The sequence below is a fragment of the Kitasatospora sp. NPDC041988 genome, assembly GCF_055588525.1.
The window spans coordinates 1-54,946 of sequence record NZ_JBVJCO010000023.1 but is presented as its reverse complement, the minus strand read 5'-3'; the positions used below and the strand labels follow the sequence as shown (position 1 = coordinate 54,946).

At 74.6% G+C, this 54,946-nt stretch carries 51 protein-coding genes, 2 tRNA genes and 1 riboswitch (1 of these 54 cut by a window edge); of the genes, 26 read left to right on the top strand and 27 right to left on the bottom strand.

What is annotated here, in order from left to right; all coding sequences use genetic code 11:
- The 7 genes from ACZ6NC_RS22965 to ACZ6NC_RS22935 form a co-directional block, all read left to right on the top strand.
- On the top strand, positions 1-176 hold the final stretch of the coding sequence (locus ACZ6NC_RS22965) for an SRPBCC family protein (RefSeq protein ID WP_465735577.1). 271 nt of this gene lie to the left of the window's left edge; 176 of the gene's 447 nt are visible here — the last part of the coding sequence; its start codon lies beyond the left edge, outside the window; its stop codon occupies positions 174-176.
- Between the two features lie 221 nt (positions 177-397).
- The gene (locus ACZ6NC_RS22960; RefSeq protein WP_465735575.1) at positions 398-1,183 is read left to right on the top strand and encodes a VOC family protein; all 786 of its coding nucleotides are present in this window, start codon (positions 398-400) and stop codon (positions 1,181-1,183) included.
- A gap of 98 nt (positions 1,184-1,281) precedes the next feature.
- Complete coding sequence (locus tag ACZ6NC_RS22955; protein WP_465735573.1) at positions 1,282-2,031, top strand: HAD family hydrolase; 750 nt, start codon at positions 1,282-1,284, stop codon at positions 2,029-2,031.
- Positions 2,028-4,436 (top strand): glycoside hydrolase family 65 protein, encoded by a 2,409-nt coding sequence (locus ACZ6NC_RS22950; RefSeq protein ID WP_465735571.1) that lies wholly within the window; start codon positions 2,028-2,030, stop codon positions 4,434-4,436. The genes ACZ6NC_RS22955 and ACZ6NC_RS22950 overlap by 4 nt, the downstream gene beginning before the upstream one ends.
- A 146-nt stretch (positions 4,437-4,582) precedes the next feature.
- On the top strand, positions 4,583-6,316 hold the full coding sequence (locus tag ACZ6NC_RS22945; protein ID WP_465735569.1) for a pyruvate dehydrogenase: 1,734 nt from the start codon (positions 4,583-4,585) through the stop codon (positions 6,314-6,316).
- A 129-nt stretch (positions 6,317-6,445) separates the two neighbouring features.
- Complete coding sequence (locus ACZ6NC_RS22940) at positions 6,446-7,081, top strand: helix-turn-helix domain-containing protein (RefSeq protein WP_465735567.1); 636 nt, start codon at positions 6,446-6,448, stop codon at positions 7,079-7,081.
- A gap of 32 nt (positions 7,082-7,113) precedes the next feature.
- On the top strand, positions 7,114-7,311 hold the full coding sequence (locus ACZ6NC_RS22935) for a DUF6126 family protein (protein ID WP_465577862.1): 198 nt from the start codon (positions 7,114-7,116) through the stop codon (positions 7,309-7,311).
- A gap of 42 nt (positions 7,312-7,353) precedes the next feature.
- Here the strand turns inward: ACZ6NC_RS22935 and pdxR are convergent, their stop codons facing one another.
- The gene (gene pdxR, locus ACZ6NC_RS22930; protein ID WP_465735565.1) at positions 7,354-8,823 is read right to left on the bottom strand and encodes a MocR-like pyridoxine biosynthesis transcription factor PdxR; all 1,470 of its coding nucleotides are present in this window, start codon (positions 8,821-8,823) and stop codon (positions 7,354-7,356) included.
- 175 nt (positions 8,824-8,998) lie between these two features.
- Positions 8,999-9,460, bottom strand: coding sequence for a carboxymuconolactone decarboxylase family protein (locus ACZ6NC_RS22925; RefSeq protein ID WP_465735563.1), 462 nt, complete (start codon positions 9,458-9,460; stop codon positions 8,999-9,001).
- 97 nt (positions 9,461-9,557) lie between these two features.
- Here ACZ6NC_RS22925 and ACZ6NC_RS22920 point away from each other — a divergent pair, with 97 nt between their 5' ends.
- From ACZ6NC_RS22920 to ACZ6NC_RS22900, 5 genes are all read left to right on the top strand, one after another.
- A complete protein-coding gene (locus tag ACZ6NC_RS22920) occupies positions 9,558-10,457 on the top strand; it encodes a sigma-70 family RNA polymerase sigma factor (RefSeq protein WP_465735561.1) in 900 nt (299 codons plus the stop codon).
- Between the two features lie 153 nt (positions 10,458-10,610).
- Positions 10,611-10,973 (top strand): YciI family protein, encoded by a 363-nt coding sequence (locus ACZ6NC_RS22915; protein WP_465735559.1) that lies wholly within the window; start codon positions 10,611-10,613, stop codon positions 10,971-10,973.
- On the top strand, positions 10,970-12,217 hold the full coding sequence (locus ACZ6NC_RS22910) for an RNA polymerase sigma factor (protein WP_465735557.1): 1,248 nt from the start codon (positions 10,970-10,972) through the stop codon (positions 12,215-12,217). Before ACZ6NC_RS22915 ends, ACZ6NC_RS22910 begins: the two co-directional genes overlap by 4 nt.
- Entirely contained in the window at positions 12,214-13,029 is an 816-nt protein-coding gene (locus ACZ6NC_RS22905; protein ID WP_465735556.1) for an alpha/beta fold hydrolase, read from the top strand. The genes ACZ6NC_RS22910 and ACZ6NC_RS22905 overlap by 4 nt, the downstream gene beginning before the upstream one ends.
- Positions 13,030-13,123: 94 nt before the next feature.
- The gene (locus ACZ6NC_RS22900; RefSeq protein WP_465735554.1) at positions 13,124-13,627 is read left to right on the top strand and encodes a carboxymuconolactone decarboxylase family protein; all 504 of its coding nucleotides are present in this window, start codon (positions 13,124-13,126) and stop codon (positions 13,625-13,627) included.
- On the opposite strand, the gene ACZ6NC_RS22895 is transcribed toward ACZ6NC_RS22900, so the two are convergent.
- Positions 13,602-13,829, bottom strand: coding sequence for a DUF397 domain-containing protein (locus tag ACZ6NC_RS22895; protein WP_465735552.1), 228 nt, complete (start codon positions 13,827-13,829; stop codon positions 13,602-13,604). The two genes, ACZ6NC_RS22900 and ACZ6NC_RS22895, sit on opposite strands and share 26 nt — an antisense overlap.
- A 74-nt stretch (positions 13,830-13,903) precedes the next feature.
- On the opposite strand from ACZ6NC_RS22895, the gene ACZ6NC_RS22890 reads away from it, so the two are divergent.
- Complete coding sequence (locus ACZ6NC_RS22890; RefSeq protein WP_465735551.1) at positions 13,904-14,047, top strand: hypothetical protein; 144 nt, start codon at positions 13,904-13,906, stop codon at positions 14,045-14,047.
- A gap of 104 nt (positions 14,048-14,151) precedes the next feature.
- Here ACZ6NC_RS22890 and ACZ6NC_RS22885 read toward each other — a convergent pair whose 3' ends face one another.
- Positions 14,152-14,994 carry a patatin-like phospholipase family protein gene (locus tag ACZ6NC_RS22885; RefSeq protein WP_465735549.1) on the bottom strand — a complete coding sequence of 281 codons (843 nt, stop codon included), beginning with the start codon at positions 14,992-14,994 and terminating at the stop codon, positions 14,152-14,154.
- 82 nt (positions 14,995-15,076) lie between these two features.
- Here ACZ6NC_RS22885 and ACZ6NC_RS22880 point away from each other — a divergent pair, with 82 nt between their 5' ends.
- A complete protein-coding gene (locus ACZ6NC_RS22880) occupies positions 15,077-15,637 on the top strand; it encodes a TetR/AcrR family transcriptional regulator (RefSeq protein WP_465735547.1) in 561 nt (186 codons plus the stop codon).
- Positions 15,638-15,855: 218 nt separating this feature from the next.
- Here the strand turns inward: ACZ6NC_RS22880 and ACZ6NC_RS22875 are convergent, their stop codons facing one another.
- Both ACZ6NC_RS22875 and ACZ6NC_RS22870 read right to left on the bottom strand, forming a co-directional pair.
- A complete protein-coding gene (locus tag ACZ6NC_RS22875; RefSeq protein WP_465735545.1) occupies positions 15,856-16,257 on the bottom strand; it encodes a hypothetical protein in 402 nt (133 codons plus the stop codon).
- Between the two features lie 196 nt (positions 16,258-16,453).
- Complete coding sequence (locus ACZ6NC_RS22870) at positions 16,454-17,239, bottom strand: NRDE family protein (RefSeq protein ID WP_465735543.1); 786 nt, start codon at positions 17,237-17,239, stop codon at positions 16,454-16,456.
- A 231-nt stretch (positions 17,240-17,470) separates the two neighbouring features.
- On the opposite strand from ACZ6NC_RS22870, the gene ACZ6NC_RS22865 reads away from it, so the two are divergent.
- Entirely contained in the window at positions 17,471-17,944 is a 474-nt protein-coding gene (locus ACZ6NC_RS22865) for a carboxymuconolactone decarboxylase family protein (RefSeq protein ID WP_465735541.1), read from the top strand.
- A 20-nt stretch (positions 17,945-17,964) separates the two neighbouring features.
- Positions 17,965-18,777 (top strand): isocitrate lyase/PEP mutase family protein, encoded by an 813-nt coding sequence (locus ACZ6NC_RS22860; RefSeq protein WP_465735663.1) that lies wholly within the window; start codon positions 17,965-17,967, stop codon positions 18,775-18,777.
- A 175-nt stretch (positions 18,778-18,952) separates the two neighbouring features.
- Here the strand turns inward: ACZ6NC_RS22860 and ACZ6NC_RS22855 are convergent, their stop codons facing one another.
- The 8 genes from ACZ6NC_RS22855 to ACZ6NC_RS22820 all read right to left on the bottom strand — a co-directional run bounded on the left by ACZ6NC_RS22855 (position 18,953) and on the right by ACZ6NC_RS22820 (position 27,088).
- A complete protein-coding gene (locus ACZ6NC_RS22855; RefSeq protein ID WP_465735539.1) occupies positions 18,953-19,213 on the bottom strand; it encodes a hypothetical protein in 261 nt (86 codons plus the stop codon).
- Positions 19,214-19,257: 44 nt separating this feature from the next.
- A complete protein-coding gene (locus ACZ6NC_RS22850; RefSeq protein ID WP_465735537.1) occupies positions 19,258-20,364 on the bottom strand; it encodes a cytochrome P450 family protein in 1,107 nt (368 codons plus the stop codon).
- A complete protein-coding gene (locus ACZ6NC_RS22845; protein WP_465735535.1) occupies positions 20,328-21,782 on the bottom strand; it encodes a cytochrome P450 in 1,455 nt (484 codons plus the stop codon). The genes ACZ6NC_RS22850 and ACZ6NC_RS22845 overlap by 37 nt, the downstream gene beginning before the upstream one ends.
- 86 nt (positions 21,783-21,868) lie before the next feature.
- On the bottom strand, positions 21,869-22,438 hold the full coding sequence (locus ACZ6NC_RS22840) for a GTP-binding protein (RefSeq protein ID WP_465735661.1): 570 nt from the start codon (positions 22,436-22,438) through the stop codon (positions 21,869-21,871).
- Between the two features lie 52 nt (positions 22,439-22,490).
- On the bottom strand, positions 22,491-22,838 hold the full coding sequence (locus tag ACZ6NC_RS22835; RefSeq protein ID WP_465735533.1) for a DUF742 domain-containing protein: 348 nt from the start codon (positions 22,836-22,838) through the stop codon (positions 22,491-22,493).
- Entirely contained in the window at positions 22,835-23,248 is a 414-nt protein-coding gene (locus ACZ6NC_RS22830) for a roadblock/LC7 domain-containing protein (protein WP_209413505.1), read from the bottom strand. Before ACZ6NC_RS22830 ends, ACZ6NC_RS22835 begins: the two co-directional genes overlap by 4 nt.
- Complete coding sequence (locus ACZ6NC_RS22825; RefSeq protein WP_465735659.1) at positions 23,232-24,575, bottom strand: ATP-binding protein; 1,344 nt, start codon at positions 24,573-24,575, stop codon at positions 23,232-23,234. The genes ACZ6NC_RS22830 and ACZ6NC_RS22825 overlap by 17 nt, the downstream gene beginning before the upstream one ends.
- 182 nt (positions 24,576-24,757) lie before the next feature.
- Complete coding sequence (locus tag ACZ6NC_RS22820; RefSeq protein WP_465735531.1) at positions 24,758-27,088, bottom strand: SpoIIE family protein phosphatase; 2,331 nt, start codon at positions 27,086-27,088, stop codon at positions 24,758-24,760.
- Positions 27,089-27,276: 188 nt separating this feature from the next.
- Here ACZ6NC_RS22820 and ACZ6NC_RS22815 point away from each other — a divergent pair.
- Positions 27,277-27,353 (top strand) — tRNA-Ile (locus ACZ6NC_RS22815).
- Between the two features lie 73 nt (positions 27,354-27,426).
- On the opposite strand, the gene ACZ6NC_RS22810 is transcribed toward ACZ6NC_RS22815, so the two are convergent.
- The 3 genes from ACZ6NC_RS22810 to ACZ6NC_RS22800 all read right to left on the bottom strand — a co-directional run bounded on the left by ACZ6NC_RS22810 (position 27,427) and on the right by ACZ6NC_RS22800 (position 29,372).
- Entirely contained in the window at positions 27,427-27,996 is a 570-nt protein-coding gene (locus ACZ6NC_RS22810; protein ID WP_465735529.1) for a TetR/AcrR family transcriptional regulator, read from the bottom strand.
- 130 nt (positions 27,997-28,126) lie between these two features.
- Positions 28,127-28,954, bottom strand: coding sequence for an alpha/beta fold hydrolase (locus ACZ6NC_RS22805; protein ID WP_465735527.1), 828 nt, complete (start codon positions 28,952-28,954; stop codon positions 28,127-28,129).
- A gap of 127 nt (positions 28,955-29,081) precedes the next feature.
- Entirely contained in the window at positions 29,082-29,372 is a 291-nt protein-coding gene (locus ACZ6NC_RS22800) for a YiaA/YiaB family inner membrane protein (RefSeq protein ID WP_465735525.1), read from the bottom strand.
- Between the two features lie 254 nt (positions 29,373-29,626).
- Positions 29,627-29,785: riboswitch (cyclic di-AMP (ydaO/yuaA leader) on the top strand.
- A 12-nt stretch (positions 29,786-29,797) separates the two neighbouring features.
- Here ACZ6NC_RS22800 and ACZ6NC_RS22795 point away from each other — a divergent pair.
- Complete coding sequence (locus tag ACZ6NC_RS22795; RefSeq protein ID WP_465735523.1) at positions 29,798-30,658, top strand: M23 family metallopeptidase; 861 nt, start codon at positions 29,798-29,800, stop codon at positions 30,656-30,658.
- 63 nt (positions 30,659-30,721) lie between these two features.
- Here the strand turns inward: ACZ6NC_RS22795 and ACZ6NC_RS22790 are convergent, their stop codons facing one another.
- Positions 30,722-31,594, bottom strand: coding sequence for a hypothetical protein (locus ACZ6NC_RS22790; protein ID WP_465735521.1), 873 nt, complete (start codon positions 31,592-31,594; stop codon positions 30,722-30,724).
- A gap of 43 nt (positions 31,595-31,637) precedes the next feature.
- Between ACZ6NC_RS22790 and ACZ6NC_RS22785 the strand changes: the two genes are divergently transcribed.
- The 3 genes from ACZ6NC_RS22785 (at position 31,638) to ACZ6NC_RS22775 (ending at position 33,993) form a co-directional block, all read left to right on the top strand.
- Complete coding sequence (locus tag ACZ6NC_RS22785) at positions 31,638-32,252, top strand: GNAT family N-acetyltransferase (protein WP_465735519.1); 615 nt, start codon at positions 31,638-31,640, stop codon at positions 32,250-32,252.
- 112 nt (positions 32,253-32,364) lie between these two features.
- Positions 32,365-33,078 carry a sensor domain-containing protein gene (locus ACZ6NC_RS22780; protein ID WP_465735517.1) on the top strand — a complete coding sequence of 238 codons (714 nt, stop codon included), beginning with the start codon at positions 32,365-32,367 and terminating at the stop codon, positions 33,076-33,078.
- A 168-nt stretch (positions 33,079-33,246) separates the two neighbouring features.
- Complete coding sequence (locus ACZ6NC_RS22775) at positions 33,247-33,993, top strand: class I SAM-dependent methyltransferase (protein ID WP_465735515.1); 747 nt, start codon at positions 33,247-33,249, stop codon at positions 33,991-33,993.
- 3 nt (positions 33,994-33,996) lie between these two features.
- On the opposite strand, the gene ACZ6NC_RS22770 is transcribed toward ACZ6NC_RS22775, so the two are convergent.
- From ACZ6NC_RS22770 to ACZ6NC_RS22740, 7 genes are all read right to left on the bottom strand, one after another.
- Positions 33,997-35,136, bottom strand: a complete 1,140-nt coding sequence (locus tag ACZ6NC_RS22770; protein WP_465735513.1) for a hypothetical protein — start codon at positions 35,134-35,136, stop codon at positions 33,997-33,999.
- Positions 35,137-35,604: 468 nt separating this feature from the next.
- Positions 35,605-35,678, bottom strand: a tRNA-Met gene (locus ACZ6NC_RS22765).
- A 50-nt stretch (positions 35,679-35,728) separates the two neighbouring features.
- The gene (locus ACZ6NC_RS22760) at positions 35,729-37,018 is read right to left on the bottom strand and encodes a PrsW family intramembrane metalloprotease (RefSeq protein ID WP_465735511.1); all 1,290 of its coding nucleotides are present in this window, start codon (positions 37,016-37,018) and stop codon (positions 35,729-35,731) included.
- A 126-nt stretch (positions 37,019-37,144) separates the two neighbouring features.
- Positions 37,145-37,975, bottom strand: coding sequence for a tRNA (guanosine(46)-N7)-methyltransferase TrmB (trmB, locus tag ACZ6NC_RS22755; RefSeq protein WP_465735509.1), 831 nt, complete (start codon positions 37,973-37,975; stop codon positions 37,145-37,147).
- Between the two features lie 78 nt (positions 37,976-38,053).
- Complete coding sequence (gene lhgO / locus ACZ6NC_RS22750; RefSeq protein WP_465735507.1) at positions 38,054-39,289, bottom strand: L-2-hydroxyglutarate oxidase; 1,236 nt, start codon at positions 39,287-39,289, stop codon at positions 38,054-38,056.
- Between the two features lie 105 nt (positions 39,290-39,394).
- Positions 39,395-40,984, bottom strand: a complete 1,590-nt coding sequence (locus tag ACZ6NC_RS22745; protein ID WP_465735505.1) for a TROVE domain-containing protein — start codon at positions 40,982-40,984, stop codon at positions 39,395-39,397.
- A gap of 550 nt (positions 40,985-41,534) precedes the next feature.
- Positions 41,535-42,962: an MFS transporter gene (locus tag ACZ6NC_RS22740; protein WP_465735503.1), complete on the bottom strand. Its 1,428-nt coding sequence runs from the start codon at positions 42,960-42,962 to the stop codon at positions 41,535-41,537.
- Between the two features lie 742 nt (positions 42,963-43,704).
- On the opposite strand from ACZ6NC_RS22740, the gene ACZ6NC_RS22735 reads away from it, so the two are divergent.
- From ACZ6NC_RS22735 to ACZ6NC_RS22725, 3 genes are all read left to right on the top strand, one after another.
- Positions 43,705-45,906, top strand: a complete 2,202-nt coding sequence (locus tag ACZ6NC_RS22735; RefSeq protein WP_465735501.1) for an asparagine synthase-related protein — start codon at positions 43,705-43,707, stop codon at positions 45,904-45,906.
- 163 nt (positions 45,907-46,069) lie between these two features.
- On the top strand, positions 46,070-46,591 hold the full coding sequence (locus tag ACZ6NC_RS22730; protein ID WP_465735499.1) for a universal stress protein: 522 nt from the start codon (positions 46,070-46,072) through the stop codon (positions 46,589-46,591).
- A gap of 98 nt (positions 46,592-46,689) precedes the next feature.
- Complete coding sequence (locus ACZ6NC_RS22725) at positions 46,690-47,394, top strand: DsbA family oxidoreductase (RefSeq protein ID WP_465735497.1); 705 nt, start codon at positions 46,690-46,692, stop codon at positions 47,392-47,394.
- Positions 47,395-47,472: 78 nt separating this feature from the next.
- Here the strand turns inward: ACZ6NC_RS22725 and ACZ6NC_RS22720 are convergent, their stop codons facing one another.
- Entirely contained in the window at positions 47,473-49,554 is a 2,082-nt protein-coding gene (locus ACZ6NC_RS22720) for a sigma-70 family RNA polymerase sigma factor (protein WP_465735495.1), read from the bottom strand.
- A 606-nt stretch (positions 49,555-50,160) separates the two neighbouring features.
- On the bottom strand, positions 50,161-51,102 hold the full coding sequence (locus tag ACZ6NC_RS22715) for a helix-turn-helix domain-containing protein (RefSeq protein WP_465735493.1): 942 nt from the start codon (positions 51,100-51,102) through the stop codon (positions 50,161-50,163).
- Positions 51,103-51,655: 553 nt separating this feature from the next.
- On the opposite strand from ACZ6NC_RS22715, the gene ACZ6NC_RS22710 reads away from it, so the two are divergent.
- Both ACZ6NC_RS22710 and ACZ6NC_RS22705 read left to right on the top strand, forming a co-directional pair.
- Complete coding sequence (locus ACZ6NC_RS22710) at positions 51,656-53,044, top strand: NAD(P)/FAD-dependent oxidoreductase (protein WP_465735657.1); 1,389 nt, start codon at positions 51,656-51,658, stop codon at positions 53,042-53,044.
- Positions 53,045-53,195: 151 nt separating this feature from the next.
- The gene (locus ACZ6NC_RS22705) at positions 53,196-54,566 is read left to right on the top strand and encodes a PP2C family protein-serine/threonine phosphatase (protein ID WP_465735655.1); all 1,371 of its coding nucleotides are present in this window, start codon (positions 53,196-53,198) and stop codon (positions 54,564-54,566) included.
- Positions 54,567-54,946 lie beyond the last annotated feature (380 nt).

Genomic DNA, 54,946 nt, shown 5'->3' with positions numbered 1-54,946 from the left:
ACGCACCCGACCGCACCCGGCTGCTGTTCCGCCACGGCGGGTGGCAGCCCGGGACCGAGGACGGCGTGCCGATGGTGGCCGGGACCTGGGCCGAGCTGCTGGTCCGGCTCAAGGACTACGCGCAGAGCGGCAAGGTGCAGCCGTACTTCGTGAAGCCGACGCCACACGATTCGTAGCCGTCTCCGTACCCGCCTCGGTGTGCCGCCCGCCCTTCCGTGCCCGTCGCCCGCCGGGCGCCGTCCGGTGGCGGGAACGTGGTGCCGCGGCGAGGGTGGGCGGTGTGCCGCCCGTCCGGCCGCGCATCCGCCGTACCGCGCCCCGACCGGGACCCGTAGCCGGGACCGGCAGTGCCCCCGGCCGGCCGTGGCACGGGACCATCGCTCTTGGAGGCCCAGCAATGCCCGAAGTCACCGCTCCGTACAAGCCCGGCACCCCGTGCTGGGTCGACCTGATGACGAGCGACCAGCAGGCCGCGCTCGACTTCTACCGCGACCTGTTCGGCTGGCAGGGCGAGATCGGCCCGCCCGAGTTCGGCGGCTACGCCATGTGTCTGCTGAACGGCAAGCCGGTCGCCGGGATCATGGCGCAGATGGCCCCCGAGGGCCAGCCCGTCCCGCCGGTCTCCTGGACCACCTACCTGGCCTCGGACGACGCCGACGCCACCGGCAGGGCGATCGCCGGGAGCGGCGGCACGATCCTCTACCCGGTGATGGACGTCGGCACGGTCGGCCGGATGCTGGTCGCCGCCGACCCGACCGGCGGGGTGTTCGGCGTCTGGCAGAAGGTCGACTTCATCGGCGCCGGCATCGTCAACGAGCCCGGTGCGCTGGTCTGGAACGAGCTGAACACCACGGACACCGACGCCGCCGGGGCGTTCTACGAGCAGGCGGTGGGCCTGCGCCCGGGGACCGTCGAGGGGATGGAGGGCTACTTCTCGCTCAACGCCGGCGACCGCATGGTCGGCGGCATGCAGAAGCTGCCCGACTACCTGGCGCCCGGTACGCCCCCGCACTGGCTGACCTACTTCTCGGTGGACGACACCGACTCCACCGTGGACGCGCTGGTCAAGGCCGGTGGCTCGGTGCTCCAGCCGCCGTTCGACATGCCGTCCGGCCGGACGGCGGTCGTCCAGGACCCGCAGGGTGCCGTCTTCGCGGTGATCGCCTCGCCCGACTCCCCGTAACGTGCCCGATCCCGCGTGCGGCCCCGGAAGCCGCCCGTTCCCGCGACGCGCCGCCGGGAATGGGCGGCTTCCCCGTGTCCGCGGGTAAGACTGCACCCATGCTGGGGCTTCCGGACGACATCCGTGCTTTCCTCTTCGACCTCGACGGGGTGCTCACCCAGACCGCCAAGGTGCACGCCGCGGCCTGGAAGGACACCTTCGACGCCTTCCTGCGTGCCGAAGCAGCCCGCAGCGGCGGGCAGTTCGTCCCCTTCGACGCCGTCGACGACTACGACACCCACGTCGACGGCCGCCCGAGACTCGACGGCACCCGGGCCTTCCTGCGCAGCCGTGGTGTCTACCTGCCCGAGGGCACCGAGGCGGACCCGCCGGGCGCCCGCACCGTGCACGGGATCAGCCTGGCCAAGAACGACACCGTGCTGCGGATGATCCGCGAACAGGGCGTCCAGCCGTACGACGGCTCGGTCGCGTACGTGCACCGGCTGCGGGCGCTCGGGCTGCCCAGCGCGGTGGTCTCGTCCAGCGCCAACTGCCGGGACGTGCTGCGTGCCGCCGGGATCGAGGAGCTGTTCGACGTGATCGTGGACGGCGTCGTCGCCCGGCGCGAGGGCCTGCCGGGCAAACCCGCGCCCGACACCTACCTGGCCGCCGCCCGGGCGCTCGGCGTCGAGCCCGCGCACGCCGCCGTCTTCGAGGACGCGCTCGCCGGGGTCGCCTCCGGCCGGGCCGGCGGCTTCGGCGCGGTGGTCGGCGTGGACCGCGCCGGCCAGGCCGCCGAACTGCGCCGTCACGGCGCCACCGTGGTCGTCACCGACCTCGCCGAGCTGCTCGAAGGGGGCGCGGCATGACCGGACTGGACAATTTCTCCGTCGACCCGTGGCAGATCGCCGAACAGGGCCTCGACCTGGCCTCGATGGCCCGTGCCGAGTCGGTCTTCGCGCTCTCCAACGGCCACATCGGCCTGCGTGCCAACCTCGACGAGGGCGAGCCGCACGGCCTGCCCGGCACCTACCTCAACGGCGTCTTCGAGCTGCGCCCGCTGCCGTACGGCGAGGGCGGTTACGGCTATCCGGAGTCCAGCCAGAGCGTCATCAACATCACCAACGGCAAGATCATCCGGCTGCTGGTGGACGACGAGCCCTTCGACCTGCGCTACGGCGAACTGATCGGTCACCGGCGGTGGCTGGACTTCCGGGACGGCCTGCTGCGGCGCGAGGCGGAGTGGACCTCCCCGGCCGGGCGGACCATCAAGGTGCGTTCCACCCGGCTGGTCTCGCTCACCCAACGGGCCATCGCCGCCGTCGAGTACACCGTGGAGGCGGTGGACGCGCCGGTGCGGATCGTCCTCCAGTCGGAGCTGGTCGCCAACGAGCAGCTGCCCGGCGGGCCCGAGGGCGACCCGCGGGTGGCCGCCGTGCTGGAGGCCCCGCTGATCGGCGAGGTGCACCACGCCGGCGGCAGCAAGGCCGTCCTGGTGCACCGCACCCGTTACAGCGGCATCCGGGTCGCCGCCGGGATGGACCACGTCATCGAGGGCCCGGACCGGCTGGACACCGTCGCCGAGGCCGAGGTCGACCACTGCCGGATCAGCGTCACCACCCTGCTCGAACCCGGCGAGAGGCTGCGGCTGGTCAAGTTCATGTCCTACGGCTGGTCCGCGACCCGCTCGCTGCCCGCCGTCCGGGACCAGGTGGAGGCCGCGCTGACCGCCGCCCGGTACACCGGCTGGGACGGCCTGGTCGCCGAACAGGCCCATTTCCTCAAGGAGTTCTGGGAGACCAGCGACGTCGAGATCGAGGGCGACGTCGAACTCCAGCAGGCCGTCCGGTTCGCCGTCTTCCACGTGCTCCAGGCCGGCGCCCGGAGCGAGGAACGGGCCATCCCCGCCAAGGGGTTGACCGGCCCCGGCTACGACGGGCACAGCTTCTGGGACACCGAGACCTTCGTCCTTCCGGTGCTCACCTACTGCCTGCCGTCCGCCGTCAACCAGGCGCTCCGCTGGCGCCACACCACCCTCCCGCTGGCCCGCGACCGGGCCACCCAACTCGGGCTCTCCGGCGCCGTGTTCCCGTGGCGGACGATTCGCGGCGAGGAGTGCTCCGGCTACTGGCCGGCCGGCACCGCGGCGTTCCACATCGGCGCCGACATCGCCGCCGCCGTCGCCCGGTACGTCCGGGCCACAGGGGACGTCGAGTTCGAGCGCGAGTACGGCCTGGAGCTGCTGGTCGAGACCGCCCGGATGTGGCGTTCGCTCGGCCACCACGACGCCATCGGCAAGTTCCGCATCGAGGGCGTCACCGGACCGGACGAGTACAGCGCCGTCGCCGACAACAACGTCTTCACCAACCTGATGGCGCAGAGCAACCTGCGCGCCGCCGCCGAGGCCGCGGGCCGGCACCCGCGCGAGGCCGCAGCCCTCGGCGTCGACACCGAGGAGACCGCCGCCTGGCGGGACGCCGCCGCCGCGATGTTCGTCCCGTACGACGAGAACCTCGGGGTCCACCCACAGGCCGACGGCTTCACCGACCACCAGGTCTGGGACTTCGAGCACACCCCGCCCGAGAACTACCCGCTGCTGCTCCACTACCCGTACTTCGACCTGTACCGGAAGCAGGTGGTCAAGCAGGCCGACCTGGTGCTCGCCATGCAGGTCCGCGGCGACGCCTTCACCGACGAGCAGAAGGCCCGCAACTTCGCCTACTACGAGCGGCTGACCGTCCGCGACTCCTCGCTCTCCGCCTGCACACAGGCGGTGATCGCCGCCGAGGTCGGCCAGCTGGACCTCGCCTACGACTACACCGCCGAAGCCGCCCTGATGGACCTCCACGACCTCGGCGGCAACACCCGCGACGGCCTGCACATGGCCTCGCTCGCCGGCACCTGCGTCGCCCTGGTGGCCGGCTTCGGCGGCCTCCGGGACCACAGCGAGACGCTCTCCTTCCGGCCCCGGCTCCCGGCCGGGCTGATGAAGCTCAGCTTCTCCCTGATGGTGCGCGGCCAGTTGCTCGGTGTCCGGATCACCCACGACGGCACGACGTACACGCTGCGCCGCGGCGAGGTGATCCACCTGCGGCACGACGGCGAGGCGGTCCAGGTGAAGGCGGGCGCACCGGTCACCGTCCCGACCGTCGTCCCGCCCGCCCAGGAGCGGTGCAGCCAGCCCCCCGGCCGCGAACCCGCCCGCCGCCAGCCCCAGGCCGGCGTCGTCACGGGCACCCTGGGCCCGGGCCCGGAGCACCTCGCGGCGGAGTAGAGCGGAGCAGGCGGAGCCGGCGTCGTCGGGGGGCCTCGGCCCTTCACCCGTTCACTCCTTCGGCCCCTCCCCGCATGCGCCGTGAGCCCTCCCGCCCGAGGGTGCAGGTGTCCTGTGGCAACCGGCGGCCGGTGAGGAGTGCCCCCGTGGTGAGTGTGGCCGAGCAGATGGTGGAGGTGCTCCGGCAGGCCGGGGTGGAGCGGGTGTACGGCGTGGTCGGCGACAGCCTCAACCCGGTGGTGGACGCGATCCGCCGGGCCGAGGGGATCAGCTGGGTGCACGTCCGCAACGAGGAGGCCGGCGCCTTCGCGGCCGCCGCCGAGGCCGAACTGAGCGGTCGCCTCGCGGTCTGCGCGGGCTCCTGCGGCCCCGGCAACACCCACCTGATCCAGGGGCTGTACGACGCCCAGCGCAGCGGCCTGCCGGTGCTCGCGCTGGCCTCGCACATCCCGTCCGCGCAGATCGGTACCGGCTTCTTCCAGGAGACCCACCCCGAGCGGGTGTTCACCGACTGCAGCAGCTGGTGCGAGACGGTCTCCACCGCGGAGCAGCTGCCCCGCCTGATCCGCGTGGCGATCCAGCACGCGCTGGGCGCCCACGGCGTCTCCGTGCTCGCCTTCCCGGGCGATGTGGCCGCGCGGCCCGCCGCCGGGCCGACCGGGACGAGCCACTTCCTCACCGAGCAGGCGGTGGCCGCCCCGCCCTGGTCGCAGGTGCAGGCGCTCGCCCGTGCCCTCAACGAGGCCCGCCGGGTGGCCCTGTTCTGCGGTGCGGGGGTGCGCGGGGCGCATGCCGAGGTGCTGGAGGTCGCGGAGGCCCTGCACGCGCCGGTCGGGCACTCCCTGCGTGGCAAGGAGTGGATCCAGTACGACAACCCCTACGACGTCGGGATGAGCGGCCTGCTCGGCTACGGCGCCTGCCACGAGGCGCTGCACTCCGCCGACCTGGTACTGCTGCTCGGCACCGACTTCCCGTACGACTCCTTCCTGCCGCAGGCCCGCACGATCCAGGTGGACCACGACGCCACCCGGCTGGGCCGCCGCACCCCGCTCGAACTCGCCGTCCACGGTGACGTCTCGGCGACCCTGCGCGCCGTCCTGCCGCTGCTGGAGCAGAGGAGCGACCGCACCTTCCTGGACGACATGCTGCGCAAGCACTGGCGGGCGCTGGACGACGTGGTCGGCGCCTACACCCGGGACATCGAGAAGCACCTGCCGATCCACCCCGAGTACGTGGCCTCGGTGCTGGACGAGGTGGCCGCCGACGACGCGGTGTTCACCGTGGACACCGGCATGAACAACGTCTGGGCCGCCCGCTACCTCCAGCCCAACGGCCGCCGCCGGGTGATCGGCTCGTTCCTGCACGGCTCGATGGCCAACGCGCTGCCGCACGCGATCGGTGCCCAACTGGCCTGCCCCGGGCGGCAGGTGGTGGCGATGGCGGGTGACGGCGGGCTGTCGATGCTGCTCGGCGAGCTGCTCACGGTGGCGAAGCACCGGCTGCCGGTGAAGACGGTGGTGTTCAACAACGGCGCGCTCGGCATGATCAAGCTGGAGATGCTGGTCTCCGGCTACCCGGAGTCGGAGATCGACAACGGGGACGTCGACTACGCGGGCATCGCCCGGGCGATGGGCATCCCGGCGAAGCGGGTCACCGATCCGGCGCGGGTGCGGGAGGTGCTGGCGGAGGCGCTGGAGCGGCCCGGTCCGGCACTGGTGGACGTGGTCACCGACCCGAACGCGCTCTCCATCCCGCCGCACATCACCGCCGCCCAGCTGAAGGGCTTCGCCCTGGCGGCCGGGCGGACGGTGCTCTCGGGCGGGGTCGGGCGCATGATCGATCTGGCCCGGAGCAACCTGCGGAACATCCCCCGGCCGTGAGCCGGCCGGGGCCTCGCGGGGCGGGCCCGCCCGGGGCTCCCGCGGCCGGCCAGGCGGGGCCTCATGGGGCGGTTTTGCCTCTGAGGCAATTTTCTTGCCCCTGCGGCACGCGGGGTGTCCACTGGTCCCATGACCACCAGCCCACCCGGCCCCTCCACCCCCGGCGACCAGCTCGACGACCAGGAGGTCGTCGGCCTCGCCGCGAGGCTGCGCGAGCACCGGCTCGGCAGCCGCCTCACGCTGGAGGTCGCCGCCGCCCGGGTCGGTCTCTCCCCAGCCTATCTGTCCCGGCTGGAGACCGGCCGCCGGCAGCCCTCGCTGCCCGTCCTGCTGGGCCTCGCCCGCGCCTACGGCACCTCCGTCTCGGGCCTCCTCGGCGAGGCCCTGGTGGAGCCGGACCCGGTGGTGCGCGGCGGAGCGATCGAACCCGGCCGCGCGGGCGGCTGGGGCTACCGCCGGGCCGGCGCCCCCGGCCGCGCCATGCAGGCGCTGCGCGTGCACGTCCCCCCGGGCGTGCAGGACGCCGTGGTCCGGGTCCACCCCGGCGAGGAGTGGCTGTACGTCCTCCAGGGGCGGCTGAAGCTGACCCTCGGCGACCGCGTCCACCTCCTCGCGGAGGGCGACTCCGCGCACTTCGACTCGCTCACCCCGCACTGCATCGCCGCCGACTCGGCGGACGGGGTCGAGCTGCTCTTCGTCCACACCCTGCTGCAGAGCCCCGGCGGCGAACTCTGCCTCGGCGGCGGCCCTGCCGCACCCCACTGACCGCACGTCAGAACTCCCGGAGGAGATCTCCCATGGCTGATCCCGCCACCACCGTCACCGAGCCCGCCGCTTCCGTCGGAGCCCCTGTTGCCGAGGCGCCGAAGACCATCGACGCCGGCAAGTGGGCCAACCGCCGGGTCGGCATCCGGGTGCTGATCTACATGGTCGCCACCCACGCCTTCGCGGGCTTCATCATGCTGCTCTTCGAGCTGGGCAACCGCAACAATTAGCCCGCCCCACCGCCCGGTTCGATCGGCACGTCGCGCGCGGCCTCACCGCTCCCGCAGCAGCTCGCAGAGCGCGTCCAGGGCGGCCGGGAAGGTGCGGTCGGGCGGGGTGCCGTAGCCGACCACCAGGGCGGGCGGGGCGTCCGGGGCGAGAGCGGGCTCGGCGAGGTGCCAGGTGAGGCCGCTGAGGACCAGTCCGGCCGCCTCGGCGCGGGCCAGCAGCTCGGCCTCCGGCGGCGCGCCGGGCGGCAGTTGCAGCACGGCGTGCAGCCCGGCGGCGATGCCCGTCACCCGGACGTGCGGAGCCCGCTCGGCGAGCGCCGCGACGAGCCGGTCGCGGCGGCTCCGGTAGTGCAGCCGGGAGCGGCGGACATGCCGGTCGTAGGTGCCGGAGGTGATCAGTTCGGCGAGGGTGAGCTGGTCGAGCACCGGCGACATGGTGTCCGCCAGCTGCTTCAGCCGGGCCACCGGCTCGACCAGCGCGTCCGGCAGCGCCAGCCAGGCCAGCCGGAGGCCCGGGGCGAGGCTCTTCGCGGCGGTGCCCGCGTACACCACCCGCTCGGGGTCGAGCGCCTGCATCGCGCCCAACGGCTGCCGGTCGTACCGGAACTCGCCGTCGTAATCGTCCTCGATCACGTACCCGTCGGCTGCGCGCGCCCAGGTGACGGCGGCCGCCCGGCGTTCGGCGGCCAGCGCCGCGCCGGTCGGGTACTGGTGGGCGGGGGTGAGCAGGACGGCCGCGTCCCGCCGCCCGTCCAGCAGGTCGGTGCGGGCACCCGCCTCGTCCAGCGGCAGCGGGACGGCGGCCAGCCCGGCGGCCCGGACTGTGTCGCGTTGCGGGGGCAGCCCGTAGGCCTCGACGGCCAGCGACGGGGTGGTGCGCTGGTGCCGGGGCCGGCGTTCGCGCAGGGCGGCGCAGAGCAGGCCGAGCCCCTGCGAGAACCCGGCGCAGATCAGCAGGTGTTCCGGGTCGGTCCGCACGCCGCGCACCCGGGCCAGGTAGTCGGTCAGCGCCTGCCGCAGCTCGATCCGCCCCAGCGGGCTGCCGTAGTCGAACGCCTCGTGCGGCGCGGTGGCGAGCGCCCGCCGGGCGGCCGAGAGCCAGGCGCTGCGGGGGAAGAGCGAGACGTCCGGCCGCCCCGGCATCAGGTCGTACCGGCCGGTGCGGCGCCCGCGCGGCAGACCGGCCGCCCGCCGGCCCGGGCGCGGTGTCGTCCGCTCGGCCACCGTGGTGCCCGAGCCCTGCCGCGAGGTGAGCCACCCCTCGGCGGTGAGCTGCCCGTACGCCTCGACCACGGTGTTCCGGGCGATCCCGAGATCCTCGCCGAGCGCCCGGGAGGACGGCAGCCTCGTCCCGGGCGCCAGCCGCCCGTCCTGCACCGCCTCCCGCAGCGCGTCCTCCAGCGCCGCCCGCACCCCGGCCCCGGCGGCCCGCCGCCCGCTGAGGTCGAGGTGCAGGTCGCCGCCGAAGGTGGTCCACGAGGAGGTGCGGGAGGTGGCGCGGGAGGTGGTCATGGGCTGAGGGGCCGTTCCGTGCGTTCCGTTGCCGAGGCTGTCCGTACGGGATTATCGCCCTTCTCCCGCGCGGGTCCGGTCCCCGCTCCATTGCGGCCCTGATGCCGGACCGGCAGGCCGGGTGGGTCCGGTCCGTCGCCCCGCCGGGCTCAAGCCCCTGCTGCGCCTTGGCCGCTCAGCCCCAGGTCGCGCCCGCCGGCTCCTCGATGGTCGCGTTGAGGCGGTTGAAGAGGTTGGTCAGCCCGATCATCAGGATGATCGCCGAGAGCTGCTCCTCGTTGAAGTGGTCGGCGGCCGCGTCCCAGATGTCGTCCGGCACGGCCTTCCCGGAGCGGTCCGCGATCCGGGTGGCCGCCTCGGTCAGGGCGAGGGCGGCGCGCTCCTCGTCGGTGAAGAACGGCGCCTCGCGCCAGGCCGCGACCGCGTGCAGGCGCTCGTCGGTCTCGCCGGCCCTCTTGGCGCTGGTCACGCCGGAGAACACGCAGGCGCTGCAACCGTTGATCTGGCTGGCCCGCAGGTGGACCAGCTCCAGGATCTGGTGCGGAACACCGCCCTGGTACATCGCCTTGTAGATGATCTGGATGCCCTTCGTCGCGTCGGGCAGGACCATCGCGGGGTTCTTCATCCGAGCGGTCATGGTGGCTCCTCCGTGGGCTGGCGGCCGGTGTCTCGAACACCGGCCGGTTATCGTCGTCCTCAGTGAACCGACGGATCAGAACGCGGGGATGTGACACGTGGGCGGGGAAGATTTTCAGGCGCAGCAGTTCGAGGAACACCGGCGTCAACTCCGGGCAGTGGCATACCGGATGCTCGGTTCGCTCAGTGAGGCCGAGGACGCCGTCCAGGAGGCCTGGCTGCGGCTGAGCCGCACCGACACCACCGAGGTGGCCAACCTGGGCGCCTGGCTGACCACCGTGGTCGGCCGGCTCTGCCTGGACATGCTGCGCTCGCGCACCTCCCGGCGCGAGGACCCGCTGCAGGACCAGGACGGGCAGTTCCGGCTGCCCGACCCGGTGGTCGGCTCCGCCTTCGGGGCCGTCGACCCGGAGCACGAGATCCTGATGGCCGACTCGGTCGGCATCGCGCTGATGGTCGTCCTGGAGACGCTCGCCCCGGCCGAGCGGCTCGCCTTCGTGCTGCACGACCTGTTCTCCGTGCCCTTCGACGAGATCGCGCCGATCCTCGGCCGCACCCCGGCCTCCACCCGGCAGCTCGCCAGCCGCGCCCGCCGCCGTGTCCAGGGCGCCGCCCCGGCCCCCGACAGCGACCTGGCCAAGCGCCGTGAGGTGGTGGACGCCTTCCTCACCGCCTCGCGCGCCGGGGACTTCGACGCCCTGCTCGCCGTCCTCGACCCCGAGGTGGTGGCCCGCTCCGACGGCGGCACGCTCCGCCCCAGTCTGCTCCGCCGCGGCGCGGCCGACGTCGCCTCTCAGGCGATCACCTTCGCCCGCTTCGCCCAGGACGGCCGCCCGGTGCTCATCAACGGCGCGCCCGGTGTGCTCTCGCTCGCCGACGGCAAGCCGCTCTCACTCATGGCGTTCACCATCCACGGCGGCCGGATCATCGCGATGGACTTCCTCACCGACCCCGAGCGCCTGGCGCAGCTCGACCTGTCGGCCCTGCTGGACGGCTGAGGCCGCACCCGGCGGCCCGGACGGACGGGTCGCCGGGGTGCCCGAAAAAGATCCGGGAATACTTGTCGGCGGATGTAGAGGGCTGCCTCGGCCGCTCCGACTGAAGGGTGACAGCGCGCCGACGGGGCGCGCGGGACGGGGAGGACACCCGAGATGAAGTACGTCGCGATGATCTACGGCAACCAGGCCAAGTGGGCATCGTTCCCGGCCGAGGACTGGCCCGAGGCGATCGCCAAGCAGGACGCGTTCAACAAGAAGTACCGCGGGAGCGGCGAGCTGATCGGCGCCTACGGCCTCGCCGACGCGGCCAACGCGCAGCTGGTCCGCCGGGAGGCAGGCCTGCCGGCGGTCACCGACGGCCCGTACCTGGAGACCAAGGAGTACGTCGCCAGCTTCTACCTGCTGGACTGCGAGAGCCTGGAGCGGGCCCAGCAGATCGCCGCCGACATGCCGTTCGCGGACGTCGACCCGGTCGAGCTCTGGCCGGTCCTGCACGACGCCGCGGCGGACGTGTGACCGGCGCCAACCCGGTGATCGAGGGCCTGCTGCGCGAACTCGCGCCGCAGGCCCTCGGGGCGCTCGTCCGCCGCTACGGCGTCTTCGACGCCTGCGAGGACGCCGTGCAGGAGGCCCTGCTCGCCGCCGCCCTCCAGTGGCCCGAGGCCGGCGTGCCGGAGAACCCGCGCGGCTGGCTGGTCACCGTCGCCTCCCGCCGCCTGGTCGACCAGGTCCGCAGCGAGACGGCCCGCCGCCGCCGCGAGGACGCCCTCGCCCTGGCCACCCCTCAGGCCGCGCTGCTCAGCCACGCCGCCGACGCCCGGCCGGACGCCGACCGGGACGACTCGCTGGCGCTGCTCTTCCTCTGCTGCCACCCCGCGCTCTCCGCGCCCAGCCGGATCGCGCTGACCCTACGCGCGGTCGGCGGCCTGAGCACCGCGCAGATCGCCTCGGCGTTCCTGGTCCCCGAGGCGACCATGGCCCAGCGGATCAGCCGGGCCAAGCAGACCATCAAGGGCCTGCCCCTGGCCGCACCCGAGGGCGTGGAGCGCGCCGAGCGCCTGGAGGAGGTACGGCAGGTGCTGTACCTCGTCTTCAACGAGGGCTACACCACGACCGACGGCGCCGACCTCACCGCACCAGAGCTCTCCACCGAGGCGATCCGCCTCGCCCGGCTGCTGCTGCGTCTGGCCCCCGACGACGCCGAGACGGCCGGCCTGCTCGCCCTGATGCTGCTCACCGACGCCCGCCGCCCGGCCCGCACCGGCCCCGGCGGCGAGCTGGTGCCGCTGGCCGAGCAGGACCGGGGGCAGTGGGACGGCCGGCTCGTCGCGGAGGGCGTGGAGCTGATCAGCCGGACCCTGCCGCGCGGACAGGTCGGCCCGTACCAGCTCCAGGCGGCCATCGCGGCAGTGCACGACGAGGCCGAGTCCACGGAGGGCACGGACTGGCCGCAGATCCTGGCCCTGTACGAGCTGTTGGAGCGGTTCGGGCCGAACCCGGTGGTCACCCTGAACCGCGCGGTCGCCGTGGCCCAGGTGCACGGGCCGGCGGCCGGGCTGGAACTGCTGGCGACGCTGGACGGCGACAAGGGCATGGCGCGTAACCACCGCCTGCTCGCCACCCGGGCCCACCTGCTGGAGCTGCTGGGCGACACGGCGGGTGCGGTGGCCGCCTACCGCGAGGCCGCCCGCCGCACCACCAGCGCGTCCGAGCGGCGCCATCTGACGGAATGCGCACGGCGGTTGGAGGTCACGGTATGAAGTTCGTCGTCCGGGACGGGGTGCGCCTCGCCTGCCACGACTCGGGCGGTCCGGGAACACCCGTGGTGCTGCTGCACGGGCTGGCCGGCCATGCGGGGGAGTGGCACGCCGTCGCCGGGGCCCTGAGCGCCCGCCACCGCGTCGTCGCCGTCGACCAGCGCGGCCACGGCGCCAGCGAGCGCCGACCGCAGGACGTCACCCGGGCCGCGTACGTCGCCGACGTCGTCGCGGTGATCGACCAACTGGCCCTTCGCCGCCCGCTCCTGGTCGGCCAGTCCTACGGTGGGCACGCGGCGATGCTCACCGCTGCCGCGCACCCCTCGCTTGTGAGCGGACTCGTCCTCGTCGAGGCCGGCCCCGCCGGGTCCGACCCGCAGACGCAGGCCGGAATTGCCGGCTGGTTCGACTCCTGGCCCACGCCGTTCCCCACCCGCGAAGCCGCCGTCGGGTTCCTCGGCGGTGGCCCGGTCGGCGAGGGCTGGGCGGCCGGTCTGGACCAGCGCGACGGCGGCTGGTGGCCGCGCTTCGACCGGGACGTCATGGTCGCGTCGCTGGACGAGAACGCCCGACGGTCATGGTGGGACGAGTGGTCGGCGATCATGTGCCCGACCCTGGCCGTCCTGGGCCAGTCCGGCATCATCGGCGCCTCGGAGCTGGACGGCATGCTCCAACGGCGCCCCGAGACGGTCGCCGTGAGCGTCCCCGGCACCGGGCACGACCTTCACCTCGAACGGCCGGAGGAGCTGGTGCGGTTGATCGGCGTCCTCGCCGACCTCGATGACCTCGGTGACCTTGGCGACCTCGGCGTCTGAACCGGTTGAAAGAAGATTCCCCCGGCTGTCACATCGGTCCGCCGCGACGAGTCATACCTGTGACAGCAACTGAGGAACCGAGAGGACCACGACGATGGAAGCCCAGCCGACCGCCACGCAGACCACCACCGGTTCGCGGATGTCCAACCCCGTGAAGCTCGTTCCCGAGCTGGGGGCTGTGGCAGGCGCCCTGTTCAAGGCCACCAGCAACGGTTCGGTGCCGGAGACCACGATCGGCCTGGTCCAGCTGCGCGCCGGCCAGATCGTCGGCAACACCTACCTGACGGTCATGCACACCGAGAGCCTCCGCAAGGCCGGCGAGTCCGAGGAGCGGATCACTGCGGTGGCGTCCTGGCAGGACGCCCCCTACTTCACCGAGGCCGAGGCCGTCGCGCTGGCCCTGGTAGAGGCGGTGCTGCAGCCGTCCGCGCACCGCGAGCGGGTCTCCGACGAGCTGTACGCCCGGGCGGCCGAGCTCTACGACGAGAAGGCCCTCGCGACGCTCACGATCGCCATCGGCCAGGTCAACTTCTTCATCCCGCTGGCCCTGATCGGCAAGCCCCTCCCCGGCGTCAAGCCCTCCGAGCAGTGGACCTGAGACCTGGCAACGACAACGCGAGCGTTGTAGAAGGACGACGGCCTTGGACCAGTGCGGTCCAAGGCCGTTGGCATTCAGACGTCGCCGAACTCGCCGGTGCGGACGGCGGTGACGACGACTGCCAGGCGTCGGGGGAGAAGGCGAGGGCCGGTCCCTGCGGGTCCTTTGAGTCGCGGACCCGGCCGGGGCGGGTGTCGTCCACCTCGACGCAGTTGCCGCCCTCGGCGTTGCTGTGACTGCAATCTGCAGGGGAGCCTCGCGGCCTTCACGCGCGCCGTGCACCAGCACTACCGGCGCCGCAACTGGCCGATGACCTGGGTGGAGGCGCTCACCACAGAGCCGGGGCTGAAGCAGGAGTTCTTCTACACCGTCAACGCGACGCTCGCCAAGCGCTGGCTCGACGCCCGCACCCAGGGCTGACGCCCCGCCGATGGCGGGGGCGCGCCCCCGACCCGCGCCCCCGCCTCGCACCCGCTCCGCCGTCGTTACGAGCGGGGGCGGTCTTCTCCCGGGCACCGTCGCGGTCAGGCTCCCGTCGTCGTCCAGGCGGCCTTGAGCTGTTCGGCCACGTCCGCCGCCCGGCGGACGCCTGCCCGGTAGGCGTCCACCCAGGCGTCCCAGCCCTGCGCGGCCGGGTCGGAGGTGGGATCGGCTGCGGGGTCGGGGCCGATGGTGACCACCGTCTGCGCTCCGACGGCCGCCAGCTGCCGGGCGAGCCCTTCGGGCGGCGACCGGTGGGCCATTGGCTCGACCACGACCAGTGTGCGGGCTCCCGCGGCCAGGTCGGCGTTGGTGCCCGCGCGCAGGGCGCCGTCCATGTGGTGGCGTCCGTGCACGGTGACGGGCGGTTCCACCCCCGGGAAGGCGCTGCTCGCGGCCACGGCGTGGACCAGCGGGACGCCGCTGCTGCGGTCCCACACCACGGGTTCGCCGCTTTCGGCGTCGACGGCGGTGATCAGCAGTTGCCGGTCGGGCCAGGCGTCCGCGCCGATCAGGGCGCTGCGCTGGGCGAGCAGGGCCTGCTCGGCGTCGGGGCCGGCCTGCTCCAGCGCGATCCGTCCGACCCGGCGGCGGGCCTCCTCGGGTGCCAGGCCGGGTTCGCCCAGTACGGCGAACACCGCGCCGGCGTCCCCCGTGCTCCGGGGGCCTGTCGGGGGCTTCCGGCGGGCCGGGTCCACGAGCCGGTCGAGGTCCTGCCCGGTGGCGAGCAGGGCGCCGACGATCGCTCCGGCCGAGGTGCCGACGATCAGGTCGGCCTCGGCCAGATCGACCCCGAAGTCGCGCAGGCCGCGGGCCAGGCCGGCCGCCCAGGCGGCGCCGGCGCGGCCTCCGGGGCCCAGGACGAGTGCTCGGTCGTGTGTGTGCATGGCTGCGTCCTCCCGTTAATGAAACAGTCGTACCATATACTGACGCAGGCTCAGAATGACACCGCAGAAAGGGGCGAACATCGTGGGGCGACCTCCGGACCCCGCCCGGCGCGAGCGCACGCTGGCGCGGGCGACCGACTACGTGCTGGCGCACGGGCTGGCCGGGCTGAGCCTGCGCCCGCTGGCCGCCGCCCTCGACACCAGCCCGCGGATGCTGCTCTACGACTTCGGCAGCAAGCAGGAGTTGGTGACGGCAGTCCTCGCCGAGGCCCGCCGCCGGGGTGCGGCGCGGCTGGCCGAGCGTCTCCCGCGGGAGACGGGTTCACCGCAGGAGCGGCTGCGCGGCATCTGGGCGTGGATGAGTGCGCCGGAGCGTGCTCCGTTCGTCCGGCTGTTCTTCGAGGTGCACGCCGACCTCCTCGCCCACCCCGAGAACTACCCGGACCAGGCCGATGCCATCACGGACTGGTTCACGGCCCTCGGTGCAACGTTCCGCGACGTCGTCACCGGCCCGGACGACACCGTCACCCCCACCCTCGTCATGGCCGTCATCCGGGGCCTGCTGTTCGACCTCACGACCACCGGCGACCGCCACCGCACCGATCTCGCCCTGGACCGCTTCGCCGACCTCCTCGGGCGGTGACCGGCCGGACCCGGAGCCCTAGGGTCGGCGGCATGACCGAGCCCGCCTACCTGGCCGCCGTCCGCGAGTCGTACGACACCGTCGCCGCCGACCACGTCCGCACCGTCATCACGCCGGCCGAGCTGGGCCCGCTGTCGAGGGGCATGCTGGGCGTCTTCGCCGAGCCGGTGCGGTCCGACGGCCGGCCGGACCGCTCGCACATCTGCCTGCTGGCCCGCTCAGTCGAACCGCGGGCCGGTCATGCCGGTGAACGGGAAACTCGGATAGCCGTCCATGCAGTCGCCCCCGGGCGGCGTGTACGGCCAGTCCATCCCCAGCCGGTACAGCAGGGTGAGCAGGACGACGGCCACGACGGGCGCCGTCCACCGGGTGGCGCGTCCGCCGGGGAGCGGCCGGCGGCGCAGCGCGAGTTGCAGGAGGAGCACCAGCAGGCTCATGCAGAGCCAGACCGCGGGCATCGTCATCTGCAGCCCGATGCTGTTGCTGACGTTGTTCCCGAGCGGGCAGTCCGCCCACGACCGGACGGTCCACACAGTTCCGGCGTAGACCCCGACGGCGGAGAGCGCGGGCCCCAGGAGGTACCACCCGCAACCCGGCGCCGAGCCGGCCGATCTGCCCACTGCCTGTGACTCCCGCATTCCCCTGCCCCCGTCGGACGACCACCGCGCCGGCTGCGCACCGGAAGTCGGACCCGCCGGCCTCCGGCGCGGCCACCGGACCCGGCCTTGTTCGCAGGGACCGCAGGACGATCGCTCCCGGTTCCCTCCGGCAGACCGGAAGCGTGACGTCGGGGGAGGGCGCCCGGCGTCGGCGGTCCTAGAGGACCCGCCGCCAGCCGCCGTCCGCCGGACCGCCCACCGGCGCGGGGCCGAAGTCGTAGCGCACGCCGCCCGGGCCGAAGGCGAGCAGGGAGATCGAGGACGAGCCCCAGATCCGCCCGTCGCCGAACTCGCGACGCTGGATCAGCGCCGCCGGGTCGTCCAGGGCGAGGCCGTCCCCGGAGACGATCGGCAGCCACGCGCCCCACGCCTGCTCCGTCCCGACGGCGCCCGTCACCGGCTCCGGCCGCGCGGCGGCCTCGAAGCGGGCCCGGAAGCGGGCCGCCCGGGCTGCCATCAGCGAGCGGACCAGCTCCGATACGGTGCGGTCCGCCGCCATGCCCTCCAGCCCGTCGTTGAGCACGACGCTCAGGCCGGACGGCAGTTCACGCTCCTCCGGTCGGCTGCCGTCCCAGCTCAGCACCCGTGCACCGGCCGGCCCCGCCAGGACGAGGTGGAACGGGTCGTACCGCGCCAGGTCGAGGTGCCCGATCCCGCCGTCCCGGACGGCGGTCAGCGGCAGCTCGCCGCGGGAGAGCCGGGCCTGCGCCGGGGCCATGGTGCCGAAGCCGTTCAGCAGGCAGGCCGCCACCGGGTCGGCGCCGGGGCGGACCGCCAGCCAGGTGCCGCCCGCCGCGAGGTCCAGCCCGCCGACGGTCGCCGGGTGTTCGGGCCAGTGGTGGTCCGGCGGCGACCAGCGCCGCCCGGCGTACTCGTCCCGCACGGACAGCAGCAGTACGGGAACCGCCGACGACGGTTCGATGCTGACGAACGCGGTACACACGCGCAGGGCCCCCTGACCTCGCCGACACCGGGCGGCCCACGGGTGCCGCCCTCCCCGCGATCCTCGCACGAACGTTCGCTCCCGGGCAGGTACGGGCCCTCCCCTTTCCGTCGTCCCCGTGCCAGACTCGGGCGGACCGCGGAGCGTGGTGGACCGACCGCCGAGTGGCCCACGATTTCGCGACTCAAATGTGCCAGGCCACCAGTCCACTCCCCGCCTAGGGTGGCGGGTATGACGACGACCGAGACCACCACCGTGCCCGCCCCCGAGCAGCGGATCTCCCTCCCCGACCTCGCCCCCGACTTCTACCAGGCCATGCTCGCGCTGGAGCGCGGCGCCCGGAAGGGCGTGGACCCGACGCTGGCCGAGCTGGTCAAGGTGCACGCCTCGATGATCAACGGCTGCGCCTTCTGCATCGACATGCACTCCACCGACGCGGTCAAGAACGGCGAGCAGAACCACCGGCTGCTCTCCCTCCCGGCCTGGCGCGAGACCTCCTGGTTCACCGCCAAGGAGCGGGCCGCCCTCGCGCTGACCGAGTCGGTCACCCTGCTGACCGAGGGGCACGTACCGGACGCCGTCTACGACGAGGCCGCCGAGCACTTCGAGCAGGCCGAACTGGCCCAGCTGATCGCGCTGATCATCACCATCAACGCCTGGAACCGGATCGGCGTCACCTCCCGCCTCAGCCCGGCCGCGAAGTAGGGATCCCCGACATGACCGAGATGACCGACAGCCGGCAGCAGAAGGCCCGCACGCTCCGCGAACTCCACCGCCCCGGCGAGCCGTTGGTGCTCGCCAACGTCTGGGACGCGGCGGGCGCGCGGCTGGTCGCCGCGGCCGGCGCGCGGGCCGTCGCGACGGCCAGCGCAAGCGTCTCCTGGACGCTCGGCAGCGCGGACGGGGACGCGGCCGACCGCGACGAGGTGCTCGCCCAGACCGCGCTGGTCGTGCGCTCGGTCGGGCTGCCGGTGACGGCGGACCTGGAGACCGGGTTCGGCGCCACCGCCGGCGAGGTCGGCGAGACGGTGGCGGCCCTGCTCGCCACCGGCGCGGTCGGCGTGAACCTGGAGGACGCGGCCCGGCCGGCCACCGAGGCGGCCGAGCGGATCGCGGCGGCCCGGGCGGCCGCGGCGAATGCCGGGGTCGACCTCTTCATCAACGGCCGCACCGACGTCTTCCTCCGCCAGATCGGCGACCCGGCCGGCCGCCTGGACGAGGCGATCACCCGCCTGCGCGCGTACGTCGAGGCGGGTGCGGACGGGGTGTTCGTGCCCGGTGTGGCCGACCCGGAGACGATCGCGGCCCTGGTCGCGGCCGTCCCGGCGCCGCTGAACGTGCTGGCGGGCCCGGGCTCGCCGTCGGTGCCGGAGCTGGCGAAGCTGGGCGTGGCCAGGATCAGCCTGGGGCCGGGCCTGGCCAAGGTGGCGTACGCGGCGGTGCGCCGGGCCGCCGACGAGGTCTACGGCGCGGGTACCTACACCGCCCTCGACGGCGGACTCACCTATCAGGAGCTGAACGCCCTGGCCGAAGGCTGAGCGACCCGCCCGCCGAGCGACCCGCCCGCCGAGCGAGCCGTCCGCCGCGCAGGTCGTCCGCGGAGCAGGCGGCCCACGGAGCGGGCGGCCCACCGGGTGGGTGGTCCGGGTACGCGCGGGGGCGCACCCGGACCACCCGCTCAGCGGGCTCGACGACTCCCGAGGGCAGCGGGCCTCAGTTCAGGACCTGCCCGCTGATCCCCGGGTGGCTCATCTGGTTGGTGCCGACGGCCTCCACCTGCTGTGCGAGGTGGCCGGCCAGCGGCAGCTTGCCGGCCTCGTGCAGGGCGAGGTCGGTGGGGGAGAGGTTGAGGCCGCTGGAGAGGCCGTCCAGCGCATCCGGCTGCGAGGCGGTCGAGGTCGTGGCGGACGCGGCGGGGGCGGCCAGCGCGAGGCCCGCCATGGTCAGGGCGGCCAGGGTGGCGAGTTTCTTCATGGAACCCCCAACGACCGGGCCGCCCCGAGGTCACACCCGATCCGTCAGACGGTCACCCGCAGCGTCTTCACGCTGTTGCTGATGAACGACCCGATCGGCTCGGCCGGGCCCTCCTCGGCCAGGGCCAGCCCGGGGAACCGCTCGAACAGGTACCGCAGCGCCGTCTCCGCCTCCAGCCGGGCGAGCCCGGAGCCGAGGCAGAAGTGCGGGCCGTGGCCGAGCGAGAGGTGCCGGTTCGGCTGCCGGGTGAGGTCGAAGCGGTCGGCGTCCTCGTAGTGCCCGGAGTCCCGCCCGGCGGCGGCGTACGAGGCGATCAGCGCCTCGCCGCGCCGGATGACGACGTCCCCGACCGCGATGTCATCGGTCGCGTACCGCAGCGGGAACTGCCCGACCGGCGAGTCGTACCGCAGCGTCTCCTCGACCACCGCGGACCACGACGCCGTGCCGTCCAGCACCAGCCGCAGCTGGTCGGGGTGCGCGAGCAGGGCGCGGACGGCGTTGGTGATCAGGTTGAGCGTGGTCTCGTGGCCGGCCACCAGCATCAGCAGCAGGGTGCCCACCAGCTCCTGCTCGCTGAGCCGGTCCCCGGCCTCGCGTGCGGCGATCAGGTCGGTGGTGAGGTCGTCGCCGGGCTCGGCGCGCTTGCCCGCGACGACCGAGGCGAGCAGCGCGAACAGGCCCTGCTGGGCGGCGACGGCGGCCTCGGGGGTGGCGGAGCTGGAGACCAGGGTGTCGGAGAGCTCGTGCAGTTCGTCCTGCTGCTTGGGCGGCAGGCCCAGCAGCTCGCCGATGACCTGCATCGGCAGCGGGTAGGCGAAGTGCTCGCGCAGGTCGAACTCGCCCTCCAGCGTGGCGACCTGGTCGAGCAGCGCCACCGTCCGGGCCTCGATCGCGGGCTGCAGCTCGGCGATCCGGCGCGGGGTGAAGGCCTGGCTGACCAGGCCGCGCAGCCGCCGGTGGTCCTCGCCGTCGGCGGTGACCATGCCCGGCACGGTGACGAAGTTCAGCAGCGGCCAGCCCTTTGGCAGCCGGCCCTCGGTGAAGGTCGTCCACAGCTGCGGGTTCTTGCCGACGCGCGGGTCGGCGAGCAGCTCCTGCAGGGTGTCGTGGTGGGTTATCGCCCAGACCACCACCCCGCCAGGGAGTTCCACCAGGACCGCCGGCCCGGCTGCCCGGAGTCGGGCGTTCTCCCCGTGCTGGTCGCCTCCGAAGGGGTCGAGCCGGACGGGCTCGGGGCGGCCGGGGCCGGGCCGGTGGCCGGCTCCGTCGTGCTCGGGTGCGGCGGTGTCCATGCGGGCCTCTCGGGTGCGGGAAGGCGGGGCGGGGTGAAGGCGCTGTAGAGCACCGGCAGGCTGACCAGGGCGCGCGACCAGGGTGACGGCCGCCAGGCCAGGTCGTGCGGCGGCACTGCCAGTTGGAGGTCGGGCAGGCGGTGCAGCAGGGTCTCGACGGCGGTCTCGACGATGATCCGGGCCGGGTGCTGGGCCGGGCAGACGTGCCTGCCGGCGCCCCAGGCCAGGTGGGCCCGGTTCCCGCCGAGGGTGCCGTGCGCGGCGGACGCGGTGCCCTGGGCGGCCGGGTCGGCGTTGGCCGCGGCCAGGCCGAGGACGAGCATGTCGCCGGCGCTGATGTACTGGCCGCCGAGGACGGTGTCGCCGGTGGCCCAGCGGCCGGGGAAGTTCTGCGTCGGCGGGTCGCGCCAGAGCACCTCCTCCAGCGCGTCGGCGACGGTGAGCCGGCCGCCGGTGAGGGTGGCCCGGAACCGCCGGTCGGTGAGCAGCAGCCGCAGGGTGTTGCCGGTCCAGTTGATGCTGGTCTCGTTGCCCGCGACCATCATCACCACCAGGTGGTGGACCGCCTCCTCGTCGGTCAGCGCGGCCGGGTGGGCCAGCAGCCAGGAGGTGAGGTCGGCGCCGGGCGTGGTGCGCCGCCGCCGGACGAGGTCGACCAGGATGGCCTGGAACTCCGCGTTGGCCCGGACCGACTTCTCGCTGCTGTCGACGAAGTGGCTGATCAGCTCGATGAGACGGGGCCCGGCCTCGGCGGGCAGGCCGATCAGCTGGGTGAAGACCAGCAGCGGCAGCCGGCGCGAGTACTGGGCGACCAGGTCGGCGGTGCCGTCCGGTCCCCAGCTGTCGATCAGGGCGTGGGCGGCGGCCTCGGTGGTCTCGCGCAGCTGGCGGTGGTCGATCTGGGCGAGCGTGTCGGAGACGGCGGCGCGCAGCCGCTGGTGCTCGGCGCCGTCCAGGTTGAGCAGGGTGGGCCGCCAGGCGGTCATCGGCAGCAGCCGGGAGTCGGCGGCGAGCCGGCCCTCGGCGGGGACCCGCCAGCTACGCGAGTCCTTGGAGAACAGGGCCTCGTTGCGGGTGAGTTCGAGCAGCTCGGGGTAGCCGAGCACCAGCCAGGCCTCGACGCCGGGCTCCAGCTCGATCGGCGCGACCGGGCCGTACTGCGCGCGCAGCCGGGCGTACAGGCCGTGCGGGTCGTCGGCGACGGCAGGCCCGTACAGCGGTGACAGCGGCACCCCGGCGGGGAAGCCCCCGCCGGTGGGTACGGCGCTGCCCGGCATGCCCCCGCCGGCGTGTGCCGGGCAGCCGGGCGGGGGCCCGGGGGGTGGAGCCAGGGGCGGAACGGCCGTACCGGGCTCGGGATTCGTCATCGTTGGAGCTCCAGGACGGCGGTGGCGTGCAGGTGGGCGACGAAGTCGATCAGCAGGTCGTACGCGGCCCGCCGGTCCCGCGCGTCGCAGTACAGGATCGGCACGTCGGGGAGCAGGTCGAGGGCGGAGCGCAGCTCCTCCTCGGGGTAGCTCGGCGTGTCCGGGAAGGTGTTGACGGCGACGGCGAACGGGATCTGCTGTTCCTCCAGCCGCCCGAGCACGTCGAAGCTCTCGTCGGGGCGGCGCAGGTCCACCATGGCGATGGCGCCGAGCGCACCGCGCGACAGGTCGTCCCAGAGGGGCCGGAACCGCTGCTGGCCGGGGGTGCCGAAGAGGTACAGGGCGAGCCGCGGGTTGAGCGTGATCCGGCCGAAGTCCAGTGCGACGGTGGTGGTGGTCTTGCCGCCGCGCCCGGTGAGGTCGTCGATGCCGCTGCTGGCGGCCGTCATGGTCTCCTCGGTGCGCAGCGGGGTGATCTCGCTGAGTGAGCCGACCAGCGTGGTCTTGCCGACCCCGAACGGGCCGGTGACCAGGATCTTGACCGCGCCCTGCACGGAGGACGGCAGGTACTGCGGTTCGGCGGGCGAGCCGGAGACGGCGGGCCGGTCGGCGGGGGCTTCAGCGGAGTTGGCGGAGGCCAACGAGCACCTCTTCCAGGAGGGTTGCGGGCAGGCGTTCGGCCTGCGGGACGGGCGGGAGCACCTGTACGGCGCCGAGGTCCCAGAGGTCGCCGACCAGCACCTTGACGATGCCGAGCGGCAGCCCCAGGTGGGCCGCCACCTCGGCGATCGACAGCAGGCTGCGGCAGAGGTCGAGGATCCGTTGGTGCTCGCGGTTGAGCAGCACGTCCTCGGGCAGTTCGGGGCGGTCGGGTAAGGCGCTGACCAGGCTTTCGACGGCGAGCGCGGCCCGGGTGGGCCGGCTGCGGCCACCGGTGATCACATAGGGCCGTACCGGCCCGGTCACCGCTGGCCCCCCGCCGCGTGATCGACGCGCGGCGGGCTGGTGAGGTGGGTGCCGATCCGCTCGACCAGGACCTGCATCTGGTAGGCGACCAGGCCGGCGTCGACGGCCTCGCCGGTCACCACGGCCAGGTGGGCGCCGGCCCCGGCGGCGACGATGAAGAGGTAGCCGCCGCCGTACTCGATGATGATCTGGCGGGTGGCGCTGCCGTGGCCGCCGAAGCCCTGGGCGACGCCGCGAGCCAGCGACTGCAGGCCCGAGCAGGCGGCGGCGAGTCGTTCGGCGTCCTCGCGCAGGATGCCCTCGCTGCGGCCGATCTCCAGGCCGTCGTTGGACACCACGACGGCGTGCCGGACCTCGGGGACGGAGACGATGTCGGCGAGCAGCCAGCCGAGATCAGGGGTGGTGGTCATGGAACTCTCCGAAGCGCTGGGGAAGCTGGGGGGAAGCGGGAAGGGAAGGATCGGGGTGGGTGGCGGCCCGGGCGGCCGAGCGGCCGCTGGCCGTCCCGGCCTGGAACATCGCCATGAACGCCTGGGCGTCCTGCGCCGAGCGGTACGGCGGGGCGGGCGCCGGCGGGGGAGCGGCCGGCGCGCCGTGGCGGTTGGCGCGGTCGCGCCGGTGGCTCCGGCGGGGCAGCGGCGGTGGGACGTCGGGGCCGGCCGAGGGGGATCGGTCGGTCGGCGGGGTGTCCACCAGGGGGTGCCCGGGGCCCGGGGGGTGTCCGGGTGCCGGTGGCCGGCCGGCTTCCTGAGGGGCGGCCGTGGGTGCGGCCGGGTGCAGGGGAGCCGCGGGGTGGCGCGGGCCGAGGGTGAACGCCGGGTCGCCGGGGCCGAGACCCGGGACGGTCGGCGGGAGGGGCTCGGTGAGCAGGGCGTTCGGCAGCAGCACCACGACCCGCACACCGCCGTACGGTGAGGGCGCGGAGCTGAGGGTGACCCGGAAGCCGTACTGCTCGGCGAGCCGGCCGACCGCCGCGAGGCCCAGCTGCGGCACCTCGCCGAGGCGGGAGACCTCCAGCGCGGAGCCGCCGGCCAGGGCGGAGGCCGCCTTGGCGACCGCCTGCTCGGGCATGCCGACGCCGCCGTCGTCGATCTCGACCACGGCGCCGTTGTGCACCGGCATCAGGGTGACGAACACCTGCGTGCTGGGCGGGGAGTAGCGGGTGGCGTTGTCGAGCAGTTCGGCCACGGCGTGGATCAGTGCCTCGGCGGCGGCGCCGACGACGGCGGTCTCGATCCGACTGCGGACGACCACCCGCTGGAAGGGCAGGATGCGCGACTGGGCGCCGCGGACCACGTCCTCCAGCGAGACCGGCTCAGGCCAGTGCCGCCCGGCCCGGGCGCCGCAGAGGACGGCCAGGGTCTGGGCGAGGCGGGCCTGTTGGGCTGCGGCGTGGTCGGCCTTGAGCAGGCCCTCCAACAGCGCCGGGTCGTCGTGGGTGCGTTCCATCTCGTCCAGCAGGGCCTGTTGGTCGTGCGCCATGACGAGGATCCGGCGGGCCACGCTGAGGAAGGCGCGCTGGGTGGAGGCGTTGAGTTCCTGTTCCTGCTGGACGGCGGCCAGTTCGCTGCCGCGCCGGGACAGTTCGGTGTTCAGCTCCTCCCGGAGGCGGGCGAGCTCGTGCTGCTGCCGGTCGTGGCGGCGGCGCTGGGTGGCGGAGACCGCGCGGTAGCGGGCGGCGGCCACGAGGGCGAGGGCGGCGAGAACGCCGGTTGCCGTTGCGCACCACTGAGTCATCGTCACGCGGCGAATTCTAGGGTGATGATCCTACGAAGGTGTGAACGGATCTCGCCAATTGACCGGATCTCGTCAATATCCCGTCAATACGGCGCCAATCCGATGTCCTTCGCCCCCGATCGGCCCTTGCTGCAGGGGGTTTCGCCGCCTGCCTGCCTTCGAGGCAGCTCGGGGCGGGGCGGCTACTGCCCTGCTGACACCCGGTGCAACAGGAGCAGCGCCACGTCGTCCGGCCGTGAGCGGCGCTCGGTGACGTTGAGGGTGAGCAGGTCGGCCAGCCGCTCCAGGGCCGGCGCCGGACCGATCCGCACCGGGCCGGCCTGCCGGGCCCAGAGCTCCAGCCCGCCGAGCATCCGCTGCACCGACTCGTCGTAGTCCTCCTCGCGGTCCTCGACCAGCCCGTCCGTGTAGACGAGCAGCGTCTCGCCGGGTGCCAGGTGGCCGACCGACAGGTGGTAGGCGGCCTCCGGGTCGACGCCCAGCGGGGGGCCGCCGGGCAGGTCCAGCTCGACGGCCCTGGCGTCGTCGGTGATCCGGACCGGGGGCGGATGCCCGGCGCGGGCCGCCCGCAGGGTGCCGTCGGCCGGGTCGAGGGTGATGTAGAGGCAGGTGGCGAAGAGGTCGGTGTCCAGGCCGGAGAGCAGCCGGCTGGTCCGGGCCAGCGTCGCGGCCGGATCGTGCCCGTCGGTGGCGTACGCCCGCAGCGCGCTGCGCAGCTGCCCCATCACGGCGGTGGCCTCGGCGTTGTGGCCCTGGACGTCGCCGATCACCAGGCCGATCCCGCCGTCCGGCAGCCGGAGCAGGTCGTACCAGTCGCCGCCGATCTGCATGCCCTCGGTGCTGGGCAGGTAGCGGGCGGCGCTGGCGATGCCGGGCAGCCGGGGCAGCGTGCGCGGCAGCATGGCGCGCTGGAGCTCGGTGGCCCGGTGGTGGTGGGTGTCGTAGAGGCGGGCGCGTTCCAGGGACTGCGCCAGGATGCCGGCGAACGCGGAGTAGAGCGTGCGGTCCTCGCGGCCGAAGACCCGCTCGGTGGCGAAGGTGATCAGGCAGGAGCCGACCTGCCGCCCCGAGGCGACCAGCGGCAGCACCGCCCAGGCGGGCGGGGTGAGCGGTCCGCCGCTGCCGTCCGGCGCGCGCCCGGTCCGGCCCGGTTCGCTGAACAGCGGGGTGGAGCGGGCCAGCGCGTGCTGCATCACGCCCTCGGAGAGGTTCGCCAGCCGGGTCAGCTCGGTGCGGCGCGGCCCGCCGTAGACGGTGTGCGAGACGGGCAGCAGCCGGCCCTCGTCCACCAGGTCGAGCACGATGCTGGCGGCGCCGAAGGCCGGGCGGGCGATGTCGGTCACCGCGGTGGTGACGTCCCGGACGGTGATCGCGCGGGACAGCGCCCGGGTGAGCGCCAGCAGCAGCGCCGAGCGGGCCCCGGCCGCGGGGGCGCCACCCGGCTCGCCGGCGGGCGGGCGTTCCTCGGGGGCGCGGGCGCGGTCCCGGTCGGCGACCAGGCCGGCGATCCGGACCGGCCGCCGGTGCACGTCCAGCATCACCTCGCCGGTCTCCTCGATCCGGACCACCCCGCCGCCCCGGCGCAGCACCCGGTAGGTGATCCGGTACGGGCCGCCGGTGGCGAGTACCTCGGCGAGGGCGGCCTGGAAGTCCGGCAGGTCCTCGGGGTGGACGATCCGGTCCAGGTCGGGGGCGGGTGCCGGGCCGCCCCCCTCCGGCAGCGGCTGGCCCGCCACCCGGTAGGCCTGGGCGTCCCAGTACGACTCGCCGGTGACCAGGTCGCGTTCGAAGGCGCCGTGCCCGGCGGAGCGGACGGCCAGCGAGAGCAGCGGGTGGGCCAGCCCGGCGGCCCGGCCGGTGTTCTCCCCGCCGGATCCGGACGGCGTTCCGACCCCGGTGCCGGGAGCGGTGCCGGGAGCGGTGCCGGTGCGGACGCCCCGCTCCACGCCGGTCCCGGCGCTGACGTGGTCGAGCAGGTGCGAGAGCCGGTGGGCGCAGGCGTCGCCGAGCGTCTCCAGGACGTCCAGGTCGCGCCGGGGGACGGTGCCCCGGTGGGCCAGCGCCAGGGCCAGTACGCCGATCGGCTCCTCGTCGACGACCATCGGCAGGGTGATGATGGCGACCATGCCGGTGCCCATGCCGGCGTTGCGGTTGGGGTAGTCGACGCTGGTGCGCTCAGGGCTGAGCAGATAGGGCCGGCGCAGCCTGAGCGCCATCGCGGCGGGCAGGTCGCTCGCCGGGTCGACCACGTTGTACCGCTCGTGGGCCCACTCGGGCAGGCCGTGGGAGGCGGTGAGCCGGAGCATGCCGGCGGAGTCCAGCAGGTAGAGCGCGGACCCCTCACCGGTGATCCAGCCGGGGCCCTCGGCGAGGATCGTGCCGAGCAGTTCGGCGGCGCTGGTGCAGCCGAGCAGTAAGCGGACGCAGCGCATGGCGCTGCGCGCGGTGGGGCTGCTGCGCGGCGTCCGGCTCTCGTCCTCGGAGGGGGGAAGCCACGGCGAGGTCAGGTCCATGGGATCCCCGGCCTTTCCGTTGCCTTCTCGGATGGTGCCTTATCGGCCACTCAATTCTTAATACCTTATTTCGTATGCCGGTGAATGGTGAGGTGGGCGGCACGCTCCGCCGGGACGGGGGCACGGCGGACCGGCCGGGACGGATGTGCGGCACCGGGCGGAGGTCGAGTAGGATCTGCGAGCGGCGAGGGCCTATAGCTCAGACGGTTAGAGCGCTTCCCTGATAAGGAAGAGGCCACAGGTTCAAGTCCTGTTAGGCCCACCACCGCGAAGGGCCCGGAGCGATCCCGCTCCGGGCCCTTCGGCGTTTCCGCCGCCTCCTCGCGCAGCTGGGCGGCTCAGGCTCCGGGCCAGTCGCGGAGGCCGTGGGTGAGCACGGTGATCAGGCGGTCCTGGGTGTCGCCGAGGTCCTCGGCGAGCTGGAACGCGCCGCCGATGGAGAGCGAGGCGAAGCCGTGGGCCACCGAGCGGACGGCGCGGGCGGCGTGGATGGCCTCGGACCCGGAGAGCCCGTACTCGCGCAGCACCGCGATGATCACGCCGACCAGTCGCGTGGCCGCCCGGGTGAGGTCGTCGTCCGGCTGCGGGGCCTGCGGGAGCGCGTTGTAGCGGTGCGGGTGTTCGGTGGCGTACGCGTGGTAGGCGCGCAGGACGGCGGCGACGGCGTCGTCCCCGCCGCGGCCGAGGGCGGCCTCGGCGAGCCGGTCGGCCAGCTCCTCGGTGACCCGGACGGCGATCAGCCGCCGCAGTTCGGCAAGGCCGCCGCTGACGTGCTTGTACAGCGAGGGCGTGGCCACGTTGGCCCGCACGGCGACGGCGGCGAGGGTGAGGCCCTCGGGGCCCTGCTCGTCGATGAGGGCGAGGGCGTGGCCGACGACCTGCTCGGGGGTGAGTCCTACTCGGGGCATGGGGACGGTTCTCCGTGGTTCCGGTTCCGGGGTGTCGGGAGGCTCGGGCCGGCTCGGCAAGCCCGGCCCGGTGTGGCTCAGGCCCGGTGCGGCTCAGGCCCGGTTCGGCTCGGGCTCGGCCCGGTGCGGCTCAGGCCAGCTCGGCGAGGAACGGCAGCAGCGCGTCGGCGGTGGCCTGCGGGTGGTCGGCCATCGGGTAGTGGCCGGCGTCCTCGATCATCACCTTGCGGGCGCGCAGCGCGGCGGCCTGCCGGTCGGCGACCAGCTCCGGCTTGGGGAAGTCGGGGTCCTTGCTGCCCATGACGACCAGCGCCGGGCACCGCACGGCGGCGGTCCAGCCGACGGGCGCGGAGTCCCCGTGGACCTGGCCGCGGGTGGCGGCCTTGCGGCCGGGCGTGCGCATCGCGGCGACCAGCCCGTCCACGTACGCGTCGAAGTCGGCCGGCTTGGCGGTGGGGTAGGCCATCCTCCGGTGGTAGAGGCCCCAGAACGCGGGGGAGTGCACCAGCAGCGTGCCCATCACGGCGAACATCGCGCGCTGCAGGGCGTTCGGCGGCAGGTTCTCGACGAAGGCGTCCAGCAGGACGATCCCGGCGACCCGCTCGGGCGCGTCCCCGGCGGCCTTGACGACGGTGGCGCCGGTGTACGAGTTGCCGGCGAGGACGGCGCGCTCGATGCCGAGGTGGTCGAGCAGGGCGAGGACGTCGGTGGCGATCGCGGCCGGCGAGTAGTCGTCCCAGGCGATCGAGGACTCGCCGAAGCCGCGCAGGTCCATCGTGATCACCCGGTGGCCGGCGGCGATCAGCAGCGGGCGCAGGTGGCGGTAGGCGGCCCGGCTGTCGAGCATCCCGGGGAGCAGGACGACGGGGGCGCCGTCGCCCTGCTCGGTGTCGTCGTAGGCGAGCCGGCCGCCGGGGACGTCGAGGTACCGGGTGGTGGGGGCGGTGGTGCCGGGCATGGGGGCCTCCTCGGTCCGCCGGAACGGTCATCGGCGGTTGTGCCGATAGCCATAAAGCTAAGGCTAATAGCCTTAGCCGTCAAGCGGTCGACGGCAGCCGCGTCCGAGGGGTGGTCGGGAGGTGGCGTCAGACCCCCTCCACCTTGAACGGGTCGTGCTCCGCCAGCAGCTTCTCCAGGCGGGCCTGGTCCACCCGGGTGACGATCTCGTTGGTCTCCTGCTTGTCGCGGATCACCTTGGCCAGGGTGAACGAGGAGGTGACGGTGTAGAGCAGGCCGATCCCGAGGAAGGCCCGGGTCCAGCCGCCCACCGGGAGGTAGGCGATCCCGACCGCCAGGGTGCTGGCGGAGAGTGCGAAGGAGAGCACGGCCTGGACGTAGTACGCGGCCGTGGTGCGTGACTGCATCGGTGCGTTCATGGCGCCAGGATGGCCGTGCCGGCCAGGCCGCACATGAGTAGAAGTACTCAGATGGGGGGTCGTTCGTTGACGTCCAATCACGTTCGGTGGTGTCAGTAGTCGTCAGTTGTCGCCAAACGCCCCAAAACGCCCATCAGGTCACGTAGTGTCCGGACTGTATCCGGATGCCCCGGACGGATGGCTTGGAATCAGGGGCTCCTAGGATTAACGTTTGATAACGCAGCGCGGTCCGCAACGCCGTACCCAGACGGCACCGTGCGCCGTCGCCTAATCCCACCGGCCGGCCTCCGGGCAGGTCAGGGAGCCGGGGAACCACGTTCCTTGGGGTGAATCGGCCGGGCCCAGGCCCAGCCGTAGGAGACCTTCCTGCTCCGAACCCGTCAGCTAACCCGGTAGGCGCGAAGGAAGGAAAGGAGCGCGCCTCCGTGGCGTCGACGCACTCTCCGGCACACCTGCCCGGCTCCCCCGCCGGCACCCAGCTGCTCGACCACCCGTGGCCGCCCGCCCACCCCGGCGAGTACGGCGGGCCCTCCGACGAGGCCGCCCCGCAGGCCGCCGAGGCCAGCCGGCACCGGATGCCGCGTCAGACCCGCGGGACGGCGCCACTGCTCGGCGTCACCGCCGTCGCCGCCACCCTGGGCGCCACCGGCTTCGCCTCCGCGACCCCGGCCGCCGCGCCCGCCGTCGAGGCCCCCGACGAGACCCCGGTCGCCCTCAGCGCCGACCCCGGCCTCGCGCTCGCCGCCCGGATCCAGCAGCAGGCCGACAGCCAGCGCACCGCCGCCGAGGAGACCGCCCGGCTCCAGGCCGCCAAGGAGGCCGAGACCAAGCGCGCCGCCCAGCAGCAGGAGGCCAAGCGGGCCGCCGAGGAGGCCGAGAAGGCCAAGCTCGCCGCCATCAACCTGCCGGTGCGCGACTACAACCTCTCCGCCCACTACGGCCAGAGCGCCTCGTACTGGGCCCACCTGCACACCGGCCTGGACTTCGCCGCGGACACCGGCACCCCGGTCTACGCGGTCGGCCAGGGCACCGTCACCTCGGCCGGCTGGGCCGGCTCCTACGGCTACCGGATCGTCGAGACGCTGCCCGACGGCACCGAGATCTGGTACTGCCACCTCTCCTCGATCATCAAGGGCTCCGGCAAGGTCGTCCCCGGCCAGCAGCTCGGCAAGGTCGGCGCCACCGGCAACGTCACCGGCCCGCACCTGCACCTGGAGGTCCGCCCCGGCGGCGGCGCCCCGGTCGACCCGGAGACCTGGTTCGAGCAGCGCGGCATCACCCCCTGACGCACCGCACCCCCTGACGCACCGCGAGGAGAGGGCGCCCCGGCCGGGGCGCCCTCCCGCGTCTCACTCCGCCGGCAGCTGCGCCAGGTACGCGTCGATCTCCTCCTGACCCGGCTCCGGCGCGAGGTCCGGGAACTCCGCCACCAGCAGCCGCGGCAGCCCCGGCACCGTCCACTCGCCGAACAGGTCCAGCGCCGCCTCGACCGCCGCCTCCTCGAACGCCCCGAAGTCCCCGGCCAGCTCGTCCGGCATCGGGCGCCCCAGCGCCGTCAGCTCCGCCAGATTGCGGTAGCTGCGCCGCATCAGGCCCTGCTCCAGCAGCCGCCGCGCACCGTCCGTCGCCATCCCGACCGAGAGCACCCGGGTCGCGCCCCAGCCCTCCTCGTCCGCCTCGTCCAGCCACCCGGCCGGCGCCAGCGCCTCGAACGCGGCCCGCCGGTCCTCCTCCGCGAGCTCCCGGAACGCCGCCAGCCACTCCCGCACCGCCGCCTCGTCGGCGAGGTCCACGTCGTGCGCGCACAGCAGCACCGCGTACAGCCGGGGCCAGGTCACCAGGTCGGCCCGGCGCAGCAGCCCGGCCGCCACCTCGCCCTGCCACTCGGCCTCCGCGTGCAGCCGCTCCTGCCGCTTGGCGTTGAGCCGCTTCGACGCCCGCTGGTGGTCGATCAGCAGCCGTACCGCCTCTCCGTACGCCAGCGGGTCCTGCTCCGGCGCGGGCTGGACGTACAGGTGGAGCCGCTCGTACAGCAGCTGCTCCACGGCATCCGAGGTCAGCTCCGGCCAGCCGTCGTGCATCCTGCTCTCGCCCAGCTCCAGCAGCGCCAGCACCGCCCGCAGCGGGGACTCGGCCACCGGCGCGCGGCCCTCGGCCTCCGCCCAGGCGAGCAGGTCGGCGGCCTTGGTGCGCGGGGCGAGCCGCAGGTCTTCTTCTTCCATGTCACGTACGGTAACCGGAAAGCCCCGGGTAGGGTCGGCAGACATGGTCCCCGTCCGACTCACCGGCCCCCGCCTGGCCATCCGCGAGTTCCACCACACGCCGGGCGACATCGACGCGCTGCACGCGATCTTCGGCGACCCGGAGGCCACCCGCTACCTGCCCTTCGAGCCGCGCGACCGCGAGGACTGCGCCGACCAGATCGAGCAGTACCTGGAGGAGGCCCTCCAGGACGAACGGACGGTCTACCGGCTCGCCGTCACCCGGCACGCCGACGCGGCCGACCCGGCCGACGCCACCCCGATCGGCAACGCCGCCCTCACCCTCGGCAGCCACCGCTCCGCCTGCCTCGGCTACGCGCTGCGCCCCGACGCCTGGGGCAACGGCTACGCGGGCGAGATCACCGGGCTGCTCTGCGCGTTCGCGTTCGGGCCGCTCGGCCTGCACCGGCTGGCCGCCCGGGTGGACGTGGCCAACGACGCCTCCGCCCGAGTGCTCACCCGGGCCGGCTTCCAGCAGGAGGGCCGGGTGCGCCACCACGTGTACCTGCGCGGCGCCTGGCACGACTCCTTCCAGTACTCCCTGCTCGCCGACGAGTGGCCGCCGCTGCTCGCCGACGAGTGGCCGCCGCGCCGAGCACGGGGGACGACCGGGGGTTAACCCCACCCCCGCCTCGCCGGGGAGCCGGATGTCCGCCCGGCCCGCCGTTTGACATGGTTGAGCCATCAGCCCGACCGGCACCGCCGCAGACCCGAGGACCGAGGCCCAGGCCATGAGCACCAGCGAGAGCATGCAGCGCAGCGAGTACGACCGGTACGAGGGCGTCCGCCGCACCCAGGAGCCGCCGTACGCCTGGCGGGCCCCGTTCTCCTCCTACTTCTACCGGGAGCTGGGCTTCGCCCTCGGCGGCCTGCCCGTCGCCCTCATCGGTTTCACCTTCGCCGTCACCGTGTTCTGCTTCGGCCTCGGCACCTTCCTCACCGTCCTCGGCCTCCCGGTCCTGGCCGGGCTGACCAGCGGCGCGCGCGGCCTCGGCCGGCTGGAGCGGGCCCGGACCCGCTCCATGCTGGCGCTCGACGTGCCCGGACCGGCGCCGGTGCGGGTGGTGCGCCCCGGGGCCTGGGGCGCGATCACCGCGCGGCTGGCGGACGCCGCCGGCTGGAAGGCCGTGCTCTACCAGGTGGGGATGCTCCCGTGGGCGGTGCTGAGCTTCGCGGTGTCGCTGGTCTTCCTGGTGATCGGCTGGTCGCTCGCGCTCTACCCGGTCTACCACTGGGTCTTCCCGACCTACACCGAGTGGCCCGGCTACCGGCTCTTCGACTTCTGGGACAGCCACGGGGTCGAGCACGTCTACTACGTCCAGTCGCCGCTGCAGATCGCCGGGGTCTCGCTGATCGGGCTGTTCTTCGTCTTCCTCACCCCGCAGCTGGTGCGCGGCCTGACCAACGTCAACCGCCTCGCCGTCCGGGGCCTGCTCGGCCGCTGAGCCGGGCCCGGATCCCGGATCCCGGATCCCGGTCCTTGCTCCCGGATCCTTGCCGGGGCCGCGACCGGGAGGCAGGCCCCGGCCCTTCGGCCCGCTGCCCCGCACCGGCCCCGCCCGCGCCCGGACACTCCGGATGCGGGCGGGGCCGGCCCGTGTTCGCATGGCCGAATGAGCGCCCGCGCCACCCCTGGCGACCCCGGCCCGGCGGCCGGAGTCCTCGTCACCTCACGCCCGCTGGACGAGTACTGCGGCCTCTTCGGCCTGACCCGCGCCCAGCTCGCAGCCCTCCCCGGGCCGCTGCTCGACTGCCCCGGCGGCGCGGCCGGCCTCGCCGCCGAGGCACGCGAACTCGGCTGCCACGTGATCGCCACCGACCCGGCGTACGCCCGGCCCGTCCCCGAGATCGAGGCCCGCGCGACGGCCGCCCGGGCATCGATGGCCGCCGCACTGGAGGCCCGCCCCGACCTGTACCCCGCGCCGTACTTCCACCCGTCCGGCCGCTACCTGCGCAGCTGGGACCGGGCCCGCCGGCTGTTCACCGCCGACACCGCCGCCCACCCGCAGCAGTACGTCGCCGCCGCGCTGCCCCGGCTGCCGTTCGCCGACGGCACCTTCGCCCTCACCCTCAGCGGGTATCTGATCTTCGCCTACCCGGAGCTGTTCGGCCCCGAGCGGCAGGTGGCCGCGCTGACCGAGCTGGTCCGGGTGACCGCCCCCGACGGCGAGGTCCGGGTCCACCCGCTGTGCGACGGCGCCGGCCGCCACTGCCCCCACCTCGACGGGCTGCGGCACGCCCTCGGCGAGCGCCGGATCGCCAGCGAGGTCCGCCGCCTCCCGGCCGGCGGCGCGGGCCGCCCGGGGCGCGTGCTCGTCCTCCGGGCCGCCGACCACCGCCGCCGGGCCGGCGTCAGGTAGTGGTCACTGCGGCGGTTCGGCAGGCTGCGGAGCTTCGGCCGGGCCGGTCGGCTGCGGCTCGTCGGCCGGGCCGGCCTGCTGCGGGATGACCCCCGTCGCCTCCAGCCGGGACAGTATCTTCTCCGCCAGCCAGCTCCGGTCCGAGCCGTACGGGATGCCGTCCGGCGCCACCAGCTGCCCGGCCACCGCCCCGCGCAGCTGCTGCGCCTCGGCGGCCGACAGCCGGGAGAGCAGGCCGCGGGCGGCCAGCAGCGCGTTGTACTGCTCGAAACCCGAGCGCGGGTGCTCGATCGCCTCCAGCACGCTGGGCAGGTCGGCCAGCGCCGGATCGCCCTGCATCAGCGCCAGCGCCTGGATCCGCCGGCCCTCGGAGCCGTCCGCGAACAGCTCGCGCACCTGGTTCGCGGTGAGCGCCGAACGCCGTGCCGTCGAGCGGACCTCGGCCACCACGGTCGCCGGACCGGCCGCCGTGCCCGGCGGCACTCGGCGGGCCGGCTCGTCGGCACGGTCGGCGCTGCCGCCGAGCAGGCCCAGGTGCTGCATCGCCCGCACCCGCAGGTCGTCCGCGCCCACCTTGTCGCCCCGGCGGTCGCGGTCCTGCCCGGCCAGGAAGAGGTCCAGCGCCTGGTCCGCGTCGGAGAGCACCTGCGGCAGCGTCAGCCTGGTCACCAGCCATCCGGCCAGAAAACCGGACACCAGGAAGTAGAGGACCAGCGCCGCCGAGAACGGCACCGCGCCCTCGTCCCCGCCCAGCGCGGGAGCCAGCGCCGTACCGAGCTGGTGCAGCCGCTCACCGAGCGAACCGAGCTGGGTCAGCCCGACGCCCAGCAGCACCTTGGTCAGCCAGTCCGAGACCTGCTCCAGATTGGTGTTCGGCGCGTACGAGCCGTGCGGCTCGGCGCCGGGGCCGCCGGCGCCACTGCGCACCCGTGGCACCCCGAACAGGAACCCCAGCGCACCGCCCAGCACCACCGACGCCCCGGCCACCACCAGGCCGCCGCCCAGCGCCTGCCAGACGTGCTCGCGGCCGAGCGAGAACAGCAGCAGCCCGAGCACCCCCACCCCGGGCAGCACCCCGGCCGCCCCCCGCTGCGCCGCGCGTCCGGCCGCCCCGCCCCCGGCCCGCCGGGTCGTCCCCGCCATCGCGTACCCCCTGTGCCCGTCCCGCTACGGAATCCGGGCCGACTCTAGCGCCGGAGCCGGGCGGCCGAAACGCCCCGGACCGGCCCCGGAAACGCAGACAGCCCGTGGGCTGCTCCTCCGCGCCGGCCCTGTGAGGGGCCTGGCGCCGAGGCACCGGGGATGTTCCGGTGAGCCCACGGGCCGGGTGACTGCTTGGGATTTCGCCTGCCGGAGGCCTAGGACCTCGCCCTACGCAGGCAGGGGCGGCTCTAGCGAGCAGCCACCTCACACATCCTGACGGTACTCAACCAGGATCACCTCCTTTCAGTGTGCCGCCACTGTAGGCAGCTCCCCGGAAGGAGGGCAACGGATTATTCGCGCTATTCGCGCTATTCGCGGAAGGCCCCGGACAGCAGAGGGTGGACATCAGGGGGGCGGACATGCGAAAGGCCCGGAGGACGGATCCTCCGGGCCTTTCGTGCTACTGAGTAGCGGGGACAGGATTTGAACCTGCGACCTCTGGGTTATGAGCCCAGCGAGCTACCGAGCTGCTCCACCCCGCGTCGGTGAACACAACAATACGGGGAAGTCGCCCGGATGGGAAATCGCTTCTTCAGCGGCCCCGCTCCGGGCCCTTCGCCCGGCGGGCGGCATGGCGTGCGGTGCGGGCCCGGGCCCAGGCGGCGAAGCAGATCAGGGCGGCGAAGCAGGGCACCATCAGCACCGCGTAGACCAGCAGGAACCCGTGGGTGCCGAGGTCGGCGGCGGCGTTCCAGGTGCCGTGCAGGGTCATCGCGAGCAGCAGCCCGGCGGGCGCGGCCAGGCGGGCCAGCCAGCGGCGGCCGGTGGTGAGGGTGACGGCCAGGCCCAGTCCGGTGAGCGCGGTGAACAGCGGGTGGGCGAACGGGGAGAGCAGGCCGCGCAGGACGAAGGTCTGCACCGTGCCGTCGAAGTCCCGCAGGCTGGGCGAGGCGCCCAGGCCGATGCTGTCCAGCCGCTGCTGCTGGTCGTCGGTGAAGGCGCGCCCCAGGTAGAGCGCGTTCTCGGTGAAGGCGAAGCCGCAGGCGGTGATCCCGCCGAGGACCACCCCGGCGGCCAGCGTCCGTGGCCGCGCACGGGCGCGCGGGCGGTCGTGGGTCAGCGGGTAGGGGCGCAGGTACGGCAGCGGGCGCAGGTAGGGGCGCAGCCGTCCGCGGGCGTGCGGGAGGGCGGGCCGCCGGTCGTACGGGCGGGGCGGCCGGGGGCCGGGGAGCGGGCGCAGGACGGTCGCGCAGGGGCGGTCGGCGCGGTGGCCGCGACATCGGAGCCGCTGGCCGAGCGGGAGCAGCAGGACCAGCAGCGCGGCGCCCTTGGCGCTCTCCTCGATCACCGGGGTGACCAGGTCGGCGCCCAGCATCTCGCCGAGGCTGCCCTGGTGGGCGGTCAGGTAGGTGCTGGTCCAGCCGTTGGCGAGGATGGCGGCGGTGGTCGCCGCGAAGGCGCCCCAGCCGAGGCAGAACACGGTGTGCCGCAGCGGCACCCGGGCGGTCTGGTTGAGCCAGGCGAGGCCACCGAGGACGAAGGGCAACGGGACCATCGCGAGGCCGAGGCCGACCAGCAGCCCGGTGGTCCCGGTCTGGCGGCGGACGAGGTGCAGGATCAGCACGCCGCAGCCGGCCAGGGTGAGGACGGCGGTCGCGGTCACCGAGGAGAGCGCGACCGAGCGGGCGGGGCGCGGCAGCCGGGGCAGCGCGGCCGGCGCCGGTACGGGCACGGGGACGGGCGGCCAGGGCACGGTCCGGTGGGCCCGGCGCCTCCGGGGCCCCGGGATGGCGCGGGTGCCGGCGGTGCGCGTGGGCATCGCTCGGTCGTCTTCGGCGGCCCGGACGGTGGCCCGGAACCCGCCGCCGGACGGGCTGCTCACCCGGCACAGGGTAGGCCAAGGCACCGGCCCTACGGGAGGACTCGGGACGAATCCCCCCGTCCGGGCCGGGCCGGATCACGTTCCACGGGCACCGCGGGGCCGCCGGGTCGAACGCCCGGCGGCGGTTCAGCGGCGGCGGAACAGCAGGTCGTGCACCACGTGGCCCTTGGCGATGCCGGCCCGTTCGAACTTGGTGACCGGCCGCCAGTCCGGCCGCGGCGCATACCCGGGGACGCTGCCGTCCGGGTGGTCCGCGGGCTCCAGCCAGCCGGTGCCGTCACCCTCGGGGTGCAGGTTCTCCAGCTCGGGCGAGGCCGTGAGCACCTCCAGCATCTGCTCGGCGTACGGCTCCCAGTCGGTGGCGCAGTGCACCAGGGCGCCGGGGGCCAGCCGGGGCAGCACCAGCTCCAGGAAGGACGGCTGGACCAGCCGGCGCTTGTGGTGCTTGGGCTTGGGCCACGGGTCGGCGAAGTAGACCCGCAGGCCGGCCAGGGAGGCGTCCGGGAGCATGTCGCGGAGCAGGATCACGGCGTCGCCGGCGGCGAGCCGCACGTTCTGCGAGCCGTCGCGCTCCAGCATGCCGAGCAGGTTGCCGTGGCCGGGGGTGTGGACGTCGGCGGCGAGGATGGCCGTCGCCGGGTCGGCGGCGGCCATCGCGGCGGTGGTCTCGCCCATGCCGAAGCCGATCTCCAGGGTGACCGGGAGGCCGTCGAAGAGCTGGCGCAGGTCGAGCGGGCTGCCGTCGATCGCGATGCCGTACTTCTCCCAGCCCCGGTCCAGCGCGCCCGCCTGGGCGTTGGTCATCCGGCCCCGGCGCGGCTGGAAGCTGCGGATCCGCCGCTCACTGTGCTGGGCCTCGGTGGCCCGGTGCGGGTACATCGGCGCGGGGTAGCCGGCCGGCGCGGCGGAGAGCCGGGCGGACGGCGATTGCTGGGGGATCGGGGCGGTGGCAGTCACAATCACCCGAGTCTACGGGGCCGCCGGGTACGGGCCGCAGGGCCTGTGACGCACGTGACGCGGGGCCCTCGCACCGGCTCACCCGCCCGCCTCCAGCGCGGCCAGCGCCCGGCGGGCCACCTCGCGGCCGATCGGCAGGGAGGCGGTGGCCGCCGGGGAGGGCGCGTTCAGCACGTGCACCAGGCGGCGGGTGGAGCGCGGGTCGTCCGGGTCGAAGCCGGCGAAGGCGAAGTCGTCGAGCAGCGCGCCGTCCCGGGTCACCGCCTGGGCGCGTACCCCGGCGGTGGCCGGTACCAGGTCCTCGGAGGTGACGGCCGGCAGCAGCCGTCGGACGGCGGTGGTGAACGCCCGCTTGGAGAGCGAGCGGTGCAGCTCGCCGAGCTCGTACCGCCAGTGCCGGCGGGCGATCTGCCAGGTGCCGGGGAAGGCGAGCGTGCCGGCCAGGTCGCGCGGGCGGACGGTGCGCCAGTCGTAGCCCTCGCGGGCGAGCGCGGGCACCGCGTTCGGGCCGACGTGCACGTCGCCGTGGATGCCCCGGGTCAGGTGCACGCCGAGGAAGGGGAACGCCGGGTCGGGCACCGGGTAGACCAGGCCGCGCACCAGCTCCCGGCGGTCCTTGGCGAGCTCGTAGTACTCGCCGCGGAACGGCACGATCCGCACGCCGGGGTCGTCGCCGGCCAGCCGGGCGATCCGGTCGCTGTGCAGGCCCGCGCAGTTCACCAGCACCTGGCAGCGCAGCTCCCCGGCGGAGGTCTGCACCGTCACCCCGTCGGCCCGGCGGGCGACGGCCCGCAGCTCGGTGCCGGTCCGCAGCTCCGCGCCGGCCTCGCGGGCCAGCCGGGCGTAGGTGCCGGCCACGGCGGGGAAGTCGCAGATGCCGGTGGTGCCGATGTGCAGCCCGGCGATGCCGGTGATCTCCGGCTCGTACCCGGCGATGCCGGCGCGGTCGAGCTCGGCGACCGGGATGCCGTTCTCCCGGCCGCGCTCGGCCAGCGCCTGCAGTCGCGGCAGCTCGGCCGGGTCGGTGGCGACGATCAGCTTGCCGGTCACCTCGTACGGGATGTCGTGGGTACGGCAGAACCCGACCATCTCGGCGGCACCCGCGACGGCGTAGCGGGCCTTGAGAGAGCCCGGCCGGTAGTAGACGCCGCTGTGGATGACCCCGCTGTTGCGGCCGGTCTGGTGGGCCGCGAAACCGGTCTCCTTCTCCAGCACCGCCAGTCGCAGCCCCGGCCGCTCCCGGGTCAGCGCGTACGCAGTGGAGAGCCCGACGATCCCCCCGCCCACCACCAGCACGTCGACGTCGTACGCCACCGCTCGCTCCTCGCTCCGCCCGGCCCGCCCTCCTCGCCCGCCGTCGGGCAGGAGGGGCCCCGCCCGCCGATGCTGCCACGGCGGGCGGAGCCGGTCGAGGGGGCCTCAGCGGCCCGTAGGCTCCAGCCACGGCCAGGTCGCGTCCCGCCCCGATTCCAACAGCGGGACCAGCCGGAACGCGGCGTCGCTCAGCCCGCCGAAGGTGTGCCGGTTCGCCGCGCCGCTCGGGCCGTGGCCGGGGGCGTAGCCGGCCAGGTTCCACGTGTAGACGGGCACCTCGGCCGGGACGGCGGCCAGCGGGTCGCCGTTCCAGTGGCCGGGGCCGGTCTGCTCGTCGGTGACGATGACGACCCGGTCGTGGCCGCGGTAGTGGGTGCGGACGGCCTCCGCGGTGGCGGTGCCGCCGAGGTTGCCGAAGCGCTCCAGGACGCGCAGCACCGCCTCGCCCCTGCCCACCTCGACGACCCGGCTGGTGGAGCCGAACTCGACCAGGTCCGCGTCGGCGGCCCGGACCTTCAGGGCCGTTCCGAAGATCGCCGCCGAGTCGGCCCGGTTGAGCTGGGTCTGCGCGCTCGGCCGGTCGAACATCGAGCCCGAGCGGTCGACCAGGATCAGTGTCCGGCCGGGCAGCGAGGGCACGTTGGCGAGCGAGTGGGAGAGCGCGGTCTCCAGCGCGTGCCCCCAGCGCAGCGACGGCGCGTGCCGGTACGCGGCGAGGTAGCGGAACGGGAACTGGCGGGAGCGGTGCACCTCGTCCTGGTCACTGATCCGCCGTGCGACCTCGGCCGCGACCTCGTCCGAGACGCCGGCCTGGTCGAAGTTGCGCAGGTTGCGCACCAGCGCCATCGGGCCCATGGACGGGATGACCGCCTCCCAGACGGCCGCGTCCAGCGGCCCCTGCAGCCAGCCCGCCAGCGCCTCCCAGGTGAGCCCGGCCGCGGCCAGCCGCTCGGCGCCGCCCTCGGCGGTCACCGCTGCCCGTCGCTCCTCGACGGGCAGCGCGAGCAGCTCGCGGTTGGCGGTGAGCAGCCCGTCGGACGCGGGCGGGGCGGCCTCGTCCGGCCGGTGCCGGCGGTCCAGCGCGTAGCGGAACAGCTCGCCCTGCCACGGCTTGGAGGGCTCGGGCGAGGGGTGGGTCAGCTCCAGCACGTCGCCGAAGCGGTAACCCTTGGACGCGGTGTCGTACTTGAGCAGGGAGCGGCCGTGGTAGAGCCGCCGGACGGCGTCCGCGATGCCGCGCTTGAGCGGCTTCGGCAGCGCGCGGCCGTAGCGGGACGTCCAGTAGGCGAGCAGCTCGCCGGGCTCGTCCGCGCGCTGGAGGGCGGCATCGACGGCCTGCCGGGAGAAGCCGGGTGCCTTGGCGTCCAGCCGGGCACGGGTGAACTCGGCGGCGCCGACCAGTGCGGCCGTGCGCAGGTGGGCGCCGGACCGGAGCCAGCGCAGCAGGCCGAGGGTCCACTCCGGGTCGGCGACGGCGAGTTCGCGCACCAGGGCGGTGTAGCGGTCGTCGCGGGCTCCGCCCTTCTCGTAGAAGGTGTCCTGGCCCACGAGGTTGGCCACCGCCAGCAGGAAGAGTTCGGACTTGGCGTCGCGCAGGAATCCGGTGCCGCCGTTGTGGTTGACGGTGCGCTGCCCGGTGGTGGTCACGGGCGAGCTCGGACTCGGCTTGGCTGTACGGACGTTGAAACGCGACATGGTGATATCCCCCTGCTGACTGGTGGAACGCGCAGGAGGCATGGCGAAGGAAGGGGTGCCCGAGATCGTGCCGGCCCGGCGGCCGGCGTCGGCGGAGGTGTATGCCTTGTGCTCTACCGGATTGAGCTAGCGGCCGTGCTCGCGCACGGCACGCCCGGGATTTGAACCCGGAACCGCAAGATCCGAAGTAACCCCCGCCTGCGCACCGGGCACCCCCGGCGCTCTGCCTCCCGAGATCAATGGTGGCGGCGGTGTTGTGCGGGCTCGAACCGCAGCGTCGTACCGACGCCTCACCAGGAAGTAACCGCTGCCGACGCACCGGGAGGTGCGGAAAACCTATTCAGGAATGTGGTGTCCAGAGATCGAGGACGGCTGGGGTGACGTTTAGCTGCTCTACCGGCTGAGCTACACCGGCCCGAAGGCCGATGACGGGACTCGAACCCGCGACACACTCCATTGGAAGGGAAGTAACCCCGGCCTGCGCACCTGGACGAGAGAGACCATAGCCAGGCCTCTCCCGCCCGTGCATCCGAATTACCGCCGTGCGCCGCTACGCCGGGGCGACGATCACCGTGCGCGCCCGTTCCGTCAACTCCCGTACCCGGCGCTCACCCTGGAACGGTTCGAGGCGGCGGAGCATCTCCACCACGTACTCGCGGCTGCGCTGGGAGGAGATCCGGCCGGCCACCTCGACGGCGCGTTCGCCGGCCGCGACCGCCGCGTCCAGGTTGCCGGCCTCGGCCTCGGCCATCGCGGAGACGACCAGCCGCAGCCCGTGCGAGCGGACGTAGCCCTCGGTGGGCCGGGCCAGTGCCTCGCGGGTGAACTGGCGGACCTTGGAGGGCACTCCGAGGTCGCGGAAGCATTCGGCGGCGTCGGCGGCGAGCCGGTCGTAGGCGTAGAAGTCGATCCATGCCGGATCGGGATCCCCAGCGCGAGCCCGTTCGAGTGCGCTCTCCGCCGCGCCGAGCGCCGTCGCGCACGCCGCCGCATTGCGGGCCTTGGCCTGGGCCCGTGCCTCGACCAGGTGGAAGAAGCTCATGGTGCGGGTGGTGGCCAGCCCCCGGTTGCGCTCCAGTGCGGCCTGGGCGAGGTCGACCGCCTCCTCGGCGAAGCCCCGGTAGCCGGCCTGCAGGCTCATCGAGGCCAGCACGTAGCCGCCGAGGGGCACGTCGGCGGCGGCCCTGGCCAGCCGCAGCGCCTGGATGTAGTAGCGCTGGGCGGCCTCGTGCTGGCCGGTGTCGAACGCCATCCACCCGGCCAGCCGCGTGAGTTCGGCGGTCGCGCCGAACAGCGCCCGGCCGACCGCGTCGCTGTACGAGGCGAGCAGCAGCGGCGCCGCCTCCACCCGCAGGCACTCCGGGACCATCGAGGAACGCCAGTCCCCGCCGCCGTACTTGGAGTCCCAGCGGCGGGCCTCCTGGGCGGCCTCGCGGAGCTTGGCGGCGTCCGAGTGGCCGACCCGGTACGAGCTCGCGTCGGCGGGCGTGCGCGGCGCCTCGCGGGCCACCGAGCCGTCCGCCGGGGTGATCAGCCAGCGGGAGACGGGAGTTGCGTACGCGGCGACCGAGAAGGTGCCGGCCAGGCTGTCGCTCCAGCGGCCGCCGCCGGGGCCGCGCCGCAGGTCGAGGTCGACCCGCCAGAGGTCGGTGGCCGAGCGGACCGCCTCGGAGACCTCGCGCGGGAAGGCCAGGCCGAGTTCGGGTGCCGGGTCGGTGTCGCCGAGGCCGATCTCCTCCAGCGGCACCGGCCGGCCGAGCTTGCCGCCGATCGCGGTGGCGATCAGGTGCGGGACGGGGCCCTGCGGGACCATGCCCTTGCTGACCCAGCGGGCCACCGAGGTCTTGTCGTAGCGCAGTGTCAGTCCGCGTTGGGCGCCGAGGTCGTTGACCCGGCGGGCCAGGCCGGCGTTGCTGATCTGCGCGAGGGTCAGGAGCGTGCCGAGCCGTTCGTTCGGTCCTCGTGGGCTGACGGTCATGGTGGCGGCGGCACCTCCTGCGGCCTTGTGCGCGGGGCCCGGGCGGCACCGGGCCGTAGCTGCTGTACCTAGAGTAGTCGGACGCGTTCCGAGGGTTAAGAGGCCGCATTCCGGATGGCGGGATCGCGCACCCGGTGGCGGCCGGCGGGTGGTCCGGCGGGGTTGGTCCGGACCGTCCGGAACCGGCCGCGGGTGGTGGGTCCGGCCGCGCGCCGGAGCGTTGTGCTCCGGTCCCGTGTCGATGTGCGCCCGGCCGTGCCCCCTGGCCCGACCGGCTGGTCGGCGATTCGCTGGTGGTCGTGGGTCGGCCCGCCGTCGAGGACCCGGCGGGCCGGGGGATGCCGCCGTCTCAATCCCCGCGGACGGTGGCGGAGTCCGGGAGGGCATGCGGATGCCCTCCCGGGCCGAACGACGCCTTTCGGCCATCCTGCGATGGCCATGACAAGGCGGCCGTGAGGGCGGTCCGGGCCATGGAGGGGGAGGCCCGGCCCGCCCGGCGGGAGCCGCGGAGCCGCTCGGCATGGCAAGCGGAGCGGCCCGGCAGTGCAGCCGGGTGCAGCCCGGCGCCACGAAATCGGAAACGCCAACTCCGGTCACGGGACGGCGAACCGGTGGCACGATGTCTCCTGACGGCGCGCCGGATCCATTGCGGGCAGCCGCCGCGGCGCGCCATGGGCTGGCAAGGGGCTGCCCGGCGGCGGACGCGCCGCACGGCGGCAGGTCCTCGTCCGGTGGAGGCGCGATGCGGTGGCTGACGGGCTGGAGCACGGGCGCGCCCCGGGCGGGCGCCCCGGCGCACGAGGCGCCCGATGCGGTGGCACCGATTGCCGCGCGCCCCCTCTGGACCGGCCCCAATCCGCTCTGGGCGGTCGGCGACTGGCGGCCCGGGGAGATCCGCCTCGTCACCCTCCGCCCCGGCGTCCGCGCCACGGTCACCACCGGTCCGGCCGGCCCCGACCCCGTCGAGGACACCCCCGCCACCACCCGGCTCGCCGTCCTCGGCCACTGCGGCGCCTCCGACGCCGAACTGGCCGCCGGCCTCGCCGCCGCCCGCGGCGGCGCCGTCCGCCACCTCACCTCCTGGCCCGGCAGCTACACCGTCGTGCTGCGCACCGGCACCCGGTCCACCGTGCTGCTCACCGATCTCGCCGGCGCCCAGCCCGTCTTCCACACCCCCTGGGCCGGTGGCACCGCGTACGCGACGGCCGCCCTCCCGCTGGCCGACCTGGTCGGCGCGCCCCTCGACACCGGCCACCTCGCCGCCCGGCTCGCCTGCCCCGAGTCCCCGGAGGCGCTCGGCACCGGCACCCCGTACCTCGGCGTCCGGCAGGTGCCGCCCGGCCACGCGCTGGCGATCCGCGGCGGCCACCCCTACCTCTCGGCGTACGACGAACCCGCCGGCGCGGCGCAGCAGCGCGGCGAGGCGCCGGCCGTCCGCGAACTCACCCGTGCCCTGCTGGAGTCGGTCCGCTCGCGGGTCCGTACCCCCGCGCCCGGCTCCGGCTCCGGCCCCGGCTCCGGGCGCGGGAGCGGGGACGGCGGCCGGGCCCGGCTGGGCGTCGACCTCTCGTACGGGACGGCGTCCGCCACCGTCGCCCTGCTCGCCGCCGCCGTGCCGCTCGCCCCGGTGCCGGGTGCGGGCATCCCCGCCCACGGGGCACCGCTGGTCCGGGGAGCGCAGACCGGCGAGGGCGCCCGGAGCGGGGCCGTGAAGGGCTCCTGGGCCCGCCCGTCCGCCCGGACACCGTCCGCCCCCGAGCAACTGGCCGCCGTCACCCTCGGCGAGACCGAGACGCCGGCCACCCTCGCGCTCGCCCCTGATCTGCCCCGGCTGCGGCACACCGTGCTCGCCCCCGGCCCCGGCACCCTCCCGTACGCGGACCTGCGGGCCGACCCGCAGGCCGGCCGGCTCACCGACGAACCGGGCCCCGAACTGGTGGCCGCCGCCCGGGCCGAGGCCCGCTTCGACGCCGGCGGCACCGACCATCTGACCGGCTACGGCGCCCGCCAGGTCCTCGACGGGCACCCGGCCCGGCTCGCCGATCTGGTCCGGGCCGGGCGCCCGCGCGAACTGCTGCCCCCGGTGGCCGCGCTGGCCGGCGCCGACCGCGCCGCCGTCGGCGTCCTGGCCGGTGCGCTGCGAACCCCGCTCACCGTGGTCCGGGCCGCCCACCGGCTCTCGCGGATCCGCTACGCCGAGGCGCTCGACGACGCCGCGGTGAAGCTGACACTCCGGCACGTCCCGGACGGTGGCGGGACGGCCGGCGCGCGTTCGGCGGACGACCTGGCCTGGTGCGTCCCCGGTCCGGCGGCCCGCTGGCTCTCCGACGAGGCGCTCTCCGCGGTCGCCCTGCGGCTGCGGCTGGCGGCGCGCGAACCGGCGCCCGCCGAACTGCCCGGCGCGCGCCGGGCCCGGCACGCCCTGCACCGATACGCGCGCGGGTTCCGCACGCTGGTGCACGTCGCCGAGCAGCCCGGCCAGCGGCTGCACGCGCCGTTCCTGGACAACCAGGTGGTCCGCGCGGCCCGCCTGCTGCCCGACGACGTCCGGCTCCAGCCCGGCGCCCGGCCCGCCCTGCTGCACGCCGTGCTCACCGGCGCCGGCCGCACCGACCTGCCGTCCGACTGGGGCCGCAGCCCCCGCCCCGACCGCACCGCCCCCGCCCGGGCCGGCCTGCGGCTCGCCGCGGACGGTCTCGCCGAACTGTTCGACGCCCCGCTGCTCGCCGAGGCGGGCCTGATCGACCTCCCCGCCGTCCGCGCCGGCCTGGCCCGCTCCGCCGACCCGTCCGCCCCGCTGCCGCCCGGCACCCTGGCGGGCCTCGCCGAACTGGTCGCCACCGAGCTCTGGCTGCGCCGCGTCCGTGCCCGCCGCCACGGTGCCTGCTGGACCGGCCTCCCCCTCGCCCAGCGCACCGCGCTCGCCCCGGCCCGCTTCGCCTGACTACCCCGGCTCGCCTCGCCCGACCCGCAGGAGCACGGCGGGGCGCGGGCCCGTTGTGAAGGCCCGGCTGTGAAGGCCCGGCGCGGCTCGCCCGTCCGGATGGGCGGTGCGGGCAATCATGGCGCCATCCCGTCCCGTCCGTCCCGCAACCGTGGAGGCCGTGGTGACCAGCGCCAGCCCGGATCCGTCCGTTCCCGTCGTCCTGTCGGTGCTCGGCCGGCCGCCGACGGGTCGCCCGCCCGGGGTGCTGGCGGCGTGCGACGGTTCGGACGGCTCGCTCTGGGCGCTGGACCGGGCGATGACCGAGGCGGAGCGGTTCGGCCTGCCGCTGTACGTGCTCGCGGTGGTCAACCCGGCACCGGCCGGGTACCCGCCGGGGATGGCCGAACTGGTGCAGGAGAGCGTCGAGACGCTGGTCGAGAGCATGGCGGACGGCCTGCGCCGCTCGGTGGCCGCCGTGCAGCGGGCCCGGATCCGGCGGTACGAGGGGGAGCTGTCGCTGCACGTGGTGCTCGGCAACGTGATCGAGGTGCTGCTCGCCGCCTCGGCCCGGCAGCACACGCTGGTGCTCGGCACCCGCGGCAACGGCGGCTACGCCCGGCTGCTGCTGGGCTCGGTCAGCTCGGCGGCGGTCCACCACGCGATCTGCCCGGTCCTGGTCGTCCCCGCACCGCCGAACCCCTGACCGCCCCGGTGGGGATCGGCCTGCCGGGAATGTCCCGAGATGGTTCATCGTTCACCTATCTCGCAACCGATCCTCCCCACCCCTGGAGAACCTCCGTCATGAAGGTCGAGATCTACTCCGACATCGCCTGCCCCTGGTGCTACATAGGCAAGCGCCGCTTCGAGGAGGCGCTCGACGGCTTCGCGGGCAAGGAGGACGTCGAGGTGGTCTACCGGCCGTACCAGCTGGTGCCGGACGCGCCGGCCACGGCGAGCCCGCACCGCGCCTGGCTGGCCGAGCGCTACGGCCCGCAGTCCGTCGCGATGGACGCCCGGGTGACCGAGCTGGGCCGTGCCGAGGGCATCACCTACGACTTCGACGCCGCGCTGCACGCCAACACCTTCCTCGGCCACCGGTTGCTCCACCTCGCCGAGACCGAGTACGGCGCGGCCGTCCAGGGCCGGCTGAAGGAGGCGCTGCTCAAGGCGCACTTCACCGACGGTGTGGACGTCGGCGACCGCGCGGCGCTCGCCGAGGTCGCCGTCGCGGCCGGCCTGGACCGCGACCGGGTGGCGTCCTACCTGGCGGGCGACGAGGGCACCGCCGAGGTCCGCGCGCAGCTGGCCGAGGCCCGCGAGCTGGGCATCACCGCCGTGCCGACCTTCGTCTTCGAGGGCAAGTGGGCGGTCCAGGGCGGCCAGGAGGCCGAGACCTTCCGCAAGGTGCTGGAGCAGGTCGCCACCGAGATCGGCGAGCGGCGTCCGGCGCCGGTGCAGGTCGCCCCGGCAGGCGAGGCCTGCGCGGACGGCTCCTGCGCGATCTGACCGGCCCGCAGCCCACCGCGGGCGCCGGCTGTCCGAAAGAGCACCACGAGCAAGCCCCCCGAGGCCCGCTTCACCGCGTCAGACGCACCTGAAGCGGGCCTCGGCCCAGTCCGCCGCGTTCAGCAGCGACCAGACGCCGTGTGCCGGGGTGACCACCAGCCGGATCGACTGCTGCCCGTCCAACGGCACGTGCACCGGCACCGCGTCGTCCCCCGTGGCCAGGACAGGCGACTTCCAGAGCGTGCGACCGTCGCCGCCCTGCACGGAGAAGATCACGCCGCCGGGCGAGGCGGTGATGTCGTCCACCCCGGCCAGCGCGTCGAAGGACGTGCAGCTGCGGTTGAGGTCGATCTGCGTACTGGCGGGCGCGTGCACGGTGATGCCGTGCGCGTGCCGGGTGCCGCCGATCGAGACGCTGTCGCGCTGCCAGAACCAGTCGCTGCCCTTCTGCCGGATGCTCGGGCCCGGCGTCGGCACCCGGTTGTTGCCGGGCTTGTGCACCGGCAGGTCGTCGGCCCAGAAGTCGGTCGGGGCCGGCGGTGTCGGTTTCGGCGGTGTCGGTTTCGGCGGGGTCGGCACCGGCGGGAGCGTCGGGGTGGGCACCACGGGCACGTCCGGCGTGGGCACCGGCGGCACGACCGGCGTCGGCACCTCCGGGACGGGGGGCTTCGGCGGCTGGGGCTTCGGCGTCGGTGCGGTGGTCGGTGTGGGCGTCGGCGACGGCGGGCGCGGGGCCGGCGCGGGTGGCGGCGGCACGGCCTTGGCCGCCGGGCTCGGCGGGGCCTTCGGGGACGGCGTGGCGGACGGGCTCGGCGCAGGCTCCTCCGTCGACGCCGGCGCGGCGCTGCTCGGGGCCGGGCGCGGCGGCGCTGGTGGGGCCGGCGGCGGCGCGGGCACAGCGGGGGATGAGGCCGGGGGAGCGGCCAGCGGGGGCTTCGGTTCGGTCCCGCCGGTCAGCGCGTACGCGGCGACGGCGGCCGCGGCCACCGCGACGGCGGCGGCGATCCCGGCCTTGGCCGCGGCGCCCAGCCCCTCACCGACCGCCGCACCGACGGCCCCGCTCCCGGAACCCGCCGTACCACCGGCGGCCCCGCCGGCCGTCGCGCCGGCCGTCGCACCTCCCGTGGCCGCCGACGTGGCCGCCGCCGTTCCGGCCGCCGCACCGCCGACCGCCGCCGCCCCGCCCACGGCGGCCGCGGCGGCGCTGAAGCCACCCACACCGACCCAGACCAGCACACCGCCGGGTAGCAGCACGCGCAGACCGTGGTTGATCTCGGACAGTTCCAGGCAGGCGGCCGTGCACCGGTCGCACTCCTTCAGATGCCGGCCGACCTCGGCCGACGCCCGCTTGCGCAGCGAGCCGCGCGCGTACGCGCCGAGCCGGTTGGCGTACGCCTCGCAGGCCCGGTCCTGGCTGCCCGAGACGTGGGCCTGGAGGAACCCCGCGGCCAGCCGGTCACGCGCCCGGTGCGCCTGGACGGCGGTGGCGTTGGCGGTCTTGCCGAGCATCACCGCGACGGTCTTCGGGGACTCCCGCTCGACCTCGGTGTGCCAGAGCACCACCCGGTCGTCCTCGGGCAGTTCGGCGTAGGCCTGCATCACCATGCGCTGGTCGGCCATCGCCATCGCCCAGGCGTCGGCCCCCGGGTCGGCCAGGTCGAGGTCGACGGTGGCGGCCGAGGTCTGCGCGAACGCGCCGAAGTCGTCGACGAGTTGCTCGCGCCGCTCGCTGCGGGTCCAGGCGGCGGCGACGTTGCGCACCGCGGTCAGCAGGTAGGCGCGGACGGCGAACTCCGGCCCCTTGCCCGCCTTGAGCGCCTGAAGGGTCCGGGCGAACACCTCGCCAGCGAGGTCCTCGGCGGTGAAGCTGTCCCGGCAGCAGGTCCGCGCGTAGCGGCGCACCGAGTCGGCGTGCCGGCGGTAGATCTCCTCGTACGCGGCGTCGTCGCCCGCCCGGACGAGGGCGGTCAACTCGGCGTCGGAGGGCGGGCGCTCGCCGTCCACCGGGTCGGCGGGGGCGGGTACGGTCGGGCGGGCGGGGACGCCGTCGCCGACGAAGGCCTCGGGGGCGACACCGCCCCGGCCGGCCGGGGCCTGGCCGGGGACGCGGGTGGGCGGGAGCGCGGCGGCGGACGCGGAGAGCGATTCGCGGCTGGGCATGCCGGCCTGGTCCGGCACCTGTCCGGGATTCCCGGGATTCCCCTGGGCCCCCTGGTGTCCGCTCCCTTGGTGTCCTGCCCCCTGGCGTCCGGACCGCTGGTGCCCCGGATGCGACGGCCCGGTCCGCCCCGGCAGGGCGCCGGGCGTGTGCCCCGACGCGTGACCGGGCGAACCGACGCTCGGACCGTCAGCCGCGCTCTGCGGCCCGCCCGTGCCGGACCGGCCGAAGTCGAGGCCGTAGCCGTAGTCGTTCTGTTCCTCGGCGCTCACAACGGACCCCAGATTCCACGACAGCCCCCGTAGTGTGGCAGGGCGCGCGGGAGTGCGTGGGCGCACGATTCCCCGTCGTACGGCGCCGAGTGCGCACGAACGGCGCGCATCGGGACATTGGCTCCAACCACGGGCAAAGGATGGCATAGCGCAGAGTTGGGCGGTAGCCGGACCGCCGTGACCCACTCTTCCGAGGGGCCGTCGCGGATGTGTTCGGCCCCGGCCCGGCGCCGGGGAAAACGGCGGCCGAACGGGGCGCGCGCCCCAATCGCGCGCGCCGGTCCGACGCCCAACTCACCCGCCCGAAAGGGGCGTACGCCCTCCGCACGCCTGAGCTCAGCGCGCCCGCAGGCCGTCCAGCAGGATCTGCAGCAGCCTGTCGGCCGGGCCCTCGGCAAGCTGACCGCCCGTCTGCCGGGCACCCGTCGCGGGTGAACCGCCCTCCGGGGCCGCCGCCGAGGCGTGCGCAGGCTCTCCCGCCACCGCGCGCGTGGCGTGCACCGGCACCGAGGCGGTCAGCACCAGCACCACGTCCGCCACCGTCACCCCGGGGCGCAGCTCGCCCGCCGCACCCGCCCGGGCCACCAGCGCGGCCAGCAGCTGCAGCAGCAGCCGCGGGTCCGCATCGGCCGGCGCCGGCTCCCCGACGCCCTGCTGCGCCCCGGCAGCGGCCGGTCCGGTGCCGTGCGCTCGTGCGCCGGATGGCTCGAACCGGCCCCCGAGGAGCCCGCCCGCCCCCGCCGGATCGCCGAAACGCTGCCCGGGCACCCGGCCCAGCTCCTCCGCGTACCGGAAGGCCTCCGGCGGCAGCAGCCGCCCGGCACCCGTGGACACCGCCCGCGCCAGATAACCGGCCAGCGACTCCCAGGCGCCCCCGCCGCCGTACAGCGACTCGCGCGCCTGGGTGGTCAGCCAGGCCACCTCCTCGGCGGCGATCCGCTGGACCAGCACCTCCTTGCTCGGGAAGCGCCGGTACACGGTGCCGACCCCGACCCCGGCCCGGCGCGCGACCTCCTCCATCGGGGCGCCGTAGCCGAACTCGCCGAACACCTCGCGGGCCGCACGCAGCACGCTCTCCAGATTCCGCCGGGCGTCCACCCGCAGCCGGGCCCCGGGCGCGGGCCCGCCACCGCCCCGCGGCGGCTCGGCCCGGTACGGCACCCCGGCGTACGCCATCCCGGCCTGCGCCGGAAGGTCCGCGGGGCCGCGCTGCTCCGGCACTACACCCTGGACGGCACGCGGTGCGTCCCGCCCCAACAGTCGATCCTGCTCCATCATCCCAACTCTCCCCCGCAGGCGCCCGATCCCGGACCCTGTCGTCGCCCGCCCCTGCACCCCCCGGTGCAGCTCCGTCTGTTGTCAGAAATGACCCGATGACCCATCGCTCGTGCCGGTCGTGCCGCTCGCTCTGCCCAGGTGGTGCCCGACCACGATCGCCGGACGCACATGTCCGACCGCATACGCATGAAGACCACACGTTCGAGGCCTCGCCCGGGACTACCCTTCCCCGGATCACGCTCCCGCAGTCGGGTTGCTCCCGCCAACGCTGGAACTGGCCGTAATGGCCGCTCCACGGTGCGTCGCCGCCGGTTGACATGGCGATGGCCGCTCCGACACGCAATCCGACCATAGTTCACGGCCATTGAAAGCCGAAAGTGCGTCAGAAACTCGCCCCGGCAGCACATCCGGCCCCACCTGTCCACTCCCGCCCCAACTGCCTCGGTACGGACTGTGGACAAGAGGGCCCCCGACGGTCCTTCATGGAGGGCGTGGTGGGGGGTGCCCCGGCCGACGGGGCCGGGGGAAAGGTCACTTCGGCAGGAGGTGCGCTATCAGGATCCTGATCGTCGGGGGCGGCTGCGCCGGGATGTCCGCCGCGCTGCATCTCCAGCGCGGCCTGCGCGAGCGGCTACGCCGCGGCGACGTGGAGATCACCGTGGTCGAACCGCAGTCCTACCTGACCTACCACCCGCTGCTCGCCGAGGTCGCGGCCGGTTCGATCGATCCCCGCCACGTCGTCGTCCCGCTGCGCCGCGCGCTGCCGGACTGCCGCGTCCTCACCGCCCGGATCACCCGGATCGAGCACGCCACCCGCCGCGCCTGGGCCGACGCCGCCGGGCACGGCGAACCACCCGCCCCCGTCGAGCTGGACTACGACGTCCTGGTGGTGGCCCCCGGCTCGGTCTCCCGGACGGCGCCCGTCCCCGGCCTGGCCGAACACGGCCTCGGCTTCTCCACCGTCGGCGAGGCGGTGAGCCTGCGCAACCACGTCCTGGAGCAGCTCGACCTCGCCTCCGCCACCCGCGACCCGGCCCTGCGCCAGGCCGCACTCACCTTCGTCTTCGTCGGCGCGGGCTACGCCGGCGTCGGCGCGCTCGCCGAGCTGGAGGACATGGCCCGGCACGCGGTCCGCGGCTACCACAACATCAGCCCCGAGGACCTGCGCTGGGTGCTGGTCGAGGCCTCCGACCGGATCCTGGCCGAGGAGTCCCCCGAACTGGCCGCGCACACCCTGGCCCAGCTGCGCGAGCGCAGCGTCGACGTCCGGCTGCACACCACCCTGGAGTCGGCCGCCGGGCGGGTCATGGCGCTCTCCGACGGCAGCCGCTTCGCCGCCCGCACCCTCGTCTGGACGGCCGGGGTGCGCCCGTCCCCGCTGCTGCGCGACACCGACCTTCCGCTGGACACCTCCGGCCGGATCCGCTGCCTGGCCACCCTGCAGGCCGTCGGCCCGGACGGCCGGGCGCTGCCCGGGGTCTGGGCCGCGGGGGACGGCGCCGCCGTACCCGACCCGCACGCCGACGGGGCGCCCTGCGCGCCCAACGCCCAGCACGCCTTCGCCCAGGCCGAGCTGCTCGCCGCCAACGTGCTCGTCGCGCTGGAGGGCGGCCCACGGGCGGCGGGCATCACCGAGTACCGGCCGGACCGCGCGGCCTGCTCCACCTCGCTCGGCCTGCGCCGCGCCGTCGCGCACACCCGGCGCGGTGGTCGGCTGACCGGCCGGCGGGCCTGGTGGCTGCACCGGGCCCGGCACCTGCGCCGGCTGCCGAGCACCGACCGGCGGGTGCGGGTTCTGATGGACTGGCTGCTGGGCGGTGTGTTCTCCCGCGAGGTGGTCTCGCTGGGGGCGGTCGAGCACCCGCGAGCGGAGTTCGAGGCGGGGTTCGGTCCGGGCTCCGGGCCCGGCTCCGGGCCGAGGTCCGGGCCCGGTTGTGACTGACATGACGGCCGCGCCGTGCGCGCGCGACTTCCGGAATCGGGCCTTCGCCTGACAGGATCTGCCCAACCGAGTCATTACCCCGTGTGCCAGTGCGCATACAAAAAGTGATGATATGCCTGGAAACCGAGGAAGCGGCCGTCGTTTGAATCTCATGCGCTGGAGCGCCCGGCTCACCGGAGTCCCTTGGCGTGCCGCCCCGCCCACCGGGAGCGGCACCGACCAGGGCGCGCCGTCCGGCGACGTCGTGGTCCCCAGCCCACGCGACCCCACCAGCCTCGTCAGCCCGACCGAGGTGCTCGACCCGCAGCGCCCCCAGGACCTGCGCGAGGTGCTGAACCGCATCCCCGCCCCGGTCGCCGTCACCTACGGCCCGCTGCACCAGCTCGGCTACGCCAACCGCGCCTACCGCGAACTCTTCGGCGACCGCCCCACTGGCCTGCCCGCCTGCGACGCCCTGCCCGAACTCGGCACCATGGGCGTCCTGCCCCTGATGGACCAGGTCATCCGCGGCGGCCGCCCGCGCAGCGTCAAGGCCCGCTGCATCCTCGGCCTCACTGGCAACCGCTACTACAACGTCTCCTGCGTCCCGCTCAGCCGCCAGGAACACCGCACGGACCTCGGCGAGGCCGACGAGCCGAAGGAGACGCCGCCCGCCGGCGTCCTCATCTTCGCCGCCGAGGTCACCGACCAGGTCCTCGCCGCCGCCCGCCTCCGCGAGGCCGAACGCCGGCAGCGCGAGGCCGCCGTCACCCTCCAGCGCAGCCTGCTCCCGCAGAAGCTCGACCAGCCGGCGGACCTCCGGGTCGCGGCCACCTATCAGCCGGGCGGCGCCGAGGCCGCGGTCGGCGGCGACTGGTACGACGTCATCGCCATCGATGGCGGCCGGACCGCACTGGTCATCGGCGACGTCATGGGCCGCGGACTGCGCGCCGCCGCCGTCATGGGCCAGCTCAGGACGGCCGTCCGCGCCTACGCCCGCCTCGACCTGCCCCCGCACGAGGTGATGAGCCTGCTCGACGGCCTCGCCATGGAGATCGACGCCAACCAGATCGCCACCTGCGCCTACGCCGTCTGGGACCCGCAGCGCCGCACCCTCACCTACGCCTCCGCCGGCCACCTCCCCATGCTGCTGCGCTGCCCCGACGGCACCGTCCTGCGCGGAGAGGAACAGAACGGCCCGCCGCTCGGCACCGGCGGCGGCGTCCACGTCTCGCACACCCTGCGCCTGCTCCCCGGCACCACCGGCGTCCTCTATACGGACGGCCTGGTGGAGCGCAGGGACGAGGACATCGACCAGGGCCTCGACCTGCTCGCCCGCACCCTCACCGGTGCGGTCGGCGCCCCCGAGGTCATCTGCGCCCGCCTGCTCCGGGCGATGGGCGTGACCGCGGAGCACGACGACGACGTCGCGGTGCTCGCCTTCCAGCTGCCGGCCGAGGAGCACCCTCCGGAGCTGGAGCCCCGGCAGGAGCTGCAGGAAGGGCCGGGGTCGGGGGTTGACCCGAGCCCTCAAGAGGTCTAGTGTTCTTCGAGCTGCCTGGCAGGGAGCACCGGACACGCATCGGCGCGGACGGTCCCGGGGCAGCCAATCCCTAGAAACATCACTTCCCGGTTCGGGCTGGGTCGCGTCTTGCCTTTTTCGGCAACGCGGCTCGGGTCTTATTTGGTGTGCCCGTTTATATGGATTGCGGCCGGATTCGCTTTCTGAAGCGGGGATGGGCTAGAGTTTGAAACGTCGGACGGGGCGTCAAGCCGCAGAAGACAGCAGCGAGTTGGATGAACGAAGCGCCGGAAACGGAGCGGAAAACATCTGGTAAGCTGGAAACACGAAAGAACGAAGCGCCCGGAGGGCCCGCTGGAAGGCGGTCCGAAGGAAGTGTCCGTTCCTTGAGAACTCAACAG

What these genes read in the sequence shown, in the direction of transcription:
- ACZ6NC_RS22960 (WP_465735575.1), top strand. Translation starts at nt 398, where the DNA reads ATGCCCGAAGTCACCGCTCCGTACAAGCCCGGCACCCCGTGCTGGGTC.
- ACZ6NC_RS22955 (WP_465735573.1), top strand. Translation starts at nt 1,282, where the DNA reads ATGCTGGGGCTTCCGGACGACATCCGTGCTTTCCTCTTCGACCTCGAC.
- ACZ6NC_RS22950 (WP_465735571.1), top strand. Translation starts at nt 2,028, where the DNA reads ATGACCGGACTGGACAATTTCTCCGTCGACCCGTGGCAGATCGCCGAA.
- ACZ6NC_RS22940 (WP_465735567.1), top strand. Translation starts at nt 6,446, where the DNA reads ATGACCACCAGCCCACCCGGCCCCTCCACCCCCGGCGACCAGCTCGAC.
- ACZ6NC_RS22935 (WP_465577862.1), top strand. Translation starts at nt 7,114, where the DNA reads ATGGCTGATCCCGCCACCACCGTCACCGAGCCCGCCGCTTCCGTCGGA.
- pdxR (WP_465735565.1), bottom strand. Translation starts at nt 8,823, where the DNA reads ATGACCACCTCCCGCGCCACCTCCCGCACCTCCTCGTGGACCACCTTC.
- ACZ6NC_RS22925 (WP_465735563.1), bottom strand. Translation starts at nt 9,460, where the DNA reads ATGACCGCTCGGATGAAGAACCCCGCGATGGTCCTGCCCGACGCGACG.
- ACZ6NC_RS22915 (WP_465735559.1), top strand. Translation starts at nt 10,611, where the DNA reads ATGAAGTACGTCGCGATGATCTACGGCAACCAGGCCAAGTGGGCATCG.
- ACZ6NC_RS22905 (WP_465735556.1), top strand. Translation starts at nt 12,214, where the DNA reads ATGAAGTTCGTCGTCCGGGACGGGGTGCGCCTCGCCTGCCACGACTCG.
- ACZ6NC_RS22900 (WP_465735554.1), top strand. Translation starts at nt 13,124, where the DNA reads ATGGAAGCCCAGCCGACCGCCACGCAGACCACCACCGGTTCGCGGATG.
- ACZ6NC_RS22885 (WP_465735549.1), bottom strand. Translation starts at nt 14,994, where the DNA reads ATGCACACACACGACCGAGCACTCGTCCTGGGCCCCGGAGGCCGCGCC.
- ACZ6NC_RS22865 (WP_465735541.1), top strand. Translation starts at nt 17,471, where the DNA reads ATGACGACGACCGAGACCACCACCGTGCCCGCCCCCGAGCAGCGGATC.
- ACZ6NC_RS22860 (WP_465735663.1), top strand. Translation starts at nt 17,965, where the DNA reads ATGACCGACAGCCGGCAGCAGAAGGCCCGCACGCTCCGCGAACTCCAC.
- ACZ6NC_RS22855 (WP_465735539.1), bottom strand. Translation starts at nt 19,213, where the DNA reads ATGAAGAAACTCGCCACCCTGGCCGCCCTGACCATGGCGGGCCTCGCG.
- ACZ6NC_RS22845 (WP_465735535.1), bottom strand. Translation starts at nt 21,782, where the DNA reads ATGCCGGGCAGCGCCGTACCCACCGGCGGGGGCTTCCCCGCCGGGGTG.
- ACZ6NC_RS22830 (WP_209413505.1), bottom strand. Translation starts at nt 23,248, where the DNA reads ATGACCACCACCCCTGATCTCGGCTGGCTGCTCGCCGACATCGTCTCC.
- ACZ6NC_RS22825 (WP_465735659.1), bottom strand. Translation starts at nt 24,575, where the DNA reads ATGACTCAGTGGTGCGCAACGGCAACCGGCGTTCTCGCCGCCCTCGCC.
- ACZ6NC_RS22820 (WP_465735531.1), bottom strand. Translation starts at nt 27,088, where the DNA reads ATGGACCTGACCTCGCCGTGGCTTCCCCCCTCCGAGGACGAGAGCCGG.
- ACZ6NC_RS22810 (WP_465735529.1), bottom strand. Translation starts at nt 27,996, where the DNA reads ATGCCCCGAGTAGGACTCACCCCCGAGCAGGTCGTCGGCCACGCCCTC.
- ACZ6NC_RS22805 (WP_465735527.1), bottom strand. Translation starts at nt 28,954, where the DNA reads ATGCCCGGCACCACCGCCCCCACCACCCGGTACCTCGACGTCCCCGGC.
- ACZ6NC_RS22800 (WP_465735525.1), bottom strand. Translation starts at nt 29,372, where the DNA reads ATGAACGCACCGATGCAGTCACGCACCACGGCCGCGTACTACGTCCAG.
- ACZ6NC_RS22790 (WP_465735521.1), bottom strand. Translation starts at nt 31,594, where the DNA reads ATGGAAGAAGAAGACCTGCGGCTCGCCCCGCGCACCAAGGCCGCCGAC.
- ACZ6NC_RS22785 (WP_465735519.1), top strand. Translation starts at nt 31,638, where the DNA reads ATGGTCCCCGTCCGACTCACCGGCCCCCGCCTGGCCATCCGCGAGTTC.
- ACZ6NC_RS22780 (WP_465735517.1), top strand. Translation starts at nt 32,365, where the DNA reads ATGAGCACCAGCGAGAGCATGCAGCGCAGCGAGTACGACCGGTACGAG.
- ACZ6NC_RS22775 (WP_465735515.1), top strand. Translation starts at nt 33,247, where the DNA reads ATGAGCGCCCGCGCCACCCCTGGCGACCCCGGCCCGGCGGCCGGAGTC.
- ACZ6NC_RS22770 (WP_465735513.1), bottom strand. Translation starts at nt 35,136, where the DNA reads ATGGCGGGGACGACCCGGCGGGCCGGGGGCGGGGCGGCCGGACGCGCG.
- ACZ6NC_RS22745 (WP_465735505.1), bottom strand. Translation starts at nt 40,984, where the DNA reads ATGTCGCGTTTCAACGTCCGTACAGCCAAGCCGAGTCCGAGCTCGCCC.
- ACZ6NC_RS22740 (WP_465735503.1), bottom strand. Translation starts at nt 42,962, where the DNA reads ATGACCGTCAGCCCACGAGGACCGAACGAACGGCTCGGCACGCTCCTG.
- ACZ6NC_RS22735 (WP_465735501.1), top strand. Translation starts at nt 43,705, where the DNA reads ATGCGGTGGCTGACGGGCTGGAGCACGGGCGCGCCCCGGGCGGGCGCC.
- ACZ6NC_RS22725 (WP_465735497.1), top strand. Translation starts at nt 46,690, where the DNA reads ATGAAGGTCGAGATCTACTCCGACATCGCCTGCCCCTGGTGCTACATA.
- ACZ6NC_RS22720 (WP_465735495.1), bottom strand. Translation starts at nt 49,554, where the DNA reads ATGCCCAGCCGCGAATCGCTCTCCGCGTCCGCCGCCGCGCTCCCGCCC.
- ACZ6NC_RS22715 (WP_465735493.1), bottom strand. Translation starts at nt 51,102, where the DNA reads ATGATGGAGCAGGATCGACTGTTGGGGCGGGACGCACCGCGTGCCGTC.
- ACZ6NC_RS22705 (WP_465735655.1), top strand. Translation starts at nt 53,196, where the DNA reads ATGCGCTGGAGCGCCCGGCTCACCGGAGTCCCTTGGCGTGCCGCCCCG.